Source organism: Aminobacter sp. MET-1, from assembly GCF_026521175.1.
Lineage (GTDB): Bacteria > Pseudomonadota > Alphaproteobacteria > Rhizobiales > Rhizobiaceae > Aminobacter.
This window is the reverse complement of the sequence record NZ_JAMSHL010000003.1, coordinates 1-56,600: the sequence shown is the minus strand read 5'-3', so window position 1 is coordinate 56,600 and position 56,600 is coordinate 1. Positions and strand designations below refer to the sequence as shown.

Genomic DNA, 56,600 nt, shown 5'->3' with positions numbered 1-56,600 from the left:
GGGTGACAAATGGGCATTGCGTAATATTAAACTTAGGATGTCACGCAAGCTCTTGTTCATCTCCGGCTTCTTCATGTGCATTTCCTGGGCATTGGGGGACCGCGGAAATGACGTCGAGCAGCTTCGTCAGGATCTCATAGCCCATCTAATGTCTTGGACCCAGCGTTCGCCGTTGGAATCGTTGGCCGGTATTGTCCAGCAATATGGGCCATCCTTGAAGTCAGAGATTTTCGACAGCTACGATGCTTTCTTGGCGCTTCTAAATGATGACGACATCCGAAAATATCTGGAGAAACTCTCGCCGGAGGAAGCTTACACGGATTCAGTTTTCCTAGAGGCGCGAGAAACTGCAACGAAGTTTGACGCGGCCCTAACGACTCTGTTGTTCGACACGAATAAGGACATTACTCGCCTCGTCCACAAGTATGGAGTCTTTTGATGGCCGTCATAGGGTTCTCAACCGGGGCTATCGCGTTCGACGATTTTGCAACCGCGCTTGATCTACTTGAACCTACCCAAGCGACTGCTGTCGAATTGTCTGCTCTTCGCTCAGTTGAGCTGGCTGGTTTGTTGACTGCTCTGCCCAAAATACTAAGGCAGCTACATCGACGCTACAGCTATATCAGCTTTCACGCGCCGACCAACTTTGCTGACGAAGCAGCCACGGTAGACCAGTTGGTTACAGTTGCGGAAATGGGCCTCCCCATAATAGTTCATCCCGATACGATTCATACGCCAGCGCTATGGATGAGACTTGGGGCTAAGCTCTGTGTGGAGAATATGGATTCTCGCAAATCCATTGGCCGCACAGCAGATGAATTGACAGAGTTTTTCGACGTGTTGCCGGAGGCTGGGCTTTGCTTTGATATCGCTCATGCGCGACAGGTCGACCCAACAATGAGTGTTGCCGCGGGAATTCTGAAGGTACACGGCCATCGTCTGATACAAACGCATATTAGTGAGATCAACTCGCGAGGGGCTCACTTTATGATGTCGTCAGCTGCCCTGCGCGCCTTTGGACCGTTCGCCAAAATGATGGCGCGCGCTCCGGTAATTCTCGAGTCAATAGCCAGATTGCCTGACGAGATCGAACGAGAGCTTACACAGACGGAGAGGCTCCTTCTGAATCATCCCAAGCGCGCAGTCTCGCACGCCAATACTGCACAAGGTGGTTTTACCATAAATCCTGCCGAGTAAGATTTGCAGTAGGGTTGCTTGTTGTACAGCGGAGACCGTGTTGGGCGTTCGGTTTCGTTCATGTCTGTGAATTCGCCCGGCCACGTCAAACTTCAGGGCTGGTACTCCCGTGAGCGGACAGGCACGCGTCACGCTGATGACATGGAATTAATCTGGTTGTGACCGAAGAAGAAACTGATTTCCGGCCAAGTTGGGGCCGGGAGGAGACGGGCAGCTTTCGCGGATCGATGGTTCGCGGCGCCGACGATGTCTTGGCAAAAGGCCCGGCAGGCGGCGCTGGTGCTCTTGACGGTAGTGCGAATCGCGGGAAGCTTAGGGTGACTGGTTCATTCGCTGGCCAGCCCCATACGCACGCCGGATAATCCACAGGGATTACAACTCGCTCGCCAAAGGCCGCATTTTGTTCTTTGTCGCGGACAGGTGCGCCAGTATTTCTTGCTGATGACTGCAGCACTTGACCGACGCGTTCTTGTTCATGGCGCTTCAGAAGCGACCGAATACCCTCTGAGCTCGCTGCGCGATCGACCATTTGTCGTGTTGCTCGGCGAGCCTGGGCTCGGCAAGTCGACAGCGTTGCGTTACGAGGCGGCGGCCGAGGGTGGCGAGGTCTTCACCTGTCGAGAGGCGATGAACGGCGCTCCGCTGCCCGTCGGCGAGACGATGTATCTTGATGCCTTGGACGAATATCGCACGGGCGAGAACGGCAAGGACAAGCTCTTACAACTCGCCAATACGTTGTCGTCGAACAAGAATCGTCGTTGGCGCCTTACCTGCCGGGCAGAGGATTGGCGAGATGCTGCCGATCTCGCAGCCATGCGACGGGCGGCCGACAACGGCGAGATCATCGTGGCGCGCCTCCTGCCTTTGGACAACGGTGAAGCCAGGGCAGTCCTGACGGCCCTTGGGGCCACTGATCCAAGATCTTTCGTCGTTGAGGCACGCAATCGCGGCGCGGAAGCCTTTCTCGAGAGCCCGTTGAGCCTCCGATTGCTTCATTCGGTGGTCGTCGCCGAAGGAATATGGCCACGTAGCCGTTTCGAACTCTTCGAAACGGCTACGTGGGCGCTTGCCCACGAGCACGATCCTGAACGCGTCACAGACCCCCGACCGAGTGTCGAAGCAATCGTCGATAGCGCTTCGAGACTGTGCTTCTACGCCCTCGCTTCGGGCGCCAAGGCGTTCTGGCACTCAAATGCTCCGCCGCCCCATTCGCGCGGCGCCAATGAGTTTCTGACCACGAGTGCGATCAATCTGCAGCCTGCCCTGGCTGATGCGACGCTGGACACGGCATTGTTTCGTGGCGAGGGGCATGTGTTCCAGCCCTTCCATCGTACCGTGGCGGAATTTCTCGCCGCGCGCTTCCTGGCAAGGATCGTGACCGGCTTTGGCAACCATCCAATATTCCCATTGCGGCGCGCAATCGCGCTCATCACCGGTCCTGATCGGAGGGCACCTAGCGAACTTCGTGGGCTATATGCCTGGTTCGCGGCCCATCTTTACAGGCAGGGAGACGCGCACGGCGCGCGCCGTCTCATCGATCGTGACGCCGTCACCGTGCTGGCCTACGGCGACGCCGCTGCTTTCGATACCGCGGGACGAAAAGCGATCCTCCTCAATCTCGACAGTGACGATCCCTATTTCTTGTCCTCGCACGGGGAGGCGACCGTGCTTGGCAGTCTGGCTGGCGAGGATCTGGCCGGAGATTTCGCGACGATCCTCGACACGGACGTGCGCAGTCATCTCCAGGTCACGGTTCTGCAGGCCCTCGCGGACGGGCCCCGAGTAGAAGGCATTCAACGCAAGCTTCATGCGATCGTTCTCGATGAAGGTCGGCCGTTGTGGATGCGGGAACGCGCCGCAGAAGTACTTGTCAGGGACTGCGATGATCGAACTGCCGCACGTCGGGCCATGATCGTTGAATTGCAGCGTCAGCCCGCCGGCGCCGGCCAAGTGGGGCTAAGGGCGCTGCTTCTCTCAGGCATGCCGGCGGACGCGATTGAGTCATCTGAAATCCGCAATCTGCTGGCCGACTTCAGCGTACTTCCCACACTATCGGATGATGATGACGAAGTTGAGGACCGTGGAGCGTTGACCGCGCTGGCCTCTGCGCTGCGTCGCTCGGCTCCCGAGGACCTATTTGATCTGCCAATTTCGCAGGGAATGACGAGCGCACTGCGAGAGAAATCGCAAGTCCGATCCTTAATCGACCAAGCACTGGCCTCGGCGATTGAACGATCTCCCGATATCGGGGCAGACCGCTTGTTGACCTGGATAAACAATGCCCGAGATCACGTCTGGGACATGCTGGACAGCTCTGTGGTCGAGGCGATGCAGAAGTGGGTGGACCGTGACCCCCGGCGGCGGGAGCTCGACTTTTTTCTCGTCATGTCGCGATCAGATGAACCGACCGACAGACCTTGGGTCGTTGTCAATCACTACATCTCGACAATGCGCCGGCTTCCTTCGGAGGCACTGGTTGACGGGCTTTTTGCGCTGGCGCGGGCCGAGGCGAAAGGGTCGGGGCGCAGGCGCCTATTTGAGATTGCCGCATACTCTGCACGAGGCGAGGCGCATTGGCCGACATGGCGCGACAAGGTCGTCGCCATTCTCAAAGAGGAGGGTGGGTACGCGAAGTTTACAAAATCGCTGCTTTCCGACCCGAACGCCAAGTGGAAAAAGCAGGAGGCGCGGCGCCAGGCCCAACTGAAAGCCAAGACTGAAGCTTCCCGGAAGAGCAATATCGCTGCCTTGACCCCGAAGCTGGCCGCGATTGCCAGCGGCGTAGCAACCGAGTTCGGTGTATTGAATTGGGCTGCTGGACACTACCGCAATGCAAGGATCTCGAAGAAGGGCGATCCACTCGTCCGGGTCGCGAAATACACCAATGCCGAGATTGCCGCCGCCATTGCAGATGGTTTCGTCCAGTTCGCGATCCACACCGACAGCAAGCTCGATGCCGAGAGCCTCGGCCGGGCCGAGGCGACGAATGGGGCATTTCCGCAAGAATGGGTCGTCGCCGCTGGGTTGCATCAGGGCCTGTTGCATGGGCGACAAGCCGAGCTTGCAGCGGCACCTTTGGTCTGCGCTCTCGTCGGACTGCGCCAAAACTATTTCAGCGGCGAGGAAGGATCATCGCTTGCCACCTGGGCGGTTCAACGTCTTGCGGAGGACCGGGAACATGGTGTCACCCAGATATTGCGGTACTGGAACGCCGCCCTCGACGCCGGAGATGACGATCTGGATGGCCTTCATCATCTGGCGAACGCCAAGGAGCATGGGCTGGTCGCGGCCTGCCTCGAAAGGCTGCTGTCGAACCGACCGCACCTGCCGATGCCCGCGCTACGGCAGGCGCTGGCCACTGGCGCATCTTTGCTTGGCACCGAAGACTTGGCGCACTTCGTCGCATCAGCCCTGCAACGATCCGACCTTGGCCATGAACAGCGGGAAATCTGGACCTTTGTCGCGCTGGCCCTCGATCCGGCAACTATTTCCGCTGGACTCTCTGAGCAAGAGGCACAGGGCGTGTTGTTGCGGCCGAACGGGGATCTGGCCAAGGCATTCTACGAACGGTCTCCGCAGCCCGATTTACTGGATCGCTTCCGGATCGCGGTTCTTGGAAAAGCGCATGCAGCCGACGACGATGATTGGCGTCACTTGAATGCCGTCAGCGGCATCATCAGGGCCGCGATCCGCCGCTTGAGCGCGTCCAAAAACTCCGATGCTGGCGATGTTCTACAGTCACTGGCTTCAGACATTCATCCAAGTTGGAGGCCGCAGCTAGCTCACGCCGCCGCAGAGCATGCCAGAATGATGCGGGATGACCTCTATGTCGCGCCCCCGGTGAGCGACCTTGTCGCGGCGCTGGCCGGCGGCGCTCCAGCAAATCCGGCCGATCTTGCGGCGGTGGTTCTCGAAGAGCTCGATCGATACCGAGCGACGCTGCGGACCGGCAGTGAGACCCCGTGGAAGCGGTTTTGGAACACGGACAAGGACGGGGCTGCAACTAAACCCCAGATCGAGAACGAGGACCGCGATCGGCTCCTTGAGCTCCTGCGGTTTCGGCTTGAGAGATACGGCATTGTCGCCAGTCTTCCTGAAGCACGGCGTGGCGAAAATACCAGGGCCGACGTACTGCTTCTGAGCCACGCCGGCAAGAATCTGCCGATTGAGGCGAAGCGTCATTACAATAGGGAGCTCTGGTCTGCGCCGTTGGAACAACTTGCCGGCTATGCGGCCGATGCGGGCGCTGGTGGGTTTGGGATCTACCTGATCTTTTGGTTCGGCACCGAATTTCCGCTTCCCGGCCGGAGTGATGGGCAAGCGCTCCCATCAAGTGCAGAGGCACTTGATGTGATGCTTATGAATGACGTCCCGCCACGTTTGAAGGATAAGCTGGCTGTCGTTGTGCTGGATGTTTCTCGTCCAGAAACAATGATCACGGCTCAGGCCCGGCGCAGCCAGAAACGTTCAAAGAAGCAGGCAAGCGGGTAGCTGCGCGCGCCGAATTCTCTGTTGTCAGCTTCTTTGGAATTTTCGATGGGATTAAGCGGCCACAATGGACGCGCGAAGCCGCTACCGTCTTCGGTCAATTGGGTTGTCTGCTTTCGGGGTAAAAGCAAAGGTTGCTCTTACGTCTGAATTGAGGGCGAAGGCCGCTTCTAGCGCGGGTGTGGCCACCTCACCGTTTCTGCCAAGCGATCGCCCGCGCAACGTAGTCGAACGAGTGTGGAAATCGCACAGCGCACTGGGCTAAGAAGTGCTGGAGGAGCTCCCATTGCTGATCCCAAAGGCGGTTGTCATCTATCAGGCGTATCGCATGTCTGATGATCCCATCATCTCCCGATGTTGTCGCGACTTCGGTAATTTTTGCTAGGATCGAAAGAGTTTCATTCTTCTGCTTGTTAACCCTCCCGCGGCTTTCGATGAGTTCCTTGTCGAACTCAAATGGCCAGTCATCAGCGAATACTAGCTTGGTTGAAATTATCTTCGTCTTGCGTTTGTTGATGTCCAACTGGAAATCGCGGAGTGCCAGCCGAAGGTGAAACAGGTGCCGTTCGCACTCTTCTTGCGAGTTTCCTGCAACCCAATAGTCATCGACATGTCGAACGTAGGTTGGGCGGCCGGTAGCGGGGTAGCGAGATAGGAAATTGTCGTCGACCGCTGATAGCAGCACTTCAGCAATTATCTTTGAGGTGTCTGGCCCAACTGGAATTCCAATAGTTTGTCTCGACTGTGAGTTCCGCAGGATGAAGTCAAGATGATTGCCGAACACGGCTGCCGACGTGGAGGAGGTGTCGGTTTTGGCGGCCGCCTTACCATTAATGGCCCACAGTAGCGTGTGAGTGTAAACTGAAGGAAAAAAGCGGGCGACGTCGGTCACAAGGCAGAATTTGAACCGCGAGAACGCACGAAGCCGCAACTCAGGTAGATCAGAATGCGATGTCAGGCGGACATGGCGATTACCGGCACTTATCATAACGGGTTTCGAAACTGAGCCAGCCGATTTGTCAAACAGCGATGCAAGGTCAGCCCAATGCTTCTCAAAAAAACAGCCCAAGGTCACGAGCGAAAGCCGGATGAGGCACGCCGAATACGCGCCGCTGTCCCCCTCGCTTGCTCGCATTGTAGATCGCGTGATCGCCTACCGCATCGCCTACCGCTTTTCCTGTGATCCCATAGGCCGCGCCGGAACCTGAAAAATGATGCCAAAGCTTCGTTGAAGTGAAGATGGGGGCAGATTTTCGGGGAGCAGGCCGCGATCAATGAAGTCTTTTGCATTTGGCGCTTCCTCCACCCAATAGTCCCCATTTATCGAGAGTCTCGAAAACCCACAGAAAAGTCTTATTGTAGGATTGTTCTATAGTGCAAACGCCATACGGCCTACGATAACTGCTTCCATCGCGCAAAAGGCGTGACGTCGCTACCAAGACAATGTCTGCTTTCGGGCACGCGTGACGACAGCCTCTATGACCGAGGGGTCCGAATTCATCTAAGCCGCCGAGGATAAGCCAACAGACTCGGATTCGTTCCTGCACCTACGGCGCCCGGGAACCGATTTGCCGCGCGACTCATCTTAGCTCAAGGACTAAGGGATGCCTGACTCCCCCCAATACAGCTTTCATGACATGCCGCGCGAAGTCCAGCAGCTCATTCTGCAGAGCCGCAGGAGTCTTGGGATGTATTTGGGTGCCACCGGCGGCTTCGCTGGAAGCATTTTCAGATATGAGGCCGGAACGGTCGAGGCGTGCGCTAAGATACCTCTCGCAAAATCGATCACGCCGAAGGAGGCGGCAACACGATTCCTGCGCGAGCTGCGGCTGCAACGAGCAATGTATTACCACCAGTTCGTCCACTGGCCGTTCGACTTCGATCTCGTGCACGACACCCCAATCGCCTGGTTTCGATTCTGGGACTGCGACTTGGCCGCGCTGATTGAGGACCCAAGGTTCCACTTTGAGGGCCGTCTGGCGATGCTCGCTTATCTTTCGTCCTCGCTCGCTCACTGCCACGCGCGAGGACTTGTGGCGCATCAAGACCTCAAACCTGAAAACATATTTGTGCAGGACCTGAAGCGGGTAGCCCACGACCTCCCTGACGCGTCGGTATGGCGCATCCCAAAGCTTGCCGACTTTGGCAGTGCCAACTTGGCGGACGAGTGCGGCGAGTTCGGTGGCACGAAGGCTTACATGGCGCCAGAGCAGTGGAGAAGGGAGCCACTAGGGCAGCACACGTCAGTCTGGTCCCTTGGCCTAATCGCATACGAGCTCCTGACTTATGGGGAGCATCCAATCGGCCAGCCGACGCGACCGTGGCGTAATCGCACCCAGGGTGTCTTTAACCGTTGGCAGAAGAATAGAATGTGGGTTCGGTGGCTTGAAGAGGGCTGCCGTCCGGCCCGCAGCCTTGGGGATGCGCAACTCGACAGGTTGGTCGGCAGTTGCCTCGCGCTTGAAACGACGCAGAGGCCCACGATCACCGAGTTCACGCTTGAGGTGCTCTCCACGCTCAAGAAGCGCTCGCCGCAGGATGAAACCCAAGCAAGCTTCCGGATTCTTCACGCCCAAGATATCAGGGGCTCAGACCACGGCTGGCCGTACCTCGACCAGCGGTACAATTCGGTCGTGCTAGCAATTGCGACAAGGTTTGGCGACACGTCGATATATGATCGGCACCTGATAAAAGAAGCACCTGCCTGCTAGTCACTGCTGCCAAACTAGGCCTGACGGTCAGGGGATTCGTCCATGTTTGCCAGCGCGCTTGCGTCCGCTAGTGTATGCCACGAACGTCTGGAATGAGGGCGCGAAGCCGCCCACCACTGCCGCATCTCCCGCGCGCGTCACCCAGCACGATCAACTGCCGCCGCCATCGAGCGGCTGCACCGGTGCGCCTGGGAAAATCTTCTGGAGGTTGCCGGAGATGATCTTGTCGCCTTCCTTGATGCCTGACGTCAGCGTCACCAGGTCGCCGTCGGTGGGGCCGAGGGCGACGACGCGCTGTTCGACGAGATTGTCCTTGCCGACGACATAGACATATTTGCCGAACTGGCTGGAGCCGAGTGCCGTCTGCGGCACCATCAGCGCGTTGGGCAGTTCCCTGATGTGCAGGCGGATGCGGACATATTGGCCTGGGAGCAGCGACAGATCGAGGTTGTCGATCGTGGCGCGGGCGACGATGGTGCCGGTGTTGCGCTCCACCGCATTGTCGATGAAGGTCAGCTTGCCCTCACGCGGCTTGCTGTCGCTGCCGGGGATGATGACCTCTGTGTCGACAGTGCCGTTGGCAAAGGTCTTCTGGATCTCGGCCAGTTCGGTCTCGCCGGGGTTGAAAGTGATGTAGATCGGCGAGAGCTGGACGAGATTGTTCAGCGGCGTGCCGGCAGCACTTGTGACCAGCGTGCCTTCGGGTGCCTGGTTGCGGCCGAGGCGACCGGCGAAGGGGGCGCGGATCTCGGTGTTTTTCAGATTGATCTCGGCTGTCCGCAAGGCCGAACGCGATATGGCGAGCGCAGCTTCAGCCTGTCGCACCGCGCTCCGGCGCTGGTCGAAGCCGTCCTTGGCCAGATAGCCATTGTCGGCGAGCTGGTTGCCGCGGGTGAGGCTCGACTTGAGGTATTCGAGCGATGCCTGGTCGCGCTCGATCTGAGCCTTGGCCTGATCAAGCGCTGCCTGATAGTCCGAGGCCTCGATCCTGTAGAGCAGGTCGCCTTCCTTGACGTCGGCGCCGTCGGATGCCGGCTGGTCCTGCAGATAGCCCGACGCCTTGGCGCGCAAAGTCACGTTGCGGATGGCTTCGGTGCGCGCGGCATATTCGAGATAGATGGGAATTGTCTTCTTGACCACGCCGACAACCGGCACCGGCATGGCCTGGGGAGCTTGTACAGTGGGTGCGGCGCCCGCAGTCGTGCTGCCGACGCCCCAGCCATGTTGAGCAAGCAGGTAGCCGCCCGCCACAGCCAGAGCGAGAAGGCTTGTGTTCAGGCCGAGTTTGAAAATGCGCATCTGGATACTCCTGATTATTCGGCCGGCTCGACCACATGGGGATGCTGCGAGCGCCGCGCGAAACGTTCACGCCAGGTTTCGAGGACGACGTAGAAGATGGGCACGAAGGCAAGCGTCAGCACGGTGGCGATCAGCATGCCGCCGAAGACGGTGGTGCCGATCGACTGCCGGCTTGCTGCGCCGGCACCCGACGCCAGCATCAGCGGCACGACACCCAGGATGAAGGCGAAGGCCGTCATCAGGATCGGGCGCAGCCTGAGGCGCGCGGCTTCGACGGCGGCGGCGACGATCTCGACGCCTTCTTCACGCCTTCGTTTGGCGAACTCGACGATCAGGATCGCATTCTTGGCGGCGAGGCCGATCAGCATGACGAAGCCGATCTGCGAATAGACGTCGATCTGCAGGCCCCGCAGCCAGATCGCCAGCAGGGCGCCGAGCAGGGCGAGCGGCACGGCGAGCAGCACGACGAAGGGCATCGACCAGCTTTCATACTGCATGGCCAAAACCAGGAAGCAGAAGACGATCGCGAGACCGAAGACGAGGTTGGCGATCGAGCCGGCCCGGATCTCCTGATAGGTGATGCCGGTCCATTCGAAGGCGAAGTCGCGGGGCAGGGCGGTTGCCGCGACACGCTCCATGGCGGCGACCGCCTGGCTCGAACTGAAGCCTTGGGCGGCCGCACCATTGACGAGTGCGGAGGGGTAATTGTTGTAGTGGGTAACCGTTTCCGGTCCCGAAACCGCCTTCAGCGCGCCCAGCGTGCTGAGCGGCACCATGTCGCCTGTAGTGCTGCGGACATACAGGCGCGAAATGTCGGTGGCCTCAGCGCGCGCCTGCTGTTCGGCCTGAAGGGTGACGCGGAAGGTGCGACCGAACAGGTTGAAATCGTTGACATAAAGCGAGCCGAGATAGATCTGCAGCGTCGAGAAGATGTCGGGCAGGTTGAGCCCGAGCAGCTTCGCCTTGTTGCGGTCGAGGTCGTAGGAATATTGCGGCGTCGAGGTGCTGAAGGTCGTGAACAGAGTGAACGGGTTCAGCTCCGGCTGCTTGCGGGCCTCGGCAAGCAGTGCCTGCGTCGCCTCGTCGAGGGCGACCGCACCGCGGCCTGTCAGGTCCTCGACCTGAAACTCGAAGCCGCCCGTCGCACCCAGACCCTGAATGGAGGGCGGGTCGAAGGCCAAAACCAGCGCTTCGGGAATCTGGATCAGCTTGCCCTGGGCGATGTTCTTGAGCGCGGTCGCACTTTCGCCGGGCCCGCGCTCGTCCCAGGGCTTGAGCACGGCGAACTGGACACCGGCATTCGACTGGTTGGCGAAGGTGAGGAAGGAAAAGCCGACGACGGAGCCGACGGTTTCGACGCCGGGCAGGGCGCGGAGGATCTCTTCCGACTTCTTGGCCACGGCTGCCGTGCGTTCCACCGAGGCCCCGTCGGGCAATTGCAGGACGACGAAGAAGTAGCCCTGGTCTTCGACGGGCAGGAAGGTGGAGGGAATGCGCTGGGACAAGGCGTAGGTGGCGGCGAGAGCGAGCGCGAACAGCCCCATGAACGCCCAGCGCCATCTGACGAAACTGCGAATGCTGCCGGCATAGGCGTTCGACATCCAGTGGAAGCCGGCATTGAACCAGCGGAACAGGATGAATTTCGGCGCGCCGCGATGGCGCAGGAACACCGCACTCAAGGCCGGGCTGAGCGTCAGCGAATTGAAGGCCGAGATGGCAAAGGAGATCGCAACCGTCAGCGCGAACTGGTTGTAGAGCTGGCCGGCGACGCCAGGGATGAAAGCGACGGGGACGAAGACGGCGAGCAATACGCCTGTGGTTGCGATGATCGGGCCGGTGACCTCCTTCATCGCGATCTTTGTCGCCTCCAGCGGCGGATGGCCGTCTTCGAGCTGGCGCTCGACGTTCTCGACGACGACGATGGCGTCGTCGACGACAAGGCCGATGGCCAGCACCATGCCGAGCAGCGACAGCATGTTGAGCGAGAAGCCGAGCAGATACATCACCGTCAAGGTGGCGATCAACGACACCGGAATGGCGATGATCGGGATGATGGTGGCGCGCCAGCTCTGCAGGAAGATGAAGACGACAAAAACGACGAGCAGCAGCGCTTCGACCAGCGTCTTGACCACGTCGTCCATGGCGGCGGAGACGAAGCGGGTGGTGTCGTAGAACATGTTGTAGGACATGCCCGAGGGAAAGCGCTTCGACAGCTCGTCCATCTTGGCCTTGACGTTGCTCTGCAGGTCGAGCGCGTTGGAGCCCGGGGCCTGAAGCACCGCGAGCACGACGCTGTCTTCGCCGTCGAGGCTGAAGGACGAGGAGTAGGAGAGCGCGCCGAGCTCGATACGCGCCACGTCGCGCAGGTGGATCGCGGCATGGGTTTCAGGATCGACGCGCAGGATGATCTCGCCGAACTGCTCGGGGTCGCTGAGGCGACCGACAGCACTGACCTGCATCTCGAACGGCGTTCCCGATGGCGCCGGCGACTGGCCGATCTTGCCGGCCGCGACCTGGATGTTCTGCTCCTGGATGACGTTCTGGACATCGACGGCGGTGACGCCGAGGCTCGCCATCTTGTCGGGGTCGAGCCAGACGCGCATGGAATAACGGCGCTCGCCGAAGAACTGGACGTCGCCGACGCCGGGCAGCCGTTTGATCGGGTCGAGGATCTGCAGATAGGCGTAGTTCGACAAAGTGGTGAAATCGACCGACTTGTCCGGCGAGCTGAGATTGACCAGCACGTTGAAGTTCGGGTTCTGCTTGATGACGGTCACGCCGGCCTGGTTGACCAGGGCAGGCAAAGAGGGGGCCGCCTGCGAGACGCGGTTCTGGACGTCCATGGCGGCGATGTCGACGTCATAACCGACCTGGAACGAGATGGTGATGCGCGCCGAGCCGTCGTTCGAGCTCGTCGACGACATGTAGAGCATGCCGGGCACGCCGTTCAGCTGCTGCTCGAGCGGCGTCGTCACCGTATCGGCCACCACCTGGGCGCTGGCGCCGGGATAGTTGGCGGCAACCACGATCTGGGGCGGGGTGATGTCGGGAAACTGCGAGACGGGCAGGAGGAAATAGGAAATGGCGCCTGCCAGCACCATGATGATGGCGATCGCCGAAGCGAAGATCGGCCGCAGGATGAAGAAGTTGACCATGATGGCTCTCTCCGAGGCGGCTCGTGATGGTCGATGGCTGCCCTGGGAGATGGCAACGAAAAACCGTTGCGGCACACGCAAGCGTGCGCCGCTATTGAACAACCCGATATTGACTTCAGAAGGTGGATGTTACTATCTAGTAACAGGATAAATGTTACGGTTCGGTAACATTGTCAAGGGCGTTCCAGCGACAAGATTGGAAGCGAGGAAACGTTGATGACAATTGCTGTCAGATGTCCCCCGAGAGAACGGATCATCGACGCCGCGCGCGACCTGTTTCGAAAGCACGGCATCAAGGGCATTGGTGTCGATGCCATCGCCGAGGCGGCCGAGAGCAACAAGATGACGCTCTACCGCCACTTCGGCTCGAAGGACGATCTGGTGTTTGTCTGCCTCAAGGAGGCAGCAAGCGAAGCCGACGCCTTCTGGGAGGGCATCAAGGCCGCCAATCCTGATGATCCCAAGGCGCAGCTGCGCGACTGGGTCCGCTGCGCCGGTGAATTCGTCACCGTCGAACATTGCAATTGCGAGCTTCTCGATGCCGCAGCCCAGCTGGTCGAGGTCGACCATCCGGCGCGGCAGTTCGTCGAGGACCTTCGCAACCTTTACCGGGAGCGCCTGATCGAGCTCTGCGAAGCTGCGGGTGCCGCCGACGCCGATCTTCTGGTCGATGCGCTGACGCTTCTGGTTGAGGGCGCGCGGACCAACTGGCGAAGTGCTGGGCCTGGCGGTGCGGCGACGCGCTTCGTGAAAGTTGCGGAGATGATCGTCGACGATTTTCTGGCGTAGCCTGGCAGCAGATCTGACCCGGATCCAGACAGTCCGATCGACATCGACAGGCATGCGTTTGCCGGTCATGGGCACATGAAGCCGGAGCGGCAGGAGAGCGCCCGGCGGCCCGCCTTCTCGATCGCAACCTATTCCGCAACCTATTCCAATGGAACGGCGGCGCACCTGCCTCATCGCCGTCATCGCGGCGGACGAGGATTAGCTTACCCTCATCAATGGCAATTTAGCTGGCTCTGTAATAGAGTTGTCGCACTTCGGTTTGCTGACATCGGGATCCTGTCATCAGCAACCGATCCGCGCTCGAACCGATTTCGGTGGCAATGCAAGCTGGGACCGATCCGAACAATCCTGCTTTGCCTGTTGGCGAGGAGCCGGAAGGGTTCAGGCTCGCGCGCATAGGCGACCTGCAGGATCTGGAAGGCGGCGGGTATTGGCCGCGGCTGCAGCCGCACTTCCTCAAGCCTCATTTCAAGCAGTTGCGCTATAAGATCGAGGAAGGGATCGGGACCGACCGGACCCCGCAATTCTTCTCGGTCCGGGGCGCGAGCGGGGTCGGCGATCTTGATGTCGCCTACATTGCGGATCGGCTCGCCGCGACGCTGACCGTCACCGGATCCGGCATACCCGACTACTGCCTCACCGCCGTGAGCAGGGGCGCCTTGAAGTTCGGCGGCGCGCTGGGCGCTCGCACAGTGCCTGGGATCGGCCGCAGCGTGGGCCTGGTATACCGCGGAGAGCCCGGAACGACGCTGCAGGCGACGGGTAGCCACGAGCGGCTTTCGGTCTGGATTCCTGCGACGAGCCTGAACCAGCGATTGGCGGCGTTGCTGGGTGGGCCCGTGACGAAAGACATCGCCTTCGAGCCGGTCTTCGACTGGGGGGCGGTGCCGGCGCAGAGCCTGAGGCGCCTCATGGAGCTGATGGTGGAGGAGCTTCGCGCGCCGACACCCTTTGCCGGCAGCGAGCTCGCCAGCCGTTCCTTCATCGACCTCATGCTCTACACGCTCCTGCGCGCAGTCCCTCACAACCATTCGGATCATCTTGCTCGGGCAGGCAGCCCCGCTATCCCGGGAATCATACGGCGGGCGGAGGCCTATATCCACGCCCATGTCGAAGAGCCCATCGCGCTGCACGAGGTGGCGGCGGCGGCGGGGTGCAGTGTGCGCAGCCTGCAACTTGGCTTCCGGCGGTTCCGCGAGACGACGCCGCTGGCAGCGATCCGCCTCGCTCGCCTCGTCGCGGTGCGCGACGCGCTTCGGACCGGTGACGTCGCGGGCACGGTCACCGACCTTGCCCTGCGGTTCGGCTTCACCAATCCCAGCCGCTTCGCGCAGGACTACAGGGCGGCATTCGGCGAGGCCCCGCGCGACGCCTTGCGTCGCGATTCAGGACATCGACGACGCGGCCGGTGATCAAGGCGCCACGCAGGCCCATGGGCGTCTTGCCGCTTTCGCGATGTTTGCGCGATCTGTCCTGCTCTTTCGTATTCCGCATAGAACGCAGCCTTAACGTGGCGTTAACTTAGGCCGGTCGCGCTCAGCAGCGCAGCTATCCCTGAGGTTGCCGGCAGCCGACATATGACAACAACCGCAACTATCAGTTCGCTTACGGAGGGCTGATCATGAAACGTGCGCTATCTGCACTTCTTGCATTGCCTGCACTTCTTGCGTTGCCTGCACTTCTTGCGTTGCTTGTACTTTCGCATGCGGTACAGGCGGAGACGAAAATGGTTGTGGTCAAAAAGAAGGCGGTCACAACAGAGCAAAGCCCGCCGGCTCTCGACCAAAAGCCCACCGGATCGGTCAGGCCCGCATTCGACGCAACACAACCGGCCGATAAAACCGGCCAAACCCCGTCCTATCCTCCAGCACTGTGGTTCACGTTCTAAGCAGCGCGGCTCGTCCTTTTGGGAGAGGGGTCAGCTTCGCCGATCTGGAGCGATGCGTCGCGCTCGCGGCGATCGACCACAGGGCGTTTCGCCTGCTGACCCCCGCGCGCCGCAACCGGGCAGGGTGACGGCGGCAAGCGTGATGATTGTCCTGTCTTGTCCGCTCCTCGTCCGCAACATGCCCCGGGATTGCGCACATCATGGCTGGCCGTGTGTCCGGACATGGCTTTGGCCTCAATAGGCCTCGATCTGCTGGATGAGCGATCGGTCGTAGAGCGTGCAGACCTTGCCGACCACGTCGCGGGCAATCGAGGCGATCAACGAGCAGAGCCGCGACGATGCGGCCTCCAGATAGACGACGCTGTAGCGCGTGACGGGAAAGGCCGGCTGGACGTTGAGCACGTGCAGGGCGCCGCTTCGCAGCTCGTTCTGGATGACGATGGGCGGCAGCACCGCGATGCCCAGACCATTGGCGATCATGCTGATCGTCGTCGACAGCGAGTTGGAATAGTGCAGCACCGCACTCTGGGCGTCCAGGCCGCCGAGATAGGCGAGCAGCTTGCCGTGGTTGTAGGTGCCCCTCTCATAAGAAATGATCGGGTAGCGCAACAGGTCGCTGCGCCCCATCGGCTGGTTGGGCGCGCCTTGCAGCAGGGCCGGGGAAGACACCCAGAACATGCTGAGATCGCAAAGGTCCGAGACGTTCAGCTTCGACATGTTCGGCCCCGGGAAGCCCAGGATGATGTCGAGTTCACGATTTTCGAGACGTTGCAGAAGGACCGAGGAGGAATCGGTCGAAACCGAAACGCGCAGGCGCGGCGAGCGTTCGCGCAGCGTTTCCATGATGCCGCGCAGCACCACCAGCGCCATGCTGGGCAACACGCCGATGCGGACCGTGCCCTCGAGTTCGTCTTTCGGTCCCAGATCCTGCAGAAGCGCGTTGTAGCGACTGACGATGTCGCGGGCGCCGGTGACGAAGTGCGCGCCCTCCTCGGTCAGTCTGACGTCGCGGGCGTCGCGGTCGAAGATCCGGAAACCAAGCTCCTGTTCCATGGCCGAGACGCGGTTGGAAATGGCCGCCGGCGTCATGTTCATCCGCTCGGCGGTGATGCGGAAATTTCTCAGTTCCGCCAACCAGATGACGGTCTCCAGGAAACGAATGTTCACCGGCTCTGCGAGCTCCGGAATGCCTTCATTGTCGACCTCGGCTGGTTTCGGCGAAGCATCTGATGCAGCATGTGCTGCCGCTTCGCGGGCGCCCCCGCATTTTAGCCAGCGGTCGCGACGAGGCAATCAGCGCCGCTGGAAATTTGCGCACTCCCTAAACTATGTCGGCGCGAAGACATGCCGGCGGCGACGCATGTCGCCGCCCGCTACGGACGTTGGCCCCCACTGATGTTGGCCTGTCAGGCGCTGAGCCTGGCAAGGACCTTGGCGCTGGCGCCCGACATGTCGCCGAGTTTCTGGACCCGGTCGCGGACGCTCGCCTCACGCTTCTTGCCGCCGTCCTGCATGCCGAGCGCCTTCTCGGCGACCGCCCTGACCTCGTTGCGCGGGATGACCAGCACGCCGCTTTCGTCGGCAAGGATGGCGTCGCCCGGCATGACGACCGCACCGCCGCAGGACACCGGGATGTTCAGCCCGCCGCCGAGATCGTAGAGGCGCGTGGTGATGGGCGAGAGCCCGCGCGACCACATCGGAAAATCCGACTCCTCGATCTCCGTGAGATCGGTGCATGGCCCGTCGACGATGCCGGCGACGGCGCCCGCAGCTTTCGCGGCAACGGTGACGCCGCCGCCCCAGCAGGCATATTTGTCGTCGCCGAGCCGATCGACGACCAGTATGTCGCCCGGGCGCAGCAGGCCTGTCGCGTGATGAAGCAGCGTCGAGTCCGAGCCGGAAATCGCCAGCGTCACCGCCGTTCCGACGACCCGCCGCTTCGGCAGAAGCGGCTGGATGCCCCGGTCCATGAAGCCGAACAGCCGCCAGTGACCGACGGTCGCCGTCTCGACATCGGCAAGCAGATCGAGGTCGGCCTGGGGCACCTGCTCGGGCATGTCCTTGATAATGTACATGGTAAGGCCCTTTCTGAGCGCGTTTCCGCCTCCTCTAAGCGCGGAAACTCTCTATCTTGTTGTTTTTGCGTAATTCCTGACGGAAAGGCGCTGCACGCTTTTCCTCGACTAGGCGCAGGCGAGACGGCGATGCTGGGTCATGGGGATCAGCGTGCGGGCGCGCTTGATCTGTGCCGGGTCGACGCGGGCGGTGACGAAGCCGACCCCGTCGGATGCTTTCGCCACGACATGGCCCCACGGGTCGCAGACCAGCGAGTGACCCCAGCAATGACGCTTCTCATTGCCGAAGACCGTTGCGCCCGTCTGTCCGCAGGCGACGAAATAGGTCTGCGTTTCGATGGCGCGGGCGCGCGCCAGCACCTCCCAGTGGTCCTTGCCGGTCTGCAGGGTGAAGGCCGCGGGAAGCACGATGATGTCGCAGCCGGCCTTTTCAAGCTGGAGGAAGAGCTCGAAGAAGCGGATGTCGTAGCAGATGGCGCAGCCGACCTTCACCCCGTCGATGTCGTAGGTGACGATGTCTTCGCCGGGCTTCACCGACGCCGATTCCTTGTAGGCCGTGCCGTCGGGGGCGACGATGTCGAACATGTGGATCTTGCGATAGGCGGCGACCTGTCTGCCCTGGCGGTCGAAGACGAAGCTGGTGTTGTAGATCCGGTCCTCGCCCTCGACCTTCTCCATGATCGTGCCGGCATGCACATAGACGCCATGCTCGCGGGCAAAGGCGCTCGCCATGTTGTATGCTGCCCCGCCGGGGGCGGCTTCGGCTGCCGCCAGCTTTTCCTCGATGCTGCCGCCGTAATATTCGAAATATTCGGGCAGGACGATGAGGTCGGGCTTGTCGGTCCTGACGGCATCGAGCATCAGGTCGCCGATGTCGCGCAGGTTCTGGGCGCGGTCCTTCTGCGGATTTGTCTGGATCAGACTGATTTTCACGATAACTCTCCCTGTTCGGATTGACGGATCTTCAGGCGACGATGCTTTCGTCCCTGAGCGCGTGGATGGTGGCCATGATGCCGGCCCGCAGCGTCATGGTCTGGGTGGCGACGACGAGCAGATCGGCCCCTTCGTCGAGGGCAAACTGGCGTTCGGCTGAGGTCCAGGCCGGCATCACCCAGCTCTTGCCTGCGCTGCGCGCTGCTGCCGCAACGCGCCTGAGATCGGCACGGTCGGCATCGTTGAAGGCATAGGCGCCGCGGCCGCGCGCCAGAGCGAGATCGGAGGGACCCGGGAAAAGGCCGTCGACAGTGTCGAGCGCGATGATCTTTTCGACGTCTTCCAGGCTTTCCGCAGTTTCGATCATGGCAAAGCACTTTGTCCTGATGTTTTCGGCTTCGAAGGCGTTCGACGCCGGTCGTGCGTAACCGAAGACGCGGCCGCCGGCGTAGGAGCGCGTTCCGGTCAGCGGATATTTGGCGGCGCGGGTGACCTCGCGGGCATGGTCGACCCCGAGCACATGCGGAACGATGACGCCGTCCGAGCCGAAATCCAGCGCCTGCTGGATGGACTCGGCGTTCGGAGCGATGATCTTGGTCAGCGTCGGCATGCCGATCGCCTTGGTGTAGGCGAGGAACTGATCGAGCGAGGCCAGGTCGAAGGTGCCGTGCTCGAGCTCCAGAACCAGCGACTTGACCCCGCATGTGCGCGCGATTTCGAGATAGCCGTAATGCGGCTGCGACATCCAGAGCGCGATATTGTCCATGACTTTCATTTCCTTCGGGGGGATGATTGCCCACCGGCGGCGCGCCGCCGGTGGAAAGAGCGTTATTTGCCGATGGTCCTGGACAGGCCGAGCGTGCGCTCGATCAGCATGATGATCAGCAGCGTCGCCGTGACCAGAACCACCGAGATGGCCGCCGTCATCGGATCGGTCTGGCTTTCGACATAGTTGAAGATCTCGACGGGCAGCGTCGTCAGCCGCGGACCGGTGATGAAGAGCGAGATCACCACCTCGTCGAACGACAAAAGGAAGGACAGGGCAGCGCTTGCCACGATGCCCGGAGCCATCAGGGGCAGGGTGATCCGCCGGAAGACGGTCAAAGGCGAGGCGCCGAGCATCGTCGCTGCTTCTTCCACCGAGGGCGGCAGCGTCGACAGCGAGGTGATGACGATGCGGATCACGTAAGGCGTGGTGACGATCAGATGGGCGATGATCAGGCCGGTGACGGTGCCAAGCAGCCTTGCCTGCACGAAGACGAGCAGGATCGCCAGGCCAAGGACGATGGAGGGCAGGAGAAGCGGCGCCGTGAACAGGCTGAGCACGAACTCCTTGCCGCGGAATTCATGCCGGCCGATCGCATAGGCGGCGGGAATGCCGACGGCCAGCGACAGGGCTGTGACCACCGAGGCGATGCCCAGGCTGAGCCAGAAGGCGTTGATCAGCCCGGAATGCTGGAACATCGCAACATACCAGCGCACGCCCCAGCTCTCGGGTGGAAAGGTCAGGTAGCTGTCATTGCTGAACGACAGCGGCAGGACCACCAGAATGGGCGCCAGCAGGAACAGATAGAGCAAGATGACGAGGATGCGGAAAGGAAGGCTTATTCTGCCGATCATGGTCAATCTCCCTCAATCGAACCGGCGCACGACCCGCGAATAGACCGCGAGCGCAAAGCCGAAGATGATCAGCACGATGACCGACGTGGCCGCGGCCCGCGGCCATTCGAGCTGGATGATGGCCTGATCGAAGATTTCGGTCGCCAAGAGGAAGACACGCCCGCCGCCGAGAAGTTTCGGCGTGATGAACGAGCTGATCGCCAGCACGAAGCAAAGCAGGCAGCCCAGCGCCACCCCCGGCAGCGTCAACGGAAAGACGATGCGGCGGAAACGGGTGAAGGCGTTGGCGCCGAGCGAGGCTGCCGCTTCTTCCAGGCTCTGGTCCAGTTTGCCGAATCCGGCGATCAGGGCCAGCGCCATGTAGGGGATCAGGATTTCCACCAGGCCGATGAAGACGCCGAGCGTGTTGTTGATGAGCCGGATAGGTTCGGCGATCAGCCCCATCGACAGCAGCGAGCCGTTGATCAGCCCCTGGTCGCCCAGAAGCACCATCCAGCCATAGGTGCGCACCACGCTGGAGACCAGCAGCGGCGACACGGTGATGACAAAAAGCACATTGCGCCAGACCGGCGATACACGGTGCAGGAACAGCGCGATCGGATAAGCGCAGACCAGCGTGGCGATGGTGACGGCGAAGCTGATCCACAGCGAATTGATGACAAGCCCGAAATTGAAGCTGTCGGTGAAGAAGTCGAGATAATTCCCGAACGTATAGACATCGGTCAGAACACCGCCCGAGCGGCTTTCCAGGAACGAAATCTGACCAAGACGCAGCACCGGCAGCACGAAGGCGGCGAGATTGACCACGGCCATCGGCACGAGCAGAAGCAGGATTGTCAGCGGAAAGCGCCGTTTGGGCGCGGTTGCGGCCGCAGCAATGTCGGCCGGCATGTGGGTGATGGCGCTCATGACGGCCTAGCTCCCGAAAACCAGCATGTCCTGCGGCTTCCATTCGCAGAGCAGCATGTCGTCCGTATCGAAGCCGTAGCCGGCGCTGGCGGTCGGCACCTCGACCTTGAGCATGGCGCCGCTGATTTCGACCTCGTATTGCACGATGTCGCCGATATAGGTGATGCGGGCGATGCGTCCGCGTGAACTGTTGGTCGCGTTGCTGACAAGCGCACGATCGCGATCCGGCGTCAGGCTGATGCGATGCGGGCGGATGGCGGCCTTGGCCTTGCCGCTGCTCAGGCCCCTGGTGTCGCTGCGATAGACCTGGTCGCCGATGCGCGCCTGGTCGCGGCCGACGATCTCGCACTCGATGACATTGGCGCGGCCGACGAATTCGGCGACGAAAAGCGAGGCCGGCTTTTCATAGATGTCCTTGGGTGTGCCGAGCTGCGCCAGCCTGCCGCCGGACATGACGCCGACGATGTCGCACATGGTCAGCGCCTCGACCTGATCGTGGGTGACGAACACGGTGGTGATCGACAGGCGCTTCTGGATTTCCCGGATTTCGATGCGCATGTCGTCGCGCAGCTTGGCATCCAGGTTGGACAGCGGTTCGTCGAGGAGAAGAATGCGTGGCCGGATGACCAGCGCGCGTGCGAGTGCGACACGCTGCTGCTGGCCGCCCGACATCTCCTTGGGCTTGCGGCTGCCATAGCCGGGCAGGCGCACCATTTCGAGCGCCTCCTCGACGCGGCTGCGTGCCTCCTGGCGTGAGACGCCGCGCATGTCGAGGCCGAAGGCGATGTTTTCGGCAACGGTCATGTGCGGGAACAAGGCGTAGCTCTGGAAGACGAGGCCGATGTCGCGTTTGTGCGGCGCGCGCCGGGCAATGTCGTCGCCGCCGATCAGGATTTCTCCTGACGAGACCGGGGCAAGGCCGGCGATCATGCGCAGCGCCGTCGTCTTGCCGCAGCCGGAGGGTCCGAGAAGGCCGAGAAGCTTGCCTTTGGGCAGGGCGAGATCGAGCCTGTCGACGGCGGTGAAGCCGGACTCGTAGCGTTTGGTCAGGCCGCGCAGTTGCAGGAAAGCGTCGTCGACTTTCGGCTCGGTTTGCGGAATGACGGTCGGGCGCGCGTCCTCGCGCATGGCCAGCGTTTGCATGAGCTTACCTATGTTTCATCTGGTTGAAGCGGTCCGCACGGGCCGACCGGCAAAGCGGGCATGAAACGCCATGCCCGCTCCGGCGTCGATGTCAGCGGCTTGCCGGGATGATCTGGCGCCGCCAGGGCGACAGGAGGTCGTCGCGCATGGCGCCGATGCTCATCCAGTCGACGGGGATCAGCTTCTTCTGCTGATCGGCGTTCATCAGCGGGATACGCTTGCGCGTCTCTTCATCGACCTCGGCCTTGGTGTTGGTCGGGGCATAGAACATCGCCTTGGCAAAGCGTGCCTGGACCTCAGGGTCGAGCGTGTAGTTGATGAATGTTTCCGTCGCATCCTGATCGGGCGCATTGGCGATCGCGCTGATCACGTTGATCTGCGATGCGGTGCCTTCGACGGGACCGACCGACTGCATGCGGCCTTCGGTCTGGTCGCGGAAGAACTGCGACCGCGCATTGTAGCCGATCGAGACGGTCGCGGTGCCGTTTGCCACCAAAGTGTAGGCGTCGGGCTTGGGCTCCCAGGTCTGCACCGCCGGGGCGAGCTCCACCAGCTTCTTGACGCCCGGCTCGATGGACAGCTTGTAGTCGTCCTGGCCGGCAAGACGGTTGGCGATGATGGTCAGAAGGATTGCCTGGATATCGCCGCCGCCCTGTGCCGGGATGATCACCTTGCCCTTTTGCGCCGGGTCCCACAGCGCCTCCCAGCTTGTGGGCGCATTGTCCTTGTAGGTGTCGCGGTTGTAGATCAGCGACAGCGTATCGTAGGTCAGGGGAATGGCGGCGCCGCCGAGTTCCTTGCCGATATCGGCGAGATCGGCATAGTTGCTGATCTTCGTGGTATCTAGCTTGGCAACGAGGCCTTCTTCCGAAGCGATCTTTGCCACCGACAGGTCGTAGATCACGGCATTTGCCTGCGGCGCGTCCTTCTGGGCACGCATGTTGCCGAGCGACGTCGCGGCATTCTGGACGCCGAAGAACGTCACCTTGATGTCGGGATGCGCCGCGTTGAACGGCTCGATGACCGTCTTCTGGTAATTGTCCTGAAAGGCACCGCGATACCCCATGACGGTGATGTCGGCGGCCTGGGCCATGTCGATGCCGCCTGATGTCATCGATGCCGCGGCAAGCGCCAGGACGGAGGTGAGGTTTGCCAGTTTCATGTTTTCGTTCCCCATTGCTCTGACTGTTTTTGTTCTCTGGTCAGGCTAGAAGCAGGGAAATTTCCGGTCCAACGGGTATTTCTGTCTGGCTGTTCGATTTTCCTTTCCGGGCACGGAGCGGCAAGGGTCCCGTCGACATCTGTCTGAGCTCCGGCCGTAGGCAATCGGTTCGGTCCGGCAGCCTGATCCGGCCATCGCATGATTGTCCTTTTTTGTCCGCTCCTTGTCCTTGGCATGGCTGGCGCGGCTGGACACGAGGCCTAGGATGACTGATATCATGGTTCACGGAGTGTCCTGAAATGACCGATACCGCATTGCTCGTCATCGATGCCCAGGAAAGTTTCCGCCAGCGCGCCAGCTGGCACGAGGTCGACAGCCCGACCTATCTCATCAACCAGCAGGCGCTTATCGACGGCGCGGTCAAGAAGGGCTGGAAGATCGTGCGGGTGTTGCATGCCGAGCCCGAGGGCATTTTTTCGGTCGCTTCCGGTTTCGTCCGGCCGCTGGCCGAACTCAGGCTCGACAAGCCCGATCTCGAGTTCCACAAGTTCAGGCATTCCGCCTTCGTCGGCTCGCCGCTTGAAGTGTTCCTGATCGAGAACGGCATCCGCCGCCTCGTCATTTCGGGCATCCGCAGCGAACAGTGCTGCGAGACGACCACCCGCCATGGCTCGGATCTCGGCTGGCAGGTCGACTATGTCACCGAGGCGACCCACACCATGCCGCTGACCGATGCGACCGGAAAGACCTGGACGCCCGAAGAGCTGAAGGTGCGCACGGCGGCCGTGCTCGACGGCCGTTTCGCTCGCGTCTGCACCATTGCCGAGGCGCTTGCTTACGGGGCGGAGGGCGACGAGGCGAGGGCAGCCGCAGCATGACCGCGCCGCGCCGGATTCCGACCTATGTGGTGATGCCGGCGCGCACGCTTCTGCTCGATGTCGCGGGGCCGATGGAGGCCCTGCGTTATGCCAACCTGATGCAAAAGGATGTGCGGTTCGACGTTACCTATATCGGCGCCTTGCCGGAGGTGACCAGCTCGATAGGCTTGCGCATTTCAGGCATCTCGCCGCTGCCCGAGACCATCGAGCCGGATGCCATGGTCGTGGTGTCGGGCGACACCGATGAGCCGATGGATGCCAGCCAGCCGGTCGAGGCGGCCGGTCAGGGCTCGGACGAACTTGTGCGCTGGCTCAGGCGCAGCATAAGACCCGGCATTCTTCTGGTATCGATCTGCTCGGGCGCGCTTCTGGCCGGCAAAGCCGGGCTGCTCGACGGGGTCAGATGCACCACGCATTTCAGCGATTGCGACCGTCTCGCCCGCCTGGCGCCTTTGGCCCGGGTGCTGGAGAACCGGCTCTATGTCGAGGACGGCGACCGCTACACCAGCGCCGGCATCACCGCCGGCATCGACCTGATGCTGCACATCATCGGCCGGCTGACCAATCCGGCCGTCTCGGCGGCGGTGGCAAAGTCGCTGGTCGTCTATATCAGGCGCCTCGGCAGCGAGCCGCAGCTGTCGCCCTGGCTCGAAGGACGAAACCACATCCACGCGGCCATCCACCGGGTGCAGGATGCGATCACGGCCGATCCGGCGCGGGACTGGTCGCTCGCGGCCCTGGCCGACATCGCCATATCGAGCCCCCGCCACCTCAGCCGCCTGTTCAACGACCAGGCCGGCATGAGCATTCCCGACTATCTCAACCGGCTGCGGGTGGCGCTGGCGCAGCAGCTTCTGAACGAGACGCGGCTCGACATCGAGCGCGTGGCCGAGCGCGTCGGCTACAGCTCGAGCCGGCAGTTGCGCCGCGCCTGGGGCCGCTTCAACGCAACCCCGCCAAGCGCGCATCGGCGTGGCGGGGCGGGCCAGCCGCAGCAGCTGCCCACAAGCTGAAACGCCTCCTGCCGGCTGAAGCCCAACTCCGGGAGTCCCGAAGAAAGCGGGTCGACGCGATTGTCCGGATTCCTGAATGCCAACAATCGAAACATCGATCTGGCAGGCTCGGAAGGCGAGGGGGATCGCCCTGGCTGGCTTGGCGCCATCCGTCGCAGTCGAACCTTTGCGTGACCGGAGTAGCGCATTCCTTCAAGCGTCGTGTTTGTCGATCTGGCGCTTGCCCAGAAGCAGCTTGCGCTCAAGATGTGCTCTCAATTGGCTATAATAGGCTGTGAGGAAAGGCTTTGGACTGACATCACGATGCCGAAAGCCAGTCTTGTCCATGATTGCCCTTGCAACGGTGCTCTGTGCCGCCTCGTTAGCGCCGCGCAGAATTTCCTCCAGCTTATGAAGCTCGGCGATCCCGTAGACATCCAGTTGAGCGGCCGTAAATTGGAAGTCATTGTCTTTCGAAACTGACCTCTGGGCCAGATCCTCGGCCAGCCCCTGCTTCGGCGTCTCGATGACCCAGGTGCCGGCGAGCAGGTCGCCGATGCGCATACGGTCGCGGTTAAACAGCGGAAACAGCGCAAAGATCAGCGCCCAGACAAGACCGAACACCGTCGTCATCGTGTCTGCAATACCGGTGCCGGCGCGCGCCAGCAGCATGGACAGGGGCAGGAACACCTCAGACGGCCATCACAGGAAGCCGACACGCAGAGCGCGCAGCCTGCACCGGCTCGCAACGTCATCGCCGGCGTCGATGGATATCGACTCCCTACGGCTCGTGATAGACAATCGGGCGATCACCGGACTGGGCCCTTGAACGATCCATTTTTCCCCTTGCGCGCGCGTTTCGTCGATCGCAGTCGCGATCAGCTGGCGGCGCTGCGCCTGTTCTTGTCGGGCGGTGAAGCCCTGACGGCGGCGACGGCCGACGGCCAGTTGCTGAAGATCGCGCATTCGCTCGCCGGTGCGGGGGGAACCTTCGGCTTTCCCGACGTCAGCGTGCTGGCATCCCGGCTCGAGATCCTGTTGACCGCAGACGATGCGATCGAACCGAAGGATGTCAGTGGTGCGCTGGGGGCGCTGATTGCGGAACTCGAGCGCCTGACCCCGTGACCTGCGGGCCCGGCTACTTCTTCGTGCCTGACAGGCCCGTACGCGTCATCTCGCCCCAGCTCTGGTCAGCCCGCAGATATTGCCAATAGCCTTTCACACGCCAGAAATTGTTGATCTGGCGATAGCCGAAATTCTCGACGACGGCGGTAACCGTCAGGATTGCGAGATCCCGTGCCCGGGGAAAACGCTGCAGTTCCGCCTCCTCGAGGATCAGCGAACAGACGCTGATGCATACGCCATAGGTGAAGACGAGGGCGGTGAAGGCCAGAAGATATTCCGGCGACAGGATGCCCAGCAGCCAGAAGGTCGGCATCAGGATGTAGCCGAGCACCTCGGCGATCGGCCCGACCACATCGACGACAAACATGTGGCCGAAGCCGAGGAAGCCGACGCGGCCGTAGCGTGGATTGAAGCACATGGTGCGGTAGCGGAAGAACGCCTCCAGGGCGCCGCGCTGCCAGCGCGATCGCTGCCGCGCCAGGACGCTGAGCGATTCCGGCGCCTCGGTCCAGCACACGGGCTCGGGAATGAACTGTATCCGGTATTTCCGGCCCGCATCGATCAGGTGGCGGTGGAGCTTGATGATGAGGTCGAGGTCCTCGCCCATCGATCCCTTGGTAAATCCACCGACGGCGACGACCTCGGCGCGGCGGAACACGCCAAAGGCGCCGGACACCAACATCAGCGTGTTGATCCGGCTCCAGGCCAGGCGGGCCATCAGGAAGGCGCGCAGATATTCGACAACCTGGAACAGCGGCAGAAGCCTTGTCGGCAGGTGCACTTCCTTGACGCGACCGCTTTCGATACGCGATCCGTTGGCGATCCGGATCGTGCCTCCGACCGCAACCGTCCGCTCGGGGTCGTCGATGAAAGGCTGTGCCGCACGCATCAGCGCGTCCGGCTCGAGAATGGAATCGCCGTCGATGACGCAGAAGATCGGCGCGCGGCAGACATTGATGCCGGCGTTCTGCGCATCCGCCTTGCCGCCATTGACCTTGTCCACCACCAGCAGGCGCTTGGTGATCGGTGACGAGTAGAGGCCGCGAATATCGGCGTGCGGCAACGATTCCTCATAGGGGCGCTGGAACTTTACCAGCTGGAAGGCTTCGACCAGCTTCTGCAGGGTCTGGTCCTTGGATCCGTCATTGACGACGATGACTTCGAAATTGGGATATTCGAGCGCGAGCATCGAATGCACGCTGTCGACGACATTCAGCTCTTCATTGTAGGCCGGCACGATCAGCGCGATCGGCGGGGCGACATCGCCGTAGCGATGCCACAGCAGGGCCGAGCGCGCCACAGGGGGGCGCTGCGACAGGGCAAAGGCTGCGATAACCAGCTGCAGCAGATAAACAGTGGTCTGGGCTATGCCCGAGCCGATGATGATCCACGACAGGATCGTCGCGGCCAGGATGAGCTCATGGCTCCAGCCCTCGATCATGCATGTACCCCCTCGGACAGGACCAGCGAGGCGGTCCGTTGCCGGCGCGACGTCTCGCTGCGGGCAATCTGCTCAAGCGCCATTTCGCCGTGGGGCACCATGGCCCGCAAGGCTTTGGCGGCGGCGTAGCGAACCGTCCATTCCTCGTCGTCGAGAAGGTTTGCGAGAGGATCAACCAGATGCGCCAGTCCAAGGCGCCCGGCGGCCTCGGCCGCATCGCTGCGCACCGCCCAGTCGCTGCTCGACATCGCCTCGACGACGATGGCGGCTGTCGACGGCAGGCCGATCTTGCCCAGGCCGCGAACCGCCGCGGCGGCCACTTCGGGCGGGCCGTGCAGGGCCAGTTCGCCGAAGAAATCGGCAAACACCGGGTCGCCCGACTGCGCCAGAGCCTCGATCGCCGCCGAGCGAACAAACGGCACGGCCTCGACATCGGCGGCATAATCCTTCAGTTCGCCGAAGCGCGGCGAGGGGAAGCGGCGAAACAGCTCGATCAGGCGCCTGGAGCGCTGGCCGGCCACGCCGATCCTGGCCAGCGTGACGTCGAGCAAGGGCAATGCCGCGAGATCCGAAAGGGCAATTGCGGCCGCGATCCGGACTTCGCGTGAGCGATCGCGGTCCAGCGTTGCCAGCAATGCCGCGACGGTCTCGTCGCCGCCGAACGCCGCGAGCATTTCGGTCGAATGAATGCGCTCGGCCTCGTTGCCTTTCACCAGACGTCGCCTGGCCCGCTCCGGCAGGCCGCATTCGACGAATGCGGCGATCACATCAGCATGCTCGTCGCCGCGCAGCAGCGACAGGAATTCGAACCCGGCATCGAGCGCGACATGGGCCGGCGTTTCCAGCACCGCCGCCTTCAACAGGTCGCGGTCGCGCGTCTGGGAGAACTGGATCAGCACCTTCAGCAGTTTCCTGCGCGCCGCCGCATCCCGGTCGACGCGCCGCTGAAAGATCACCCGGCGCAGGACCAGGAAGACCATGACGGCAAGCGACAGAGAGCTGAGGACTATCGATGTCGTCCAGACGAGCCCCAGCATCGCTAGAACCGCTTGCTCAGGCCAAGGCCGAAGATGTTCCGGTCGAAGGTCGGGCGCTTTTCGTGCGCGACGCTGCCGCGCAAGGTAAGATCATCGCTGAAGTTCCAGGAGATGCCGGCAAAGGTCGTCTGGGTGCCGACCAGGCTGCCCTCCGAAATCTCGGGCGCATCGCTGTAGCCGACGAACAGGCCGATATGGGATGTCGGCGCAAGATCGGCGCGCAGGGCATAGCCGTCCGACTTCGTTCCGGCGTCATCGAAGGCATGGATCCAGCGCGCCGACAGGCCCAGCTTGCCATCGAAAAGATAGGTCTGCAGCCAGGGCGACAGGGTGGTGACCTCGCTGTCGGAAAACACGTCGTATCGTGCGTCGATATTGAGCAGCAGGGGACCGAAATCGCCTTCCTTGCCCAGCGCCTGCCAGGACGCGCCGCCGCCGACCGACACTTGCGCCAGGAAGTCGGCATCGGGTGTCGCCGCGACAAGTCCATAACCGGAGAAGACAGGGGAAAACACATGCTCGAGGCGCGCCTCGAGCTGTATGTCAGTCGCGCCATATCTGGTTGCGACACGCGTCCGCCCGCCGAGCGTGGTGTCCGGCGTCAGGCGATATGAAAGGCCGATCGAACTGTCGGTCCAGCTGCCCAAACCCGACGTCAGCGCGCTGACTTCGGTGCCGAGATCGAGGCGCCACTTTCTGGGGGCGGGCGCGGCAAGCCGCTGCTCGATGTCGCGGGAGCCGGGCTCAAGCGCAAGTGCTTGCCGAAAGGCAGCCCTTGCGCCTTCTTCGTCTCCCTGTGCCCTGCGAACGTCGCCAAGCCCGACGATGGCCTCGGCATTGTCGGGGGCGGATGCATGTATCCGGGTAAAGATCTGGCCGGCGCGTTCGTAATCCTTTTGGTCGAGCGCCACGCGCGCGCTCAACGCAAGCGCCTCGACATTGCCGGGCGATGACGCCAGCACCCGGTCGACAAGGCTCGACGCCTGCTTCAGGTATCCCTGCCACAGCGCGAGACGCGCCTGTCCAAGGCGGGCGTCGACGAGATCGGGGCGAATGGCCAGCGCGGCGTCGAAGTAGCGGGCGGCGGCGTCGAATTTCTGCTGGTTGCCGCTGACCAGGCCCAGCGCCACCAGCAGGTCGGTGTTGCGCGGCTCGATTTTCAGGGCGCGCAGATAGGCCTGTTCGGCACCGGCAAAGTCCCCCTGCAGGCGCAGCCGCCGGCCCTCCGCCATTGGCCCGGCGACGGGGTCGGGCTTCGCTGCCGCCGGTCTCTTCCTGGCCGTGGCGGCTGCGGGCGGCTGCCTGGCCGCAACTTCGGCCGCCGCGCGCGCCTTCGTTATGTTGGCGATGAGACCGGCGATGTCGGCATTGCCCGGCTGCTGGGCCGCAAGCGGCTCGACCAGGGACTGTGCGGCATCGAGGTTTCCGGACCGAAACTCGACCTCGGCCAGGCCGAATCTTGCATCGGAGTAGGCGGGGGCCACGACCAGCGCCCTCGAGAATGCGCTTCGGGCCTCGGCAAGGTCGTTGCGCCCAAGCTGGGCGAAGCCCATCTGCACCAGGGCATCCGAATCGTCGGGCTTGATGGTGAGCAGGCGGTTGAGAACATCGACCGCGTCGTCGAAACGCTGCTCTTGCCTGGCCTTGACCGCCGATGCGTAGAGATCGTCCGGCGTCTGGGCGAGGGCGGCAGGCGAAAGACCGGAAGCAGCCAGCAACGTCAAGGCGAAGGCGATGCTCCGGCGGCCGCGCATCAACGGCCTCCGCCCTTGCGGGTAATGAGGCGGGACAACCGCGCCAGCAGCTCTTCAGGGATAAATGGCTTGACCAGGTAGTCGTCCGCTCCGGTCTCCAGCGCCGAGACGATGTCGCTCTGGCCCTTGCGGGCCGTGAGCATGATCACCGGCGTGGCGCTCAAGGCCGGATCGCCCTTGATGCGGGCCAGAACCTCGAACCCGTCGGCGCGCGGCATCATGGCGTCGAGCACGACCAGGTCGGGTCTTTCCGACTGCGCCTTGGCCAACGCTTCGTGTCCGTCTTCCGCGGTGACGACGTCATAACCTCGCGCCTGCAGCCGGAACTGGATGAGTTCCAGAAGCAGGGGGTCGTCGTCGCAGATCAATACTTTAGCTCTGGCCTCGTCCACACGTCCTCTCCGGCAATTCCTGCGCTCAGCCCCCCGGAGTGATCAGATCGTGAACCAGCATTCCGCCAAATGTGGCCCACGCACCCAAATGTCCCTCGAGCCTCGCCAGCGCCGCATCGATCGCATCCCGATTTCCGAGAAAGCTGATTCGTGATGGCTCGACCCGAAACTCATGGTTAAATGAGTAAACGGGCTTCGCATAGCTGTCGGCGACAATAGTGCTTAACAGTATCGCTTCAACCTGCCGCCCCGATCGGTCCAGCACCAGCTCTCCGCTCGCGCTGCGATTGTAAATCCGGTGTATTTCTTCCGGCAACGGGCCGCTTTCCAGGGCAATGTCGATCGGGATACCCATTTCGCTGCCCCAGTCGAGCCAGCCGACTGCAATCTGTTCGACGACCTCGACATCCGTCCTGTAGGCCATCACCGTGATGCTGGAGACCGCGCTTTTGACCTGCCGCAGGGCCGTCTTGCCGGATGGCTCGTCGAGCATCCAGAAGGGCACGACCACGGCGACGTTTTCGCCGAGAACCCCGGAGAGCTCCTGGACCGTCACTGCCCATTCCCGCCAGCCGGAAGCGGGATCCGATCGGTATGTCTGCTGCAGATACGGCTCGATGTCATATTGGAACGAGCGCACAGGCGCTCCCGCGCGTTTGAATTGACGCAGCACGGCTGCACGCCGCAGCGCATTGGCCCGGCCTGCGGCGCTCGCCATGTCGGGGTCGCCCTCGACCGCATGCGGGGCGATGCCGGCCGCCGCCAGCGTCGCCATGAGGTTCCGGACCCTGGCAGGGGCGACCACGCCGGCGTCGTTGACGCCAAGCTGGAGAAACAGGTCGCGGACACCGGATGTCCGAGCCGCCGCCACCAGCAATTCGGGTCGGTCGAGCCAGGGCGTCAGGTCCCAGAGCCATGTGCCGATCCCCCGGGATTGCCTGATGGGATGCGGCACGATGCGGATGGCGGATATTGACACTGCCGCAGCTTCGGCCGGGCAGACGACGACCAGTTCCGCCTTGCCGCTGCCCGGCCATGCAGCCGACGGGATGGCCGCCAGCTTCGCCCCGGCCAGTCTCGCCCCCGCCGATTTCGTCTCCGCCGATCTCGACGGGAAGGTCGTCTCCGCGTCGCGACCGGCCTCGACCATGGCAAAGGCGACGTTCTCGCCGACACCCTCGATTTCGAGCGTGCCCGTCATGGCGCGTGGAAACCGCAAGCCGGCGTTTGCAAGAACGACGCCGGCAGGCCTGGAGCCGGCAGCGCAGGAGATCGTGGTTCTGCCGCGGGCCGTTGTCGCGCTGGCCCGCTCCTCGACGCCGAAGGGGCGGACGCTCATCTGCGCCAGGAGGTTTGTCGAGAGCGGGAAGGGGCGTGGTGCCGCCGCCGCTGGCTCGTGCGATGGCAACAAGGCCTCGTTGGGAACGAATGTCGCGCCAACCATGCGCCCCACCAGTTCGATGCGATCGGGCACGGCATCGACTTTGCCCAGGCTGTAGATCCAGATGGGGTCACGCTGGTCAGCCATGGCCGTTCCGCCTCCCGTCAGAACCTGCAGATGGAGGGCAAGGCCCAGGACGATCGGCGACCACCTGCCTTTGCGTTGGGCTGCGCTATGTCCTGCCGTCATGAGCATTGAGCAGCTGCTTGACCTCGGCTGCCAGTTTCATCGGATCGAAAGGCTTGGCCACGACGCCGATGGCGCCCATCGACCGGTAGCGCTCGACTTCGTGCAGCTGCGTCTTGGCCGTGATGAAGATGACCGGAATTGCAGCCGTCGAGGGCTGCTCGGCCAATCGCCTCAACGTTTCCGGGCCATCCATTTCCGGCATCATGACGTCGAGCAGTATCAGGTCGGGTTGCCATCCGGCTGCCTCGCCGAGCGCCTCGCTGCCCGACGAGCATTGACGCACGCTGAAGCCGGGCTCGAGTTCGAGCGACATCTGGGCGATTTCGCGGATATCGTCTTCGTCGTCGACGTAAAGAATTCTGGCGGACATCATTTCACCTTGCTTGCGAGGGGGCTTGCGAGGGGGCGCGCGGCGGCGACATGCCTTGCGGGAAGATGGCTCCTCACCAGCCGGGCGACGTCGACCTCCGACGCCTTGGTCTTGGTCATCACCGCCTTGACGCGTCCGCTCAAGGTCTGGTCGAACTCGGCCGCCGAAAACACCACGACAGCCGTTTCGGGAGGCAGGTTCGACAACAGGTCGAGGCCCGATCCATCGGGCAATGCGATGTCGAGAATCATCAGGTCGAAGCTGTCGCGGGCAATCTCCTGCTGCGCCTCGCCGAGCGTCCTTGCCGAGGTGATCGAGACGTCGGGCCCGAGCCCCTCGGACATCACCGCAAGCACGCCTTCGTCGTCCTCGACATGGAGGATCCTGGGCTTGGCGTCCGTCCGGCGCATCACGATCTTGCCGAGCGCCGAATGGAGACGGTTGGGGTCGACGGGCTTTTCGAGCCAATCGATGATGCCGACCGCCGAGCCGTTGATCGAACGCCTGGCCTCGTCGGCAACTGCCGAAACGACGATCACCGGGATGTCGGCGTTGACCTCGGAGGCCCTGATGTCGTGGAACAGCTTGATTCCGGATTCGCCGGCAAGCTTGATGTCCAGCGTCATCGCCGCATAGTTGCGCGACCGCAGCAGCATCTTCGCCGAGGCGATGTCAGGCGCGACGTCGCAGGAGAAACCCTCCGCATCGAGCAGGGCGGCGATGACGGTCGAGACATCGGCCTCGTCTTCGCAGACCAGTACCCGGGTTCGATGGTCGTCTAGCCCCATGGTCGCGATCGGCTTCGGCGCGGCATGTGACGGCCTGGCCTCAGGCAGGTCGACGTGGAACGACGTTCCCTTGCCTTCCTCCGTTTCAAAGGTCAGCGTGCCGTCGAGCCTTTCGACGATGGTCTTGGCAATGCTGAGGCCCAGCCCGGTTCCGCCCTTTTCCCGCGTGTTGGATCCGTCGGCCTGCTCGAACTTGCCGAAAATACGGCCCCTGAACGCCTCGGGAATACCGCTGCCATTGTCGATCACCGAGATGCGAAGCGTACCTTCCCTCAGGCGGGCCAGCCTGACGGTGACAGTCTCGCCGGCGGGCGAGAACTTGATCGCATTGGACAGCAGATTTGCCAGCACCTGGTGAAGGCGATCGGGATCGACCCGGACTTCGGCACGCGGGGCATCGTCGATCAGCACCAGCCTGATCTGCATGTCGGTGCGATAGTTCGCACTCGCCGCAACAACCTGCTCGAGCACCTGCCGGACCGCCATCTGCCTGATGTCGAACGTCATCTTGCCCGACTCGATCTTCTCCATGTCGAGGATGTCGTTGATGAGATGGACCAGCCGCTCGCTGTTGGTGTGCGCGATCTTGACGAGGTTTGCCGCCTTGGGCGGCAGTTCGCCGGCCACGCCCGCCGCTATCAGCCCCAGCGAGCCGCGGATCGAGGTCAGCGGCGTGCGCAACTCGTGGCTGACGGTCGAGATGAACTCGTTCTTCAACTGGGCGCTGCGCTTCTGTTCGGTCACGTCGCGGTTGTAGGTAATGATCCCGACCACACGGCCGGCCTCGTCCTTGAACGGCGCCTTCAGCGTCGACAGCCAGCCGGGCGCGCCGTCGGCGAGCAGGGCCTGCTGGTCGACCCGCACGCTTTCATCGTTCTCCAGGGCCGCGACCTCGTCCTTGCGGAACTGGGCGGCCATCTCAGGCGGGAAGAAATCGAAATCCGTCTTGCCGATCAGTTCCTCGACGGAGCCGACGCGCATCAGGGCCGCCGTGGCCGGATTGGCGGCAACGAAGCGCCCGTCCACGTCCTTGACGTTGAGACAGTCCGGCAATTCGCGGACCATGGCGCTGAAAATCCTGTTGGCCTCGGCCAGTTCGCGCCGCCTCAATTGCCGGTCGAGAAGCACGCCGATGATGACCGGGCTGATGAAGGCGAACAAAACCAGCGGAATGCCGGTGCGGGCAATGAGATCGCCCCTCGCTCCCGACGGAAAGGCAAACAGGCTGATCAGGCTGCCGATGGCGACGGCGACCGCCAGGCCGAAGATATCCATCGTCGTCCGCTGGCGCGACCTGACCGCCCGGTGGCAGGCCAGGCCGACGACCGTGGCAATGAGGATGCCCGCCAGGCCGGGCACCGCGCCCTGTCCGCCAAGATGGACGCGAAAGGCGATTGCCGCGCCCGTCGTCACCACCATTGCCGGCAATCCGCCGAAAAAGACTGCCGATGCGATGAAGGCTGAGCGCAGGTCGAGGATAAAGCCCGATGCGATGGGCAGCGCCAGCATCATCGAAATGATGGCGCCGCCTCCCATCACCGCGCCGAGAGCCAGCGACTGGGCCGTCTTCGAAAGCTTGCCGGTCACATCCGAAATCAGGTCCCATGCGACCATCAGGATCGAGACAAGGGCGAGATTGGCCAAAAGCGATTGCCAGATTGGGCTCATGGTTCGGTCGACCCCCGTTCATGCATGCGAGTCGCCTCGCGGCAAAAGTCGCCCGAGTATGGAGCGCGACAGCTGACTTCACCATATCCCGAACGCACCGGCGGCGGGTTTTGCTCAGGTCGGTGAATGACGGACCGCACGACCATGCTCGATGGCTCGGCGGCTTCGGCTCGGCCCTATGCCCACGATCTCCACCTTGGACGGGGAAAAGACTGGGGGACGCCGGAAAAGGCCGAGCGCATCGGCGCCTGCCGACACCTTTATCGCAAATGCCGCCTGCCTGCAGCTGTCAGGCATCGTCGCGTTGCCGTCAGAACAGCCAGATGCCTATGGCGAGCAGCGCTGCAAGGCCTGCGCTCGGCAGGATCAGGGAGGTCAACTCGAAGCTGCCGGATTCGCCATGCTCGGAGGCGTGGGCATGGTCGCCGGCCGTGTGCCCCGCGGCTGTCTGGTCGCCGGAGAAGGCGTCAGGCTGGAGCGCTGCGATGACGAGCGTGGGCACGCCATCGACAGCCGGCCGGGAAAGGCGATGCGCGTGCCTATGCGCATCCCGGCAGCTCCGGCGATGCAATGGCGAAGAGTTCGGTGCTGCCGTGAATGAACAGCCCGGCGCCGAATTCGTATGCAAGACCTTTCGCCCAGAAGACATAGAACATCGCGCCGAGGATGCACCCGTTCATCAGCATGAGCAGGACCGTGGGTACGGCGAGCGCGCAACCCAGTGCAAAGGCGAGGATCGACACCTGGACGTTGTGGTGAAAAGGTAGGCGGCGAAAGTGGACAGGTGGCCGTCGCCGCCATCGTAGAGCCCTTGTCGCCATTTGGAAGAGCAGCCAGCCGCCCGTAAAAATAGGAGGGGATTCTGCCATGACCAGAGAACAGATGATCGCCCATATCCGTGAAGCCAATGATGTTGCTCGCGCCACCGCTGCCCATGGTCATCATCCCTTCGGTGCGGTGCTGGTCGGGCCCGACGACGGGATCCTCATGCGCCAAGGCAACATCGATACGGTGCATCATGCGGAGAGCGAGCTGGCGCGGCGGGCGGCGGCGGCCTATTCGCCGGAATTTCTCTGGACCTGCACGCTGGTATCGACGGGGGAGCCCTGTGCGATGTGCGCAGGCACACTCTACTGGGCAAACATAGGCCGGCTTGTCTACGGCTATGAGGAGACCAAACTCCTTGCACTGACTGGCGACCATCCCGAAAACCCCACGATGAGCCTTCCCTCCCGCACGGTGCTTGCCTCCGGCCAGAAGGACGTCGAAGTATTCGGTCCGTTCCCCGAGATCGAGGACGAGCTGCTTGCGCCTCACCGCGATTTCTGGAAGCGCTGACGCGGCGGCCGTCAGTCCGGCGGAGGCTGCGCGGCGGGTAGCCTGTAAATGTTCGTTCGGCCTCTTGATCGGTCATCGTGGAGAAGAGGTCGACCTTGTACAGCAGCAGGGCCTGTTTCAGTTGCCGGCGCCGGGCTTCTTGCCGGAAGGCGTGCCGTCGGGGTTCATGCCGTAGCGACGGTAGAGAGCCTGCTCATCGCGGGCCAGTTGGGCATCCATGCGCGCATCGGCACTTCTGGCCAATGCGTTTCGTGCAGCAAGTCCAGCTGGAGCCTTGATAAAACTGGATATGCCGGTCGGATCGGCGGATGCGGCGAGGCTTGTTGCACCCTGGGCTGCGCCAAATGCTGCAGCTTCCGCATTGAGCTGTTTTTCCAAGGCTCTCGTTTCGTCAGAAAAGTTCGAGCCCTGGAAACTGGATTGGGAACTCTGACATGCAGATAGCTGAAATACTGCCAGTGATGCGAGAACAACGCAGGCGATGCAACCGTTGCAATACATGAAGACAAACACCTCAAATCCGATATCGCCTAGTAGCAGGCCACGCTGTAGTTGCCCTGGCCGCGTATCGCCATACTGTTCACCGGCCCCATGGCGCGAGCGGCCAGTGCGCCACCTGGTCCGGCGACGCTGACGGCTGCGGTTGCGCCCCTGACCGCCATTTCCTGTGCCTGCACGGCGCGCGAATGCGCCTGAAGCTGGTCGATGCACGATTGCGCGGAGGCAAAACCCCTGGCGCGTTCAATATCTTGTGGCGTGGCACCGGGACGGCGGGCCGCCATTTCGGCGCTCGCCTGGCGACTGGCCATGTCGGTCCGCAACGCAGTCATGCGGGCATCGCTGCTGGTGCAACCCATCACAGGCAGGCACAGCACAGCAGAAAAAAGCCATCTGGTCTTCATTACAACTCTTCCCACGGTTTGGTTTGAAGCATCCGACGATGTTCGTCGTCCTGCCCTGTCGTCAGGTGCAGATGTGCCGGATGCTCCTTTGACGGCTCGTCTTCCGAGCCGCAGCAAGCCTGGCGACGACGACTGATCCCATCAGGCTATAGCGGGGCCCGTGTAGAGGCCGAAGGGCCAATCAATTACAATTCTTCTGCTAATTTGGGAGAGACCAGGCCGATACTGCGGCAGCGAGATGGGGCCAGGCAGCCGACCACGGGGGCGGTTGCCATGCCTGGCTTTTGAAGAATAGACACAGTTCCAAGCGGTAACGGGGAAAATCGTCTTATGGGGAACAGGAAAGCACCACTGCCACCGAAAGAAGTATTTGATGAAGTGCTGTCGATCGACCGGCATTCGGAGGTAGCGCTCGATCAGGAGCATCGTGCCGTGCTCGCTTCGGATGTGTCATGGCTCGAATACCGGGCAGAATTTCGCAGGCAGATGATCAAGAGCGGCTTCCTCAAGCATCCATGGCGCAGCATCTTCGAGGCGGACATGATCTTCACCCTTATCGGTCACAAATGGCTGCAGGGCGAAATATTGACGGTGAAGGAGGTGGCGACCTATTTCGAGGCCTTCACCAGCAATGTCACCATTACCCGGCACATCGACGACATGGTTGCATCCGGCACGCTGGTGCGCACGCCGGACACCAGGGATCGCCGACGGTTGCTGTTGATGCCGACCCAGCGCCTTTTCGAGATCGGCCGGATCTTTCTGGAGGCTCGCAAGGAAATCGGCCGCAGACATGGCTTCGTCTATGATCCCGACCGCGCCGAGGCGGAACGGGAATTGTCCCGATTGACCACCTCGCCATGACCGGCGATGGTTTGGCCTGATCGCCAGGCGTTCGAAGCCCGCAGCTTCCTAACTGACGCTCCATTGCGGCATCGGCAGCACGTCGCGCAACAGCGCCTGCGTGTACGAATGGGATGGCTGCGACAGGACCGTGTCGACCTTGCCGTCTTCCACAACCTGGCCCCGATCCAGGACGACGATCTTCTGGCAGATGTCTGCAACCACCCCGAAGTCGTGGGTAACGAGCAGATAGCTGATGCCAGACGTGCGATGGAGGTCGAGGAGCAGGTCGATCAGTCTCGCCTGAACCGAGACGTCGAGCGCAGAGAGAGGCTCATCCAGCACGAGCAGCTCAGGCTCCGGGGCAAGCGCCCGGGCCATGCAGACACGCTGGCACTGGCCTGTGCTGAGCTCGTGCGGATGGCGATCGAGCAGGTCGGCGGTGAGCGCGACACGCTCGAGCAGGCGGCAAAGGCGTTCGTTCCGTGCCTCGGCTCCTTCCCGGGGAAGCCAGTTGACCAGCGGCTCGGACAGGATCCTGCGGATGGTCCAGCGCGGGTTGAGGCTGGACCTCGGATCCTGAAATACAGCCTGCATGCTGCGGCGGGCCCTGCGGCGCACCATGCCGTCGGCAAGCGATTGGCCATGCCATCGCAGGTGACCGCTGTCCGGCCGCTCAAGGCCGAGGATGCACCTGGCAATCGTGCTCTTGCCTGAACCGGACTGTCCGACGAGCCCCACGATCTCGGCGCGGCCTATTGCGAAGGAGACATCGGTGAGAACCCTGTTGTCCTTATAGCGTTTGGAAAGCTGCTCTACCGACAGCATGGTCATGTCTCGCTCAAAGATGCGGAGCGGAGCCGGCGGCCCGGCACCGCCGTCAGCAGCTCACGCGTATATGGATGGGACGCGTCTGCGAACACCTTTGCGGTCGGGCCGCTGTCCACGATTGTGCCGTTTCGCATGATCGCCACGCGATCGACCACGCGCGAGACCACACGCAAATCGTGCGACACGAAAACCAGGGCAAGCCCGTAACGGGCCTGCAGGTCGCGAAGCAGGTCCAGGATACGGAGTTGGGTCGACACATCGAGCGCCGTCGTCGGTTCGTCGGCAATGAGCAGCCTTGGCCTGTTGACGACCGCCATCGCGATGACGACACGCTGCCGCATGCCGCCGCTGAGCTCGTGCGGAAACTGCCTTAGGACGCGCGCGGGCAGCTGAACCTCGTCCAGTACCTCGCTCAGCCTGTGTTCGATCGCTGCTGGGGAGGGGGCAAGGTGAACCTGCATCACCTCGCGGATCTGGTCACCGATACGCAGCACGGGGTTGAGGGCGGCCAGAGGATCCTGGTTGACCAGCGTGGCCATCCGCCCGCGCACCTGTTGCCAATCATCCCAGGACCAGGGAGCCGTATCCTGGCCAAACAGGGCGGCACGACCGCTCACAAGGCCCAGCGGGGGCCTTGTCAGGCCGAGCGCCAGGGCAGCGACCGTGCTCTTGCCGGAGCCGCTTTCGCCGATCAGCCCGATGCTTTCGCCGCGCCCGACACGCAGGCTCACCTCATTGAGGATGGGCCGGCCGAAATAAGGCGACCGAGGGTCGACGACCTCGACCCGGACAGCCTGCAGATCAAGGGCAGGGGAGGCCGCATCCGGGGACGCCTCGTATGAGGCGACGATGGCCTGCGCATGCAGGGGACGGCTGGCGCCCCAGCGCGGGAGACGCAGCCAGTTGCGCGGGCCATGGACGGGGCGGCCCTCGACGCTGTCACGCACGATGTCGCCGAAATAGTTGGCAGCCAATACGACGATGAAGATTGCCATTCCCGGTGCGAGCACCAGCCAGGGCGCGATCTCCATGCTGCCACGACCCTCGTTCAGCATGGCGCCCCATTCAGGCGCAGGCGGCGGCACCCCGAGGCCGAGGAACGAGAGTGCGGAGACCGCAAGGATCAGGTTTCCGATGTCGAGCATCGCCAGAACCAGGATCGGCCCGGTCAGGTTCAGGGCGATGTGGCCGGTCAGGATTTTCCAGGTCGGTGTTCCCAGGCATCGTGCGGCCGACACATATCCCTCCTGCGCCAGCTGAAGTGTGAAGCCACGGATGATGCGGGCATAGGCCGGCCACGCGACGACCGAAATGGCGATGGTGAGCGGTACCATGCCGCCGCCCATGAGCGCGGCGACGGCGATCGCCAGCACCAGCCGTGGGAAGGCGAGCAGCACATCGATGATCTTGGTCAGGACGAGGTCGACCACGCCTCCGAAATAGCCGGCCACGATGCCGACAGTGACCCCGATCGACATGACAATCAGCACGGCAATGGCCGCCACCGTCAGCGAGGTGCGGCCGCCGTGGAGAAGCCGCGTGAAGACGTCGCGACCGAAATCGTCCGTTCCAAGCCAGTTGACGGCATTCGGTGGCACGAGGACCTGCTTGAAGTCGGTGTCGACAGGGCTCAGGCCGGAGATGAGAGGTGCGGCGAGCACTGCGGCCAGCATTGCAACGACAATGGCCAGCAAAAGCATGCCGACCGGGTCGCGGCGCAGGCCGCTCGCAAAGCGGTGCAGAACGCGGTCAGACATTGCCGTGCTCTTCGATGCGGACCCGCGGATCCATGAAGCGGTAAAGAATGTCGACGGCGAAATTGATGATCACGAACAGGCTCGCCATCAGCAGCGTGAAACCCTGGATGACGGGATAGTCGCGGCCGCCGATCGCCTCGACCATGTATCGACCGACTCCGGGCCAGGCAAAGACCGTCTCGATCACGGCGGTGCCGCCGAGCAGGCCGCCGGCGACAAGCGAGGCAGCGGTGATCACCGGTATGAGCGCCGGCCGCAGGGCGTGACGGAAGAGCAACGTGCGCCGCTTCATGCCCTTTGCTTCGGCCATCAGCATGTAGGGCTGCGACAGGGTGTCGAGCAGGCTGGCGCGAAGAAGCCGTGAGGTCGCCGCGGCGATGCCGACGCCGAGCGTGACGGCAGGCAGAATGATGCTTTCCGGCCGCCTGCCGCCCATGGCCGGCAGCCAGCCCAGCGTGATGGCGAAGAGATAGATGAGCAGGACCCCAAGAAAGAAACTCGGCAGGGACTCTCCGACCAGGCTCAGCACCCGGGTCACGTGATCGGTGGTGCGCCCGGCATAGAGGCCGCCGAGGATTCCACTTGGAATGGCGATGACGAACATCACCACAAGTGCGGCACCTCCGAGTTTCAGCGTTGCTGGAAGGCGAGCCGTCAGCTCGTAGGCAATGGGCTGGCGACTGCGCAGCGAGGTTCCGAGATTGCCCGTTGCCACGCGTCCGAGCCACGTCACATATTGCTGCGGCAGAGGGGCGTTCAGGCCCATCTGGTCGCGCAGCTCATCGATATCGCGCTGGGTGATCTGTGCGGAATCGAGGCCGGGCTCGACCATGGTCAGCAGCACCGCCGTGGCCGGATCGCCCGGGATAAACCGCAGCATCAGGAAGACGACCACGGTTATCCCGAACAGGACCGAAAGCCCGGCCAGGGCGCGTCGGAGCGCGTAGCCGAGCATTCGTCACTCCGCCGCGATGTACATCGACGGCGTGATGTCGCGCGGACGCTCGACGTCGACGCCTGCGACGCGCCTGTTGTGCGCGATGCCGATCAGTTCGGCGTTGGCGACGTAGATCAGCGCGGTGTCGGCCAACACTTTTTCCTGGATCTGCCTTGCCAGCGCAAAGCGAGCGTCGGTGTCGGCTTCGGTGCGCAGCTGGTCGATGAGCGCGTCGACCTCAGGGTTCGCGTAGCGTTGCCAGTTCTGCACGGCGTCCGAACGGTAGAAGCTGGAGAGCTGGCCGTTGAGGTCGCCTGTGGCTGTGCCGCACGAGCAGTAGGTCGCGATGTCGAATGCCCCGTCGAGCATGATCTGGTTGGAGGCCGTCGGCTCGACGACGTGAAGCTTGGCGGAAACGCCGATCTTGCGCCACTGCGCCTCAAGAGCGATGGCGACGGTCTGCCACCAGCCATAGGTCAACACGGTGAATTCGAGCTTCTTGCCGTCACGCTCGCGGATGCCGTCTGCGCCAGGCTTCCAGCCGAGTTCGTCCAGCAGCGCCCTTGCGCGGTCAGGGTCGGTGACCTGCTTCGTCTCGATCGCGTAGGGCAGGCCGGTGGGAAAGTGCCCGGTCGAGTGCGTCGCAAATGGCGCCATCACGCCGTCGACGATCTCGTTGCGATCGGTGCCGAGGCTGAGTGCTTCCCGCAGCTTCACATCCTGAAGCAGAGGGTTGCGGTAGTTCATCCAGATGTTCCAGTTGCTCGCGTTGACGACAGGGAACTTGTAGTCTTTGGAGCGGACATAGGCGCGGCGCTGCTCGAACTGGACGTTGGCATCCATGTCGGCCTCGCCCGACTGCATGGCCAGATAGCGGGTCTGCGGATCGACGACGAAACGGGCTTCGAGCCGCTGGAGCTTGGGCTGCTCGCCCCAGTAGCCCTCGAACGGCTTGGCCACCACGAGCTCGCCGGGGACAAACTCGGCAGGCTTGAAGTAGCCGGAGAGGTCGGCCTCCAGCGCGTATCGATCGCCGAGTTCTTCGGCGCGCGCGGCGTTGTGCACAGCGATCGTGACCGTCTTGAACAGGAATGCCGGGTCCGGCCTCTCGGTGCGGATTTCAAGCGTGGTTGGACCCACGGCCTTGAACGTCGCGCCACGCAGGATCGAGGCCGCGCGGGTGTTCTTGGCCTGGTGTCGCTCGAAGGATGCCTGGACGGCCGCCGCATCGACGGGCGCGCCGCTCCAGAACCTGGCGTTCGGCTGCAACTCGATCCGCCACAAAGTCGGTTCAACCCGCTCCCAGCTTTTGGCGAGCGCCGGGATGAGGTTTGCGCCGTCGAGCGTGGCATGAACCAGCGGCTCGGCGAAGCCGTTGTTGATGATCCGCTGGGCATCGATGTTGATGGGGTCGAGCGAGCGCGGCATGTTTGCCGTAACGAGCCGCAAGACCTGCTCGTCCGCAGGCGCCGCTTCCTGGGCGAAAGCAGGCAAGGCGAAGGTCGACCAGGCGGCGGCAAGCGCGGCCAATGCAGTCCGCGAAAGATAGTTCATCTTACTCTCCTGTAGATGTGGAATTCTTGGGCACGAGACGCAGCCGCTGTTTGCGGCCCGTCGGCTGGTAGGCGAAATCTTCGACGACCCGGCCGCCGAGCAGGTGTTCCTCGACGATACGGTCGACCGCCGTCTCAGTGACGCCGCCGTAATAGGTGCCTTCGGGAAAGACCTGGAGCACGGGCGCGAGATTGCAGGGCCCGAGGCATGTCGCCTTGGCGGTCATCGTGCCGTCGCCGGTCGTGCGCAGCTTGCGGTTTTCCTGCACATTGCGCAGGTGGCCCCAAATCGCGTGTGCGCCGGCCGCGTTGCAGGCGCCGCCTTCGCAGACAAGGACCCGTCGCTTCTGCGCCGGCACCAGCGATCCTTCCAGCTTCACGGGATCGTCGGTTGGAATTGCAGGCTCGGCAGAAGCACCGTTGATGAGAGCCCCGAGCAAGGGCTCGAAATGGAGGCTCTGGGCGATATCGCGGGATATCCGGATCGGCGGCCACGCACCTGGATGTTCGGACTGCCAGCGCTTCAGCGAGCGTGTGATCCAGTTGAGGAATCCTGGCTCCAGCGGAAGAACCAGCGGCACTACGATGATGGTTTCATAAGGCCCGCCGCGCAATGACAGGAGCGCGTCGCGCAGCGAGGGCTGACCCTGCTCGGAATAGCAGGCAACCGCCGTAGCTACCCCCTGTAACAATGCAGCCATTGCCCCCATGCGTTGCATTTCGGCATGCGGAGCCGCTGCAAATGCCGACTTTGCGACCAGCAATACGGCCCGCCCGGACGCCACTTTGCCCGGCTTGAGTTTGGAGTTCGAAAAAGGAAAATCTGTTTCCAACGAAAAAATCCCCGACCTGATGCGAGCGGGGATATGGAAACGTGGCCGCGCAGACATGCCAGAGGCAGCCGCGACAGCGCGCGCTCCTGTGGCACACCCCGACCACGGAACCTAAGCAGTCAGGCAGGTCTCCTGGCTCGCGGTTCATCGCTGTTTCGCCTGTCTTCCCAGCACCGAAGTGCCAGTGACGTCGTTGGCGTAACAACTCGCCGCTTACAGTTGCGGGTCAGCTCCGGTTTCGCACCGGATTCCCTCTTAGCTGTCACGTCGGCGCAGGCCGTCGCGACAGAACCTTGACGGGCGCAACCTATCGCTATCGACCTTCAAGTCAATCCCCGTTCGTCAGCCATTTGCCGGAAGACCCAAAAAGCAGATTAGCTATATTGTGAGCACGAACATGCCATGGCTGGCTGTTCTTCTTGGTGTGACGTCATTCGACTTGCGCACGGCATAGTCAGCGTCAGCAGCTTGTTGTCGGCACCTGCCGGACGTCTGTTTGTGGCGCGAGCAAGAGCTTTCACCTCCTGGCGGAGAACAGGAATTGGCTAGCCTGCCAATGCCAGTTTGCCGTAGCGGCTGACCTCGGTCTCAATCTCGGAGATCAGGCTTTCGAGGGCAGGGTTCCTCGTCTTTTTCGCCCGTCGCACCACGTAGACAAGCTGCGGGGGCGCGGGAAGGCTGTTGTCGAGGATCTCCATGTCCGGACGCAGATGGCGGTCACTCAGGAGTGCGACGCCCAGTCCCGCATTGACCGCAGCGACGATGCCTGCGGCGCTTGAGCATTCGAACACGGTTTCCAGCTCCGCCCCGCCATCCTGTCCAATGTCGATTGCCCAGCGTCGGTAGAAACAGTCGCCGTCGAAGGACAGGAACGGGATCGGTCCTTCAGGATCCAGCAGCAGTTCGCGGGATTTGACCCAGTGCAGGTTTTCGCGAAACAGCACCAGGTCGGTCGGTCGCACCTCATGGGCGAAAACCTGCACGATGGCCACATCCATCTCGCCGCGCTCGAGCATCGCGCGCAGAACCAGGCTCATTCGAACCTTTGTTCTCACCGCGACATGGGGATGCTGGCGCCGGAAGCGCCCGAGGATGCGCGACAGGTCCGAGCATGTGGTGTCCTCGGTGAGACCCAGCAGGATCCGGCCGGCCAGATCCGACCTGGCGAAGGTGATCAGCGCCTCGTCGTGCAGGTCGAGGATCTTTGCGGCGTAGTCGAGCAGCGCCGTTCCTTCTGAGGTAAACATGCCGCCGCCGGGCCGTCTGTCCAGCAACTGGCAGCCAAGGCTCGTTTCCATGCGCTTGATCTTGTGGCTCACGGCCGATTGCGTCAGGCCGAGCGCCTCGGCAGCCCGGGTGACGCCGCCGTGGAGCCTGATCGCCCGAAGCGCGCGCAGCGCGTCGATGTCCAGTCGCCTCGCATTGATCTCGTTCATTCCGGGCCTCGACGCCAATCCACTTCTGACGGGGATTACATTCGTCTTCGGACGGTATTTTTGCAAGAAACGATTACCGTTCGGCAATGAATGTCATCGCCTGATCGAAATTTGTCATGTGCGCGCCATCAAGGGAACGGCTAACCCGGGATGATATCCATCTGGGCTTCCCATGACCGATCTTTCCCTGTCTTCCACGGACCCGACACGGTCCCGCTTTCTCTGGCCCCTGATGGCAACGCTGCTGGTGATCGGCTGGAGTTCGGGGTTCGTCGGCGTCCGCTATGCCAGCGAACAGGCGAGCGTGGCCGTGCTGCTGTTCTGGCGCACGCTGCTGTCGGGGGTGCTGCTGCTGCCGTTTGCCCTGGCTTTCGGGCCGAGGATGCGTCTGCGCGCCGTGATGTCCCAGGTCGGGTTCGGCGTCATGGCCGTTTTCATCTATCTGGGCGGTTTTGCGGTGGCGATCGAGCAGCGCGTGCCGACCGGGCTGGTCGCGCTGATCTCCGATCTCGTGCCTTTGGCGATCGCGGTCATGGCTCAACCGCTCCTGGGCGAGCGGCTTACCGGACGGCAGTGGCTGGGCACCGCCATCGCCGTTGCGGGCGTGCTGATCGTGTCCTTCGACAGCTTGAGTTTCGGCACCGCTCCCTTGTGGGCCTACGGCTTGACCATCGCTTCGATGATGGTGTTCGCCTTTGCGTCGGTTCTGCGCAGGGGGCGCGAAACGCTGAACATGCCGGTGCACCAAAGCCTGTGCATCCACACGCTGACAGGCGCTGTGCTGTTCGGCATCTGCGCGCTCGCCCAAGGAGAGATCGCCCCGCCCATGACGCGCGAGTTCGCCATCGGCATGGTCTGGCTCGTGCTGATCTCTACCTTTGCCGCCTATTCGGTGTATTACACCATGCTGCGCATGTTCCCGGTGGCGAAGGTCAGCGCGGCCATCTATCTGAGCCCGCCGGTGACGATGCTGTGGGCCTGGGCGCTGTTTGCAGAACCGCTGACCCCGGCCATGTTTCTGGGGCTGGCTGTGACGCTGGTGGGGGTGTGGCTGACCTCGCGCGGATAAATCAGGTCGTTGCCGCGGCGCGGATCGTGTTGCCGTCCTCGTCGCTCCGGGTGGTGACGCGGGCTGCCGGCCATCAGACCTTCAGAGGCGAGGGGGCCGCCACCAGCTGGCCGCTTCCGAAGCTTGAACGCCTGAAGCTGCCGGACCGCATCCGGCCTGCCAGCTGCCCCGCGCCCTGAGGACCGGTCATGACTTGCGGGCGGTGAGGCGCTCCAGCGCGTCGACGATCAGGTCGCAGAATTTGGCATGGTCGAGCTGCATCGCGACCGTGTGGCGGAAGTTGACCTGCTCGCTGGCGGTGCCGCCGAAATGGCGCATGCCGCCCATTTTCTCGAAGTTGCAGACGGTCATGCCCTTTGTCCACCGGCCGGCGGTTTCGACGCGGATGTCCGCTTTTTCGGTGGTGAAGACGGAGGCGTCGATCATGGCGGCGACGCAACAGGCATCATGGACGGCAGGATATTCGATCTGCAGGAGGCCGCCATGCGTGGTGGCAATGAACGCCCAGATATCGAGGATGAACTTGCTGATGGGGCCGCCGACGGCGCGCACCCTGTCTTGAAGCTGCGGGGTGGCCAGCGCCTGGTGGGTGAGGTCGAGCCCGACCATGGTGACGTCCCAGTTGGCGCGGAACACGATGTCGGCGGCTTCCGGATCGCCATAGATGTTGAACTCGGCGGCGGGCGTGATGTTGCCGCGCGTATAGCTGCCGCCCATGGCGACGACCCGTTTCACCCGCTCGACGATGCGCGGCTCCTTGCGGGCAGCAAGAGCGATGTTGGTGTATGGCCCCACCGGCACGAGCGTGACCGTCTTTGGCTCATGCACCATGACGGTGTCGATGATGAAATCCACCGCATGACGCTTGTCGAGCTCGAAGGAGGCAGGTGGCAGCACCGGCCCGTCCAGCCCGCTGTCGCCGTGGATCTCGATGGCAAAGACCTAGTCGCTGATAACAGGACCTGGCGATCCCTTCGCAACCGGCACCTTGATGCCATAGGCGGTGCACACCGACAGCGCATTGCGCGTGGTGTTTTCGACAGTGTGGTTGCCCGACACGGTGGTGATGCCGAGAAGGTCGATGGCTGGATTGCCCGCCGCCAAAAGGATGGCGATGGCGTCGTCGTGCCCGGGATCGCAGTCGAGGATGATCTTTTCCATCAGAGCGCCTTTCTGTCAGCCGAGCGTGCCTTGACTAGAGACTGCCACGCCCGGCGCCGTCAAGCTTTCCGGTCCAAGCCGCTCGACCAATCCCAGGCGCACCCTTGAGGCGAAATCGAAGCTGGGGCGTTTCCGCTTTTCTTCGAAGCGCGGAAACCTTCTCTTTGGAAAACTGCCGCGCGGTTTTCCTGGAATTGCGGAAGCTTTCTCTCTTTGTTTTTGCGCAATTCCTGACGGAAAACCGCCGCGCAGTTTTCCTGGAATTGCTTCGGGCGTTCATCTTCCAGGCAGCCGGGCTGCGGCCACGGGCGCGAAACCGGCCAGCAGCGTCGCGGCGATCATCGCGCCGGTGACCACGAAAAGGGCGCCGGACAGCGAGATGACCGTCATGACGGCACTGGCGAAAATGACGCCGGTCGCGTTTGCGGTGCGCAAAAGGGCAAAGACCTCGGGCCGCTTTCGTGGCGGTGCCAGGTGATCGAGCACAAGGGCATAATGCGTTCCAAGCGGCGCCAGCACGAAACCGACGAGCATTGCTCCCACCACTGTCGTCACGATGGAGGGTCCAAACGCGGCAAGGGCCGCCCCCAGCGTCATCACCGACAGTTGGACGATGACGGCGCGTCTGCTCGCCATCCGGTTGCGGACGCTCACCCAGATTCCGCCGGCGACCGAGGCCAGGCACAGCGGCACGGTAAAGAGGATGGCGAGGGCCGGCTCGTAGCCGAACTGCATTGCCAGGGCGACGGCGCCGATCTCGATGGCAGCAACCGTCGAGGCGCCGGCTGCAGCGCAGCAGAGCCACAGCAATATGGACGGGTTCAAGACGGAGCCGTCGGCGCGCGAAACCTCTGCGACATCTGCCATGTCTGCCTGCGGGACCAGAAGGACCGGTATCGCGCCAAGTGCGGTGATCGCCAGCAGCGCAAACACCGGCGATATGGAGCCCAGGCCCGATGCCACGACAGGCCCCAGCACGAAGGTCAGCTCGTTGAGCGTGGAGGCGATGCCCAGGGCACGCGGCAGGCGCGAGGCGGGCGTGAAGTGGTTGAGCAGCGACCTCAGATAGCCGAATGCGGCCCCGTTCACCGATCCGGCAAGCGCTGCCAGCACCACGAGCCAGACGAAGGAGGCCTGATAGTAGGCGCATAGCGCGATGCCGGCGAGGGCAATGGTGCGAAATCCCACCAGCAGCCTGAGGAAGGTGGCGCTCGGCAGGTTCCTGCCCAGTCGCGTGATCGGAATTGCGCCGGCCACCTGCGCCAGCGTCATCGCCAGGATGATGGCGGCTCCGCCCTTGGCGTCGCCGAGCATGGCCAGTGCCAGCAGCGAAAAGGCCACAGGTCCGGCAGCTTGCGGCACCGACATGGTTGCAGACGAGGCAAACCAGCGGACGAGCGGCCAGCGGCTCGAGGGCCCGTTGCTCGAGGAACTGTCTGCCTGAAGATGAGGATCGTGAGTGTCGGTCATGGCGAGCAGGTTCGGCCGGCGGCGCACCGTTGCCGGGTCCGGATGTCGCGAACACCAGGACAAGCGGCGGCGGATCCGTGGCGGCTGTCTCCGAAGCGGAGCCTTTTGGCGGCACGTTGGAAGAACAAGCGAAACATGCCTCGACCCTTGAGTGGGCCGGGCCGTTCCCGGACATTCTTTCCCGCTGTGGGGGAGGACGTTACCTCGCTGCGCGGAACTTATCTCCGCGCCTTGCCGAGTCAACCCTGGGGCAATCGAGATTTTGGCCCTGCCGGGAAGCGGAACGAGGTCGCAGAGCTTCCACGATGCTTCCTTTGCGTGACAGTGCGAAAGCGGATCCCGCCTGGTTGCGAGCGCAGAGGGGACGCCATTATCGAAATATTAAGCATAAAGCTCTCAGAACTTGCTTAGTATTTGAATCATCTGCGGTTTTTTATGCCAAAGCATCGCCATTCGCCTTGGATTTCCCAGTCATCCTGCCGCCGCCTGCCCATGGCCGTGGCGCCTTTGGCCCTGATGCTGGCCAGCGCGCCAGCGCTGGCCCAGCAGGTGGTCGTGGGGGGCGATGTCGACCCTTCGGATCCCGCAGCCATCAACAGCAATGTGGATCTGGAGATCGGCCGCACCGGCACCGGCAGCTTGACCATCCAGAACGGCGGCACGCTGACCAACAGGCAGGGCTCGGTCGGCAGCGATATCGGCGGCGATGGCACAGTCATCGTCACCGGGCGCGACGGGGCAGGCAACGCCTCCACCTGGACCAACACGGATTTTCTCTATGTCGGCGGCCAGGGCACCGGCACCCTCGACATTCTCGATGGCGGGGTGGTGACGGATAGCGGCGGTTATGTCGGAAATGACGCCGGCAGCACCGGTTCGGTGACGGTTTCCGGCCAGGGCTCATGGTGGAACAATCTTGGCAACGTCGTCATCGGGCAGGGCGGCGATGGAACGCTCGATGTCCTTGCCGGCGGGCGCGTCAGCAGCGAGACCGGCTATATCGGCGCCAGCCTCGATGGCGTCGGCGTCGTCACCGTGTCGGGCGTCGATGGACAGGGCAATGCCTCGACCTGGACCCAGCAGAACGACCTTTTCATCGGCGACGAGGGGAACGGCACATTGAACGTTGCCCATGGCGGCCGGGTCGCGACCAACGGCCGGATCAACATCGGCAATTTCGGTCAGGGCCTGATCGCCATCTCGGACGGCGCCAATGTGTCGGGCAACGACGCGATCATCGGCATCGGCGCATATGGAGAGGCGCTGCTGACATCGGCCGGGTCGTGGACCTTGGCCGAGCAGCTTACGGTCGGCCTGGGCGCCCAGGGCGTCCTGCGGATCGAGGACGGCGCCCGCGTGACCAGCAACCAGGGCTATGTGGGCGCCAATGCCGGCGGCGACGGCAGCGTCACGGTGACGGGGGTGGGGTCGAGCTGGGAGATGACCCGCTACAATCTCACCCTGGGCAATTACGGCGTCGGCGCCATGACCATCGAAGACGGCGCCCGGGTTCTTGCGCGCGGCGGTGTCTCTCTCGGCATGTCGGACGCGGCGGCAAGCGGCACGCTCGATGTGCTGGGCACCCCAGGCGCCCGCGGGGTTCTGGAAACCAGCGGGATCCTGGCAGGCATGGGCACGGCGCATGTCACCCTCGATGGCGGCATCATTCGCGCCATCGACGACAACGAGACCTTCTTCCGCAACTATGGCGCTCGGCAGATCGTCCTCGGCAGCGCCGGCGGCATCATCGATACCAATGGCTACGATATCGGCATCGCCCCCGAAATGACCGGTGCGGGCGGCCTGACCAAGGATGGTCTGGGGATGCTGACCCTGAACGGCGTCAACAGCTATGCCGGTGACACGACCGTGGCATCGGGGGTGCTGGCCGCGGGGGCTGCGAACGTCTTCAGCGCCGGGTCGGCGCATATGGTTCTGAGTGGCGGCACGCTTGCGCTCGACGGCTTCGATCAGCTTGTCGCGTCGCTGAACAATGCCGGTCGCGTGACATTGGGCCGCGTGCCGGGCACGACGCTGACGGTGGCCGGCGACTATACCGGCAATGGCGGCGCGCTCGAGATTGCGACCGAACTCGGCAGCGACAACTCGCCGACGGACCTGGTCGTCATCACCGGCAACAGCATTCTCGGCAGCGGCACCACGCTGGTCAGCGTCATCAATGTCGGCGGCGCCGGTGGGGCGACCACCGCCGACGGCATCCGCATCATCAAGGTCGATGGCATCTCCGATGCCGGCGCCTTCGCGCTCGCCGGACCGGCCATTGCGGGCGCCTGGCGCTACGACCTTTACCACAATGGCATTGCCGACCCCGCCGACGGCGACTGGTATCTGCGCTCGTCGGGCCTGGCGCCGACCTTGCCTGTCTACGAGACCTATCCGCAGGTGCTGCTCGGCATGGTCGAGCTGCCCACCCTCAAGCAGCGCGTCGGCGCTCGCTACTGGACAGAGCTGGATGGCGCCGCGCCGGCCGGCAGTGCCGCTCCAAGCGCCATCTGGGCGCGCATCGAGGGCGCCGATGGCCGTCTCAAGGCAGCCAGTTCGAGCAGCGGCGTCGCCCGCTTCGACATTGCCGGTTCGCTGCTGCAGGTCGGCCTCGACGGCCAACTGGCCGCCAACGCTCAGGGCATGTGGATAGGCGGGCTGACCGCGCAATATGGCCGCGCCGGCGCCGACATCTTCTCGGGCCTCGGCGAGGGGGCCAACGCCACGACCAGCTATGGTTTCGGCGCGACATTGAGCTGGTATGGCGAGAGCGGATTCTATGTCGACGGCCAAGCGCAGATCGCCACCTTGCGCAGCGACCTGGATGCCGCCGGCATCGGCAGGGTCGGCGACGGCATTCACGGCAGCGGTTATGCGCTCAGCCTTGAGGCCGGCCGGAAAATCGCGCTTGATGACGGCTGGTCGCTGACGCCGCAGGCGCAGCTTGCCTGGTCGTCCGTCGACTTCGACAGCTTCACCGACCGCTTCGGCGCTGTCGTCTCGCTGAAGGACGGCGACAGCCTGAAGGGCCGGCTCGGCATCGCCGTCGATTACGAACTCGGCGCCGGCAAACATGTCTACGGCGTTGGCAATCTGACCTACGCGTTTGTCGACGGCACGGCGGTGGCGGTGTCGGGCGTCGACGTGGCGCTCAGGCCGCAGCGCCTCGGTGCCGAGCTTGGCTTCGGCGGCAGCTATGGCTGGGCCGGCGGCAAATATGCCCTGCATGGCGAGGCGCTTGCCGCCACCAGCTTTGAGGGCAGCCACAGCCTCAAGGGCACCGTCGGTTTCACCATGGGCTTCTGACCGGTGAGGTCGGCCGCTTCCGGGGGGCTATGGGAAGGCGGACGGCCGATGGGGAGCATGGCAGTTCCAGGAGCTGCCAAGGCCCCGGCGTCTCCCTCTTTCGGGGGGCGATGAGCGAAGATGCCAACGCCATGCTGCCGATCATCCGCCAGATGCACGACGCCGAGAGCGACGAGGCGCGCGCCGGCGTGCTGCTTCAGCTGCCTGACGTCGTGTTGGTGCGACACATGGCGGTGTTCGCCAAGGCGTGCCGGCAGGGCGGTTTGGAATTGGGCGATCTGTTCATCGACATGCGTCGGGCCGAATGGCTGGAGGCGGCGGAATGAAGCAGCTTTCAAACCGGCAAGCTGCCTTTGCCCTTCGGCGCGACCATCCACGGCTCGATCGACATCGACTGGTGCTGGAGGATATTGGCCGAGCGCGCGAAGCTCGCAAACGCATTGCTTGCGACATCGACAGGTACGCGGCCTTCGCGGGCGAACAGGCAGGCACGGTGGGCCGCACCGAAGATCGGCCCGCGTCTGCCGTGCGGCCAACGGTCCAGAAACTCGATGGCAGTTTCGACGCAGTCGATCTCGCGGATGATGTGGGCTTCGTCCTTGACCAGGACTGTGTGGGCAAAAGTCTTGTTCGACATCACTTCCTCCGGTTTCTTGGACGGCTTCTTGAGCAAGCGAAGTCCGCCTCTATGCGTGGCGGGCACCTGAGCACATGGCGCGTCGATGCCTCGTCATCAAGCTTGGAAGGGCTGCTTCCGCAGAATTCCAGCCTCGTCGCAAAAGGTCTGGAACGTGTCGCGCGCCTCGTCCACCGAAATGGAGCCGTTGATGGCCGCCTGCATGGCGTTGTCGGCCAGATACCAGAACGGGCTGCGCGCGTTCAGCGGCCATTCCTCAAGGAATTCAACAGCTTCGGGCACAGTGCGAATCTCCTGAAATGAGACGCCCGGGCGTTTGATCAGTATCGACGGAACGATTTCCATGCCCACCAACGCATTCGGCAAGGGGTGGTTGCATGACGCTTTCTCCCAACGCGATGAAACTGCGTGTATCGCGGAAGCCTGGCGGCGGCTGCGGAACGACTTCAAGGCATGGGAAAGGGCGGGGTGTTGGGACACCTGGTGGCAACGCTCGTTGCCACCGAACCCACCGCCGGAGGTCCATGGCGCCCGGATGGCAAAGGCTGCGGAATGACGCCGGTGGCACTATCCACCGAAACCGCCGGCGCTGCGCCAAGGAGACTTGATGGCGAAGGCCTCGGGATAGCGGCGCATTGCTGCCTCGGCCAGCTGAGTGGTTTTTGTTGCCTTGAGATTGACGGTGCCGGCCAGGCCCCCGTTGGACCCAGTGGTGTACGTGCCGTCATATTTGACTTCGCCAACATCCATCCCTGCAATGATGCCGTTGCCTGCAAAGAGAACTGCGCCGCCCTCGTCGAAGCGTCCACGGAACGTCACTTGATACAATGCTGCTGGTGAGGTCTGTCGACTACGACCGGCAGGAAGCAATGTCGCTAACTGACAACTGGCAGCGCTTCGTCGCCGAATACCTCGTTGATCTGAATGCAACCCAGGCTGCGATACGCGCCGGGTGCGGCGAGAGGCCGCAAGGCAGCTTAGAGATCAGCTGCTCTAGGCTACATGGTCGACGATTTCGCCGCCTCGCAAGTATCAGGAGACAGGCGCTCACCTTTTCGGATCAGCCCTGCGAAGTGCGTCATGCCCCAGGCGAGAGCAGCAGTTTAGCAAGATCAATCACGATGGCGGAGAACACACCGCCGGTGGTCAGGATCACCCCGATTACAAACCTTCGATTGGCCTTTTCGAAGACGTTCTTTTTGAGAGCAGCCTGATCTAGCAGCCCAACCAGAGCGGCGATTTGCCAGATGATGCCGGCGCACAGAAGCAAGACTGATGGTGCATCGACCAAATTCCACGGCAGCGGGTTATTCGCCCATTGGGTCAAGAACCCAAGCGAAAACGAGAGCACGATACCGACAACCGTCAACGTGCCGTTGCGGAAGATTGTTTCGACCAACTGCTCATTGTCGTCATTGAGATTCATAGCAGGCCACCTTCCAGGCAAACCTAGCGCAGGTAAGCACCAATGGCATCTTACCCTGCCTACTTTGAAAACAATCAAAGGTAATCAAACGTGGCGCGTGGTGGCAAGAGAACGGGTGCTGGCCGCAAGCCAGGGGCCGCTACAAAGCGAACGCGGGCAATCGCGGACAAGGCTTCCGCCGAAGGTCTGTCGCCTCTGGAGGTCATGCTGAAGGCGATGCACACCCATGCCGACAACAACAAGGCTTGAAGGGTCGGTTGCCTACGGCGCCGGCCTCGCTCCGAGCCAGTTGCGTCTGTCAGAATTGAATCTCGATCAACTCGGGAGGCTCCTTGTTGAAATCGGAATATCGAACCCACCGCGGCGTTGCTTTGAACATCACTGCTCCTCTCTCGATGAACACCCTGTCGGCCGGAACGCTGTTGAGGAAAATTTCCTGGTATTGTTCGATATCCGCGGCAGGAACCCTTGTTGCCTCGCCCTCGTATTGAACCGTGATATTGTCGTCCCATCCGACTACGAACGCGACGCCCGGACGCTCCGCGAGATTGCCGAACTTTCGCGTCTCCTTGAAAGCGCTGAACACGATCTCAAAATTGTCGCGCACCGTGAAATCGATCGTAGCCGCCTCCGGCGTTCCATTGCGATGGCTTGTCGCAATGACCGCCAAGGTGTGGTTTCTCAGGAATTCAAGGATCATGCGTTTCGGATGATCTGTCATCGCATTCCCTCCCATCTAAAACAGACCGAAAGTAGAACAGAGCAGATGGTCGTGGGCAAGAAGACGGGCGGGCGATCCAAGGGCACCATGGCGGTCTAATCCCGATATAGTCGACCTGACGAAACTGAGTTGTGATGAGCCCGATCAGCTCAAACGCATCTTCCGTGCGCTTGCCGGATTTGGCGACGACGATGCGCCGGATCAGGCGGAGAAGGTGCGGCGGAAGGTTGATGAAGGCCTGACAGGCAGAGTGTCGAACAGGGCAGGGCGTTAAAGGGGCGCGCTCCTGCTCCGCCACTCGAGCCATTCGGCGTGTGTCTGGCTTTCGCTCCCGTTGGCCTGATGCCATGCGACCCATTGCGCGTGCGTCGGCAGCTTGTCGATATCAGGCAGGTAATTTCGGGCCACGTAGTTCTCATTGGCCATGAGCATGGAGTTGTGGTCGTAGAGCACCATCACTCGATCGGCGCCGTCGCGGTAAAGGCCTCTTGGCATTGATCTCTCCGTCATGGCTTCGGGCCATGGCCAGCGGCGAGCCGGGAGGGTAGCCCGGTGTCAGGTTATGTAAGTGGGGCGGAAAAGTCGGCAGTGGATGTGAAAGTCACCAGATGCCAAACATCCGGCCAGCCATTGCAACCGTAAATACGGCGCTAACGATCCCTGCAAAGTAGGCTGCGGCTTCAAGAGTCATGCGGGCATCTCCTTTTGAAGGAGGAAATACCGCCGCAATGGTTTCAGCCGCCAGCTCGGGTGGGGCGATGGTAGTCAAGACTGCCAGAAGGGCGCTCGCTTCATGCGGTATCCCGGCTGCTCGCTGCCGCCGGGTTTGTTTTTCGGGCGACCTGGCGGGTGCTTTCCTGCCTTCTCGACCAAGGATTGTTCAGTGCGTTTTTCCTTGTCGTTCGGGTCGCGGTAGTTTCGCGCCGGTTTACG

The 56,600-nt window shown here is 62.7% G+C and carries 52 protein-coding genes, 2 pseudogenes and 1 riboswitch (1 of these 55 running past the window's edge); of the genes and pseudogenes, 17 read left to right on the top strand and 37 right to left on the bottom strand.

From position 1 onward, the window contains the following. From NDO48_RS05220 to NDO48_RS05210, 3 genes are all read left to right on the top strand, one after another. Positions 1-439, top strand: the 3' end of a protein-coding gene (locus tag NDO48_RS05220) for a DUF294 nucleotidyltransferase-like domain-containing protein (RefSeq protein ID WP_267320984.1). Its footprint begins 614 nt before the window's first position; only the last 439 of its 1,053 coding nucleotides appear in the window; its start codon lies off the left edge, out of view; it ends in the stop codon at positions 437-439. Further along, the gene (locus tag NDO48_RS05215) at positions 439-1,197 is read left to right on the top strand and encodes a hypothetical protein (protein ID WP_267320983.1); all 759 of its coding nucleotides are present in this window, start codon (positions 439-441) and stop codon (positions 1,195-1,197) included. Before NDO48_RS05220 ends, NDO48_RS05215 begins: the two co-directional genes overlap by 1 nt. A gap of 435 nt (positions 1,198-1,632) precedes the next feature. Then, on the top strand, positions 1,633-5,688 hold the full coding sequence (locus NDO48_RS05210; RefSeq protein ID WP_267320982.1) for an NACHT domain-containing protein: 4,056 nt from the start codon (positions 1,633-1,635) through the stop codon (positions 5,686-5,688). Positions 5,689-5,875: 187 nt separating this feature from the next. Here NDO48_RS05210 and NDO48_RS05205 read toward each other — a convergent pair whose 3' ends face one another. After that, positions 5,876-6,820 (bottom strand): RNA-directed DNA polymerase, encoded by a 945-nt coding sequence (locus tag NDO48_RS05205; RefSeq protein ID WP_267320981.1) that lies wholly within the window; start codon positions 6,818-6,820, stop codon positions 5,876-5,878. Between the two features lie 469 nt (positions 6,821-7,289). Between NDO48_RS05205 and NDO48_RS05200 the strand changes: the two genes are divergently transcribed. Beyond that, positions 7,290-8,396 carry a serine/threonine protein kinase gene (locus tag NDO48_RS05200; RefSeq protein WP_267320980.1) on the top strand — a complete coding sequence of 369 codons (1,107 nt, stop codon included), beginning with the start codon at positions 7,290-7,292 and terminating at the stop codon, positions 8,394-8,396. A gap of 150 nt (positions 8,397-8,546) precedes the next feature. Here NDO48_RS05200 and NDO48_RS05195 read toward each other — a convergent pair whose 3' ends face one another. Together NDO48_RS05195 and NDO48_RS05190 are read right to left on the bottom strand one after the other, a co-directional pair. Beyond that, positions 8,547-9,695, bottom strand: a complete 1,149-nt coding sequence (locus NDO48_RS05195) for an efflux RND transporter periplasmic adaptor subunit (protein ID WP_267320979.1) — start codon at positions 9,693-9,695, stop codon at positions 8,547-8,549. 14 nt (positions 9,696-9,709) lie between these two features. Next, positions 9,710-12,850: an efflux RND transporter permease subunit gene (locus NDO48_RS05190; RefSeq protein ID WP_267320978.1), complete on the bottom strand. Its 3,141-nt coding sequence runs from the start codon at positions 12,848-12,850 to the stop codon at positions 9,710-9,712. A gap of 216 nt (positions 12,851-13,066) precedes the next feature. On the opposite strand from NDO48_RS05190, the gene NDO48_RS05185 reads away from it, so the two are divergent. The 3 genes from NDO48_RS05185 (at position 13,067) to NDO48_RS05175 (ending at position 15,527) form a co-directional block, all read left to right on the top strand. After that, positions 13,067-13,639, top strand: coding sequence for a TetR/AcrR family transcriptional regulator (locus NDO48_RS05185; protein ID WP_267320977.1), 573 nt, complete (start codon positions 13,067-13,069; stop codon positions 13,637-13,639). A gap of 320 nt (positions 13,640-13,959) precedes the next feature. Beyond that, on the top strand, positions 13,960-15,051 hold the full coding sequence (locus NDO48_RS05180; RefSeq protein WP_267320976.1) for a helix-turn-helix transcriptional regulator: 1,092 nt from the start codon (positions 13,960-13,962) through the stop codon (positions 15,049-15,051). Positions 15,052-15,260: 209 nt separating this feature from the next. Beyond that, a complete protein-coding gene (locus tag NDO48_RS05175) occupies positions 15,261-15,527 on the top strand; it encodes a hypothetical protein (protein WP_267320975.1) in 267 nt (88 codons plus the stop codon). 234 nt (positions 15,528-15,761) lie between these two features. On the opposite strand, the gene NDO48_RS05170 is transcribed toward NDO48_RS05175, so the two are convergent. The 8 genes from NDO48_RS05170 to NDO48_RS05135 all read right to left on the bottom strand — a co-directional run bounded on the left by NDO48_RS05170 (position 15,762) and on the right by NDO48_RS05135 (position 23,369). Beyond that, positions 15,762-16,694, bottom strand: a complete 933-nt coding sequence (locus tag NDO48_RS05170) for a LysR family transcriptional regulator (protein WP_267320974.1) — start codon at positions 16,692-16,694, stop codon at positions 15,762-15,764. 239 nt (positions 16,695-16,933) lie between these two features. Continuing rightward, a complete protein-coding gene (locus NDO48_RS05165; RefSeq protein ID WP_267320973.1) occupies positions 16,934-17,602 on the bottom strand; it encodes an RraA family protein in 669 nt (222 codons plus the stop codon). Positions 17,603-17,710: 108 nt separating this feature from the next. Further along, positions 17,711-18,535: a carbon-nitrogen hydrolase family protein gene (locus NDO48_RS05160; protein WP_267320972.1), complete on the bottom strand. Its 825-nt coding sequence runs from the start codon at positions 18,533-18,535 to the stop codon at positions 17,711-17,713. A gap of 31 nt (positions 18,536-18,566) precedes the next feature. Next, entirely contained in the window at positions 18,567-19,301 is a 735-nt protein-coding gene (locus tag NDO48_RS05155; RefSeq protein ID WP_267320971.1) for an aldolase/citrate lyase family protein, read from the bottom strand. Between the two features lie 62 nt (positions 19,302-19,363). Next, on the bottom strand, positions 19,364-20,155 hold the full coding sequence (locus NDO48_RS05150; RefSeq protein ID WP_267320970.1) for an ABC transporter permease: 792 nt from the start codon (positions 20,153-20,155) through the stop codon (positions 19,364-19,366). Between the two features lie 12 nt (positions 20,156-20,167). Continuing rightward, on the bottom strand, positions 20,168-21,064 hold the full coding sequence (locus tag NDO48_RS05145; protein WP_267320969.1) for an ABC transporter permease: 897 nt from the start codon (positions 21,062-21,064) through the stop codon (positions 20,168-20,170). A gap of 6 nt (positions 21,065-21,070) precedes the next feature. Continuing rightward, the gene (locus NDO48_RS05140) at positions 21,071-22,192 is read right to left on the bottom strand and encodes an ABC transporter ATP-binding protein (RefSeq protein WP_267321187.1); all 1,122 of its coding nucleotides are present in this window, start codon (positions 22,190-22,192) and stop codon (positions 21,071-21,073) included. Positions 22,193-22,298: 106 nt separating this feature from the next. Further along, complete coding sequence (locus tag NDO48_RS05135) at positions 22,299-23,369, bottom strand: extracellular solute-binding protein (RefSeq protein WP_267320968.1); 1,071 nt, start codon at positions 23,367-23,369, stop codon at positions 22,299-22,301. A gap of 299 nt (positions 23,370-23,668) precedes the next feature. Between NDO48_RS05135 and NDO48_RS05130 the strand changes: the two genes are divergently transcribed. Next, entirely contained in the window at positions 23,669-24,247 is a 579-nt protein-coding gene (locus NDO48_RS05130; RefSeq protein ID WP_267320967.1) for a cysteine hydrolase family protein, read from the top strand. Further along, positions 24,244-25,260, top strand: a complete 1,017-nt coding sequence (locus NDO48_RS05125) for a GlxA family transcriptional regulator (RefSeq protein WP_267320966.1) — start codon at positions 24,244-24,246, stop codon at positions 25,258-25,260. The genes NDO48_RS05130 and NDO48_RS05125 overlap by 4 nt, the downstream gene beginning before the upstream one ends. 192 nt (positions 25,261-25,452) lie before the next feature. Here NDO48_RS05125 and NDO48_RS05120 read toward each other — a convergent pair whose 3' ends face one another. Then, positions 25,453-25,929, bottom strand: coding sequence for a hypothetical protein (locus NDO48_RS05120; protein WP_267320965.1), 477 nt, complete (start codon positions 25,927-25,929; stop codon positions 25,453-25,455). A 135-nt stretch (positions 25,930-26,064) separates the two neighbouring features. Between NDO48_RS05120 and NDO48_RS05115 the strand changes: the two genes are divergently transcribed. After that, positions 26,065-26,364, top strand: a complete 300-nt coding sequence (locus NDO48_RS05115; RefSeq protein ID WP_267320964.1) for an Hpt domain-containing protein — start codon at positions 26,065-26,067, stop codon at positions 26,362-26,364. Between the two features lie 13 nt (positions 26,365-26,377). Here NDO48_RS05115 and NDO48_RS05110 read toward each other — a convergent pair whose 3' ends face one another. The 9 genes from NDO48_RS05110 to NDO48_RS05070 all read right to left on the bottom strand — a co-directional run bounded on the left by NDO48_RS05110 (position 26,378) and on the right by NDO48_RS05070 (position 36,187). Next, positions 26,378-27,805 carry a glycosyltransferase family 2 protein gene (locus NDO48_RS05110; protein WP_267320963.1) on the bottom strand — a complete coding sequence of 476 codons (1,428 nt, stop codon included), beginning with the start codon at positions 27,803-27,805 and terminating at the stop codon, positions 26,378-26,380. After that, positions 27,802-28,842 (bottom strand): HEAT repeat domain-containing protein, encoded by a 1,041-nt coding sequence (locus NDO48_RS05105; RefSeq protein WP_267320962.1) that lies wholly within the window; start codon positions 28,840-28,842, stop codon positions 27,802-27,804. Before NDO48_RS05105 ends, NDO48_RS05110 begins: the two co-directional genes overlap by 4 nt. A 2-nt stretch (positions 28,843-28,844) precedes the next feature. After that, positions 28,845-30,596 (bottom strand): YaiO family outer membrane beta-barrel protein, encoded by a 1,752-nt coding sequence (locus tag NDO48_RS05100; protein WP_267320961.1) that lies wholly within the window; start codon positions 30,594-30,596, stop codon positions 28,845-28,847. Continuing rightward, positions 30,596-30,988 carry a response regulator transcription factor gene (locus NDO48_RS05095; protein ID WP_267320960.1) on the bottom strand — a complete coding sequence of 131 codons (393 nt, stop codon included), beginning with the start codon at positions 30,986-30,988 and terminating at the stop codon, positions 30,596-30,598. Before NDO48_RS05095 ends, NDO48_RS05100 begins: the two co-directional genes overlap by 1 nt. 25 nt (positions 30,989-31,013) lie before the next feature. Beyond that, a complete protein-coding gene (locus NDO48_RS05090) occupies positions 31,014-32,516 on the bottom strand; it encodes a hypothetical protein (protein ID WP_267320959.1) in 1,503 nt (500 codons plus the stop codon). Between the two features lie 85 nt (positions 32,517-32,601). Then, positions 32,602-32,988, bottom strand: a complete 387-nt coding sequence (locus NDO48_RS05085; protein WP_018428793.1) for a response regulator — start codon at positions 32,986-32,988, stop codon at positions 32,602-32,604. Further along, on the bottom strand, positions 32,988-35,444 hold the full coding sequence (locus NDO48_RS05080; RefSeq protein ID WP_267320958.1) for an ATP-binding protein: 2,457 nt from the start codon (positions 35,442-35,444) through the stop codon (positions 32,988-32,990). Before NDO48_RS05080 ends, NDO48_RS05085 begins: the two co-directional genes overlap by 1 nt. A gap of 310 nt (positions 35,445-35,754) precedes the next feature. Then, positions 35,755-35,946, bottom strand: coding sequence for a hypothetical protein (locus NDO48_RS05075; protein ID WP_018428791.1), 192 nt, complete (start codon positions 35,944-35,946; stop codon positions 35,755-35,757). Positions 35,947-35,983: 37 nt separating this feature from the next. Further along, positions 35,984-36,187 carry a stage II sporulation protein M gene (locus NDO48_RS05070; RefSeq protein ID WP_267320957.1) on the bottom strand — a complete coding sequence of 68 codons (204 nt, stop codon included), beginning with the start codon at positions 36,185-36,187 and terminating at the stop codon, positions 35,984-35,986. A gap of 124 nt (positions 36,188-36,311) precedes the next feature. Here NDO48_RS05070 and NDO48_RS05065 point away from each other — a divergent pair, with 124 nt between their 5' ends. Continuing rightward, positions 36,312-36,782: a nucleoside deaminase gene (locus tag NDO48_RS05065; RefSeq protein WP_026227359.1), complete on the top strand. Its 471-nt coding sequence runs from the start codon at positions 36,312-36,314 to the stop codon at positions 36,780-36,782. Positions 36,783-36,899: 117 nt separating this feature from the next. Here the strand turns inward: NDO48_RS05065 and NDO48_RS05060 are convergent, their stop codons facing one another. Next, the gene (locus NDO48_RS05060) at positions 36,900-37,295 is read right to left on the bottom strand and encodes a hypothetical protein (protein WP_267320956.1); all 396 of its coding nucleotides are present in this window, start codon (positions 37,293-37,295) and stop codon (positions 36,900-36,902) included. A 17-nt stretch (positions 37,296-37,312) separates the two neighbouring features. After that, positions 37,313-37,591 (bottom strand): hypothetical protein, encoded by a 279-nt coding sequence (locus tag NDO48_RS05055; protein ID WP_267320955.1) that lies wholly within the window; start codon positions 37,589-37,591, stop codon positions 37,313-37,315. Here NDO48_RS05055 and NDO48_RS05050 point away from each other — a divergent pair. Then, positions 37,590-37,820, top strand: a complete 231-nt coding sequence (locus NDO48_RS05050; RefSeq protein WP_267320954.1) for a hypothetical protein — start codon at positions 37,590-37,592, stop codon at positions 37,818-37,820. The genes NDO48_RS05055 and NDO48_RS05050 overlap by 2 nt on opposite strands. Before the next feature lie 194 nt (positions 37,821-38,014). Beyond that, on the top strand, positions 38,015-38,548 hold the full coding sequence (locus tag NDO48_RS05045; protein ID WP_157632761.1) for a MarR family transcriptional regulator: 534 nt from the start codon (positions 38,015-38,017) through the stop codon (positions 38,546-38,548). A 48-nt stretch (positions 38,549-38,596) separates the two neighbouring features. Here the strand turns inward: NDO48_RS05045 and NDO48_RS05040 are convergent, their stop codons facing one another. The 6 genes from NDO48_RS05040 to NDO48_RS05015 form a co-directional block, all read right to left on the bottom strand. Beyond that, on the bottom strand, positions 38,597-39,361 hold the full coding sequence (locus NDO48_RS05040) for an ABC transporter ATP-binding protein (protein ID WP_267320953.1): 765 nt from the start codon (positions 39,359-39,361) through the stop codon (positions 38,597-38,599). Continuing rightward, positions 39,358-41,115 carry a dipeptide/oligopeptide/nickel ABC transporter permease/ATP-binding protein gene (locus NDO48_RS05035; RefSeq protein WP_267320952.1) on the bottom strand — a complete coding sequence of 586 codons (1,758 nt, stop codon included), beginning with the start codon at positions 41,113-41,115 and terminating at the stop codon, positions 39,358-39,360. The genes NDO48_RS05040 and NDO48_RS05035 overlap by 4 nt, the downstream gene beginning before the upstream one ends. Next, entirely contained in the window at positions 41,108-42,070 is a 963-nt protein-coding gene (gene nikB, locus NDO48_RS05030; RefSeq protein ID WP_267320951.1) for a nickel ABC transporter permease, read from the bottom strand. The genes NDO48_RS05035 and nikB overlap by 8 nt, the downstream gene beginning before the upstream one ends. A 3-nt stretch (positions 42,071-42,073) precedes the next feature. Then, the gene (locus NDO48_RS05025) at positions 42,074-43,606 is read right to left on the bottom strand and encodes an ABC transporter substrate-binding protein (RefSeq protein ID WP_267320950.1); all 1,533 of its coding nucleotides are present in this window, start codon (positions 43,604-43,606) and stop codon (positions 42,074-42,076) included. Between the two features lies 1 nt (position 43,607). Beyond that, a complete protein-coding gene (locus tag NDO48_RS05020; protein WP_267320949.1) occupies positions 43,608-44,306 on the bottom strand; it encodes a (2Fe-2S) ferredoxin domain-containing protein in 699 nt (232 codons plus the stop codon). A 236-nt stretch (positions 44,307-44,542) separates the two neighbouring features. After that, positions 44,543-44,749: riboswitch (cobalamin riboswitch) on the bottom strand. A 234-nt stretch (positions 44,750-44,983) separates the two neighbouring features. After that, positions 44,984-45,874: a LysR family transcriptional regulator gene (locus tag NDO48_RS05015; RefSeq protein WP_267320948.1), complete on the bottom strand. Its 891-nt coding sequence runs from the start codon at positions 45,872-45,874 to the stop codon at positions 44,984-44,986. Between the two features lie 172 nt (positions 45,875-46,046). Between NDO48_RS05015 and NDO48_RS05010 the strand changes: the two genes are divergently transcribed. Further along, positions 46,047-46,943 (top strand): DMT family transporter, encoded by an 897-nt coding sequence (locus tag NDO48_RS05010; RefSeq protein ID WP_267320947.1) that lies wholly within the window; start codon positions 46,047-46,049, stop codon positions 46,941-46,943. A 186-nt stretch (positions 46,944-47,129) separates the two neighbouring features. On the opposite strand, the pseudogene NDO48_RS05005 reads toward NDO48_RS05010, so the two are convergent. Together NDO48_RS05005 and NDO48_RS05000 are read right to left on the bottom strand one after the other, a co-directional pair. Continuing rightward, positions 47,130-48,104: pseudogene (locus tag NDO48_RS05005) on the bottom strand (nucleoside hydrolase). Between the two features lie 276 nt (positions 48,105-48,380). Next, a complete protein-coding gene (locus NDO48_RS05000; RefSeq protein WP_267320946.1) occupies positions 48,381-49,574 on the bottom strand; it encodes an MFS transporter in 1,194 nt (397 codons plus the stop codon). A gap of 492 nt (positions 49,575-50,066) precedes the next feature. On the opposite strand from NDO48_RS05000, the gene NDO48_RS04995 reads away from it, so the two are divergent. After that, positions 50,067-52,883, top strand: a complete 2,817-nt coding sequence (locus tag NDO48_RS04995; protein WP_267320945.1) for an autotransporter outer membrane beta-barrel domain-containing protein — start codon at positions 50,067-50,069, stop codon at positions 52,881-52,883. 131 nt (positions 52,884-53,014) lie between these two features. Continuing rightward, positions 53,015-53,209: a hypothetical protein gene (locus NDO48_RS04990; protein ID WP_267320944.1), complete on the top strand. Its 195-nt coding sequence runs from the start codon at positions 53,015-53,017 to the stop codon at positions 53,207-53,209. Positions 53,210-53,217: 8 nt separating this feature from the next. On the opposite strand, the gene NDO48_RS04985 is transcribed toward NDO48_RS04990, so the two are convergent. The 3 genes from NDO48_RS04985 to NDO48_RS04975 form a co-directional block, all read right to left on the bottom strand. After that, positions 53,218-53,520 carry a DUF982 domain-containing protein gene (locus tag NDO48_RS04985; protein WP_026227357.1) on the bottom strand — a complete coding sequence of 101 codons (303 nt, stop codon included), beginning with the start codon at positions 53,518-53,520 and terminating at the stop codon, positions 53,218-53,220. A 96-nt stretch (positions 53,521-53,616) separates the two neighbouring features. After that, positions 53,617-53,865: a DUF982 domain-containing protein gene (locus tag NDO48_RS04980; RefSeq protein ID WP_018428773.1), complete on the bottom strand. Its 249-nt coding sequence runs from the start codon at positions 53,863-53,865 to the stop codon at positions 53,617-53,619. A 222-nt stretch (positions 53,866-54,087) separates the two neighbouring features. Then, positions 54,088-54,339 carry a hypothetical protein gene (locus NDO48_RS04975; protein ID WP_018428772.1) on the bottom strand — a complete coding sequence of 84 codons (252 nt, stop codon included), beginning with the start codon at positions 54,337-54,339 and terminating at the stop codon, positions 54,088-54,090. Positions 54,340-54,347: 8 nt separating this feature from the next. Between NDO48_RS04975 and NDO48_RS04970 the strand changes: the two are divergent. Then, positions 54,348-54,470, top strand: a pseudogene (locus NDO48_RS04970) (terminase small subunit); the annotation flags it as partial. A gap of 128 nt (positions 54,471-54,598) precedes the next feature. Here NDO48_RS04970 and NDO48_RS04965 read toward each other — a convergent pair. From NDO48_RS04965 to NDO48_RS04955, 3 genes are all read right to left on the bottom strand, one after another. Further along, positions 54,599-54,946, bottom strand: a complete 348-nt coding sequence (locus NDO48_RS04965) for a hypothetical protein (RefSeq protein ID WP_267320943.1) — start codon at positions 54,944-54,946, stop codon at positions 54,599-54,601. A gap of 298 nt (positions 54,947-55,244) precedes the next feature. Continuing rightward, the gene (locus NDO48_RS04960) at positions 55,245-55,667 is read right to left on the bottom strand and encodes a pyridoxamine 5'-phosphate oxidase family protein (RefSeq protein WP_267320942.1); all 423 of its coding nucleotides are present in this window, start codon (positions 55,665-55,667) and stop codon (positions 55,245-55,247) included. Between the two features lie 270 nt (positions 55,668-55,937). Next, a complete protein-coding gene (locus NDO48_RS04955) occupies positions 55,938-56,162 on the bottom strand; it encodes a hypothetical protein (protein ID WP_267320941.1) in 225 nt (74 codons plus the stop codon). Between the last annotated feature and the right edge of the window lie 438 nt (positions 56,163-56,600).

What these genes read in the sequence shown, in the direction of transcription:
- NDO48_RS05215 (WP_267320983.1), top strand. Translation starts at nt 439, where the DNA reads ATGGCCGTCATAGGGTTCTCAACCGGGGCTATCGCGTTCGACGATTTT.
- NDO48_RS05205 (WP_267320981.1), bottom strand. Translation starts at nt 6,820, where the DNA reads ATGCGAGCAAGCGAGGGGGACAGCGGCGCGTATTCGGCGTGCCTCATC.
- NDO48_RS05200 (WP_267320980.1), top strand. Translation starts at nt 7,290, where the DNA reads ATGCCTGACTCCCCCCAATACAGCTTTCATGACATGCCGCGCGAAGTC.
- NDO48_RS05195 (WP_267320979.1), bottom strand. Translation starts at nt 9,695, where the DNA reads ATGCGCATTTTCAAACTCGGCCTGAACACAAGCCTTCTCGCTCTGGCT.
- NDO48_RS05190 (WP_267320978.1), bottom strand. Translation starts at nt 12,850, where the DNA reads ATGGTCAACTTCTTCATCCTGCGGCCGATCTTCGCTTCGGCGATCGCC.
- NDO48_RS05185 (WP_267320977.1), top strand. Translation starts at nt 13,067, where the DNA reads ATGACAATTGCTGTCAGATGTCCCCCGAGAGAACGGATCATCGACGCC.
- NDO48_RS05180 (WP_267320976.1), top strand. Translation starts at nt 13,960, where the DNA reads ATGCAAGCTGGGACCGATCCGAACAATCCTGCTTTGCCTGTTGGCGAG.
- NDO48_RS05175 (WP_267320975.1), top strand. Translation starts at nt 15,261, where the DNA reads ATGAAACGTGCGCTATCTGCACTTCTTGCATTGCCTGCACTTCTTGCG.
- NDO48_RS05165 (WP_267320973.1), bottom strand. Translation starts at nt 17,602, where the DNA reads ATGTACATTATCAAGGACATGCCCGAGCAGGTGCCCCAGGCCGACCTC.
- NDO48_RS05155 (WP_267320971.1), bottom strand. Translation starts at nt 19,301, where the DNA reads ATGGACAATATCGCGCTCTGGATGTCGCAGCCGCATTACGGCTATCTC.
- NDO48_RS05150 (WP_267320970.1), bottom strand. Translation starts at nt 20,155, where the DNA reads ATGATCGGCAGAATAAGCCTTCCTTTCCGCATCCTCGTCATCTTGCTC.
- NDO48_RS05145 (WP_267320969.1), bottom strand. Translation starts at nt 21,064, where the DNA reads ATGAGCGCCATCACCCACATGCCGGCCGACATTGCTGCGGCCGCAACC.
- NDO48_RS05140 (WP_267321187.1), bottom strand. Translation starts at nt 22,192, where the DNA reads ATGCGCGAGGACGCGCGCCCGACCGTCATTCCGCAAACCGAGCCGAAA.
- NDO48_RS05135 (WP_267320968.1), bottom strand. Translation starts at nt 23,369, where the DNA reads ATGAAACTGGCAAACCTCACCTCCGTCCTGGCGCTTGCCGCGGCATCG.
- NDO48_RS05130 (WP_267320967.1), top strand. Translation starts at nt 23,669, where the DNA reads ATGACCGATACCGCATTGCTCGTCATCGATGCCCAGGAAAGTTTCCGC.
- NDO48_RS05125 (WP_267320966.1), top strand. Translation starts at nt 24,244, where the DNA reads ATGACCGCGCCGCGCCGGATTCCGACCTATGTGGTGATGCCGGCGCGC.
- NDO48_RS05110 (WP_267320963.1), bottom strand. Translation starts at nt 27,805, where the DNA reads ATGATCGAGGGCTGGAGCCATGAGCTCATCCTGGCCGCGACGATCCTG.
- NDO48_RS05105 (WP_267320962.1), bottom strand. Translation starts at nt 28,842, where the DNA reads ATGCTGGGGCTCGTCTGGACGACATCGATAGTCCTCAGCTCTCTGTCG.
- NDO48_RS05100 (WP_267320961.1), bottom strand. Translation starts at nt 30,596, where the DNA reads ATGCGCGGCCGCCGGAGCATCGCCTTCGCCTTGACGTTGCTGGCTGCT.
- NDO48_RS05090 (WP_267320959.1), bottom strand. Translation starts at nt 32,516, where the DNA reads ATGGCTGACCAGCGTGACCCCATCTGGATCTACAGCCTGGGCAAAGTC.
- NDO48_RS05085 (WP_018428793.1), bottom strand. Translation starts at nt 32,988, where the DNA reads ATGTCCGCCAGAATTCTTTACGTCGACGACGAAGACGATATCCGCGAA.
- NDO48_RS05080 (WP_267320958.1), bottom strand. Translation starts at nt 35,444, where the DNA reads ATGAGCCCAATCTGGCAATCGCTTTTGGCCAATCTCGCCCTTGTCTCG.
- NDO48_RS05065 (WP_026227359.1), top strand. Translation starts at nt 36,312, where the DNA reads ATGACCAGAGAACAGATGATCGCCCATATCCGTGAAGCCAATGATGTT.
- NDO48_RS05050 (WP_267320954.1), top strand. Translation starts at nt 37,590, where the DNA reads ATGTCGGTCCGCAACGCAGTCATGCGGGCATCGCTGCTGGTGCAACCC.
- NDO48_RS05055 (WP_267320955.1), bottom strand. Translation starts at nt 37,591, where the DNA reads ATGGCCAGTCGCCAGGCGAGCGCCGAAATGGCGGCCCGCCGTCCCGGT.
- NDO48_RS05045 (WP_157632761.1), top strand. Translation starts at nt 38,015, where the DNA reads ATGGGGAACAGGAAAGCACCACTGCCACCGAAAGAAGTATTTGATGAA.
- NDO48_RS05040 (WP_267320953.1), bottom strand. Translation starts at nt 39,361, where the DNA reads ATGACCATGCTGTCGGTAGAGCAGCTTTCCAAACGCTATAAGGACAAC.
- NDO48_RS05035 (WP_267320952.1), bottom strand. Translation starts at nt 41,115, where the DNA reads ATGTCTGACCGCGTTCTGCACCGCTTTGCGAGCGGCCTGCGCCGCGAC.
- nikB (WP_267320951.1), bottom strand. Translation starts at nt 42,070, where the DNA reads ATGCTCGGCTACGCGCTCCGACGCGCCCTGGCCGGGCTTTCGGTCCTG.
- NDO48_RS05025 (WP_267320950.1), bottom strand. Translation starts at nt 43,606, where the DNA reads ATGAACTATCTTTCGCGGACTGCATTGGCCGCGCTTGCCGCCGCCTGG.
- NDO48_RS05020 (WP_267320949.1), bottom strand. Translation starts at nt 44,306, where the DNA reads ATGGCTGCATTGTTACAGGGGGTAGCTACGGCGGTTGCCTGCTATTCC.
- NDO48_RS05015 (WP_267320948.1), bottom strand. Translation starts at nt 45,874, where the DNA reads ATGAACGAGATCAATGCGAGGCGACTGGACATCGACGCGCTGCGCGCG.
- NDO48_RS05010 (WP_267320947.1), top strand. Translation starts at nt 46,047, where the DNA reads ATGACCGATCTTTCCCTGTCTTCCACGGACCCGACACGGTCCCGCTTT.
- NDO48_RS05000 (WP_267320946.1), bottom strand. Translation starts at nt 49,574, where the DNA reads ATGACCGACACTCACGATCCTCATCTTCAGGCAGACAGTTCCTCGAGC.
- NDO48_RS04995 (WP_267320945.1), top strand. Translation starts at nt 50,067, where the DNA reads ATGGCCGTGGCGCCTTTGGCCCTGATGCTGGCCAGCGCGCCAGCGCTG.
- NDO48_RS04990 (WP_267320944.1), top strand. Translation starts at nt 53,015, where the DNA reads ATGCTGCCGATCATCCGCCAGATGCACGACGCCGAGAGCGACGAGGCG.
- NDO48_RS04985 (WP_026227357.1), bottom strand. Translation starts at nt 53,520, where the DNA reads ATGTCGAACAAGACTTTTGCCCACACAGTCCTGGTCAAGGACGAAGCC.
- NDO48_RS04980 (WP_018428773.1), bottom strand. Translation starts at nt 53,865, where the DNA reads ATGGAAATCGTTCCGTCGATACTGATCAAACGCCCGGGCGTCTCATTT.
- NDO48_RS04965 (WP_267320943.1), bottom strand. Translation starts at nt 54,946, where the DNA reads ATGAATCTCAATGACGACAATGAGCAGTTGGTCGAAACAATCTTCCGC.
- NDO48_RS04960 (WP_267320942.1), bottom strand. Translation starts at nt 55,667, where the DNA reads ATGACAGATCATCCGAAACGCATGATCCTTGAATTCCTGAGAAACCAC.
- NDO48_RS04955 (WP_267320941.1), bottom strand. Translation starts at nt 56,162, where the DNA reads ATGCCAAGAGGCCTTTACCGCGACGGCGCCGATCGAGTGATGGTGCTC.